Annotated in this window: 53 protein-coding genes, 1 riboswitch and 1 other annotated feature (1 of these 55 only partly in view); of the genes, 24 read left to right on the top strand and 29 right to left on the bottom strand. The window is 67.8% G+C overall.

Annotation, left to right across the window (positions count from 1 at the left end):
* Positions 1–1,395, bottom strand: partial view of a hypothetical protein gene (locus ACH13J_RS00265; protein ID WP_397541302.1) — the 5' portion only. Its footprint begins 615 nt before the window's first position; only the first 1,395 of its 2,010 coding nucleotides appear in the window; it begins with the start codon at positions 1,393–1,395; its stop codon lies beyond the left edge, outside the window.
* Positions 1,396–1,480: 85 nt separating this feature from the next.
* On the opposite strand from ACH13J_RS00265, the gene ACH13J_RS00260 reads away from it, so the two are divergent.
* The 3 genes from ACH13J_RS00260 to ACH13J_RS00250 are packed head-to-tail and all read left to right on the top strand — an operon-like array spanning position 1,481 to position 5,537.
* The gene (locus tag ACH13J_RS00260) at positions 1,481–3,499 is read left to right on the top strand and encodes a glycosyltransferase family 2 protein (RefSeq protein WP_397541301.1); all 2,019 of its coding nucleotides are present in this window, start codon (positions 1,481–1,483) and stop codon (positions 3,497–3,499) included.
* A 3-nt stretch (positions 3,500–3,502) separates the two neighbouring features.
* Entirely contained in the window at positions 3,503–4,528 is a 1,026-nt protein-coding gene (locus ACH13J_RS00255) for a glycosyltransferase family 2 protein (protein WP_397541300.1), read from the top strand.
* A complete protein-coding gene (locus ACH13J_RS00250) occupies positions 4,518–5,537 on the top strand; it encodes a hypothetical protein (RefSeq protein ID WP_397541299.1) in 1,020 nt (339 codons plus the stop codon). The genes ACH13J_RS00255 and ACH13J_RS00250 overlap by 11 nt, the downstream gene beginning before the upstream one ends.
* A gap of 2 nt (positions 5,538–5,539) precedes the next feature.
* On the opposite strand, the gene ACH13J_RS00245 is transcribed toward ACH13J_RS00250, so the two are convergent.
* The gene (locus ACH13J_RS00245) at positions 5,540–6,502 is read right to left on the bottom strand and encodes a glycosyltransferase family 2 protein (RefSeq protein ID WP_397541298.1); all 963 of its coding nucleotides are present in this window, start codon (positions 6,500–6,502) and stop codon (positions 5,540–5,542) included.
* A 136-nt stretch (positions 6,503–6,638) separates the two neighbouring features.
* On the opposite strand from ACH13J_RS00245, the gene ACH13J_RS00240 reads away from it, so the two are divergent.
* Together ACH13J_RS00240 and ACH13J_RS00235 are read left to right on the top strand one after the other, a co-directional pair.
* Entirely contained in the window at positions 6,639–7,754 is a 1,116-nt protein-coding gene (locus ACH13J_RS00240) for a trypsin-like peptidase domain-containing protein (protein WP_397541297.1), read from the top strand.
* 123 nt (positions 7,755–7,877) lie between these two features.
* Positions 7,878–8,408, top strand: coding sequence for a carboxymuconolactone decarboxylase family protein (locus ACH13J_RS00235; protein WP_397541296.1), 531 nt, complete (start codon positions 7,878–7,880; stop codon positions 8,406–8,408).
* Here the strand turns inward: ACH13J_RS00235 and ACH13J_RS00230 are convergent.
* Both ACH13J_RS00230 and metG read right to left on the bottom strand, forming a co-directional pair.
* On the bottom strand, positions 8,399–9,409 hold the full coding sequence (locus ACH13J_RS00230) for an ATP-binding protein (protein ID WP_397541295.1): 1,011 nt from the start codon (positions 9,407–9,409) through the stop codon (positions 8,399–8,401). The genes ACH13J_RS00235 and ACH13J_RS00230 overlap by 10 nt on opposite strands.
* 81 nt (positions 9,410–9,490) lie before the next feature.
* Positions 9,491–11,209, bottom strand: a complete 1,719-nt coding sequence (gene metG, locus ACH13J_RS00225) for a methionine--tRNA ligase (protein WP_397541294.1) — start codon at positions 11,207–11,209, stop codon at positions 9,491–9,493.
* 191 nt (positions 11,210–11,400) lie between these two features.
* Here metG and ACH13J_RS00220 point away from each other — a divergent pair, with 191 nt between their 5' ends.
* Positions 11,401–12,690: an MFS transporter gene (locus ACH13J_RS00220; RefSeq protein WP_397541293.1), complete on the top strand. Its 1,290-nt coding sequence runs from the start codon at positions 11,401–11,403 to the stop codon at positions 12,688–12,690.
* A gap of 16 nt (positions 12,691–12,706) precedes the next feature.
* Here the strand turns inward: ACH13J_RS00220 and ACH13J_RS00215 are convergent, their stop codons facing one another.
* The 3 genes from ACH13J_RS00215 to ACH13J_RS00205 all read right to left on the bottom strand — a co-directional run bounded on the left by ACH13J_RS00215 (position 12,707) and on the right by ACH13J_RS00205 (position 14,772).
* The gene (locus ACH13J_RS00215) at positions 12,707–13,462 is read right to left on the bottom strand and encodes a 3-oxoacyl-ACP reductase FabG (protein WP_397541292.1); all 756 of its coding nucleotides are present in this window, start codon (positions 13,460–13,462) and stop codon (positions 12,707–12,709) included.
* Positions 13,463–13,562: 100 nt separating this feature from the next.
* Positions 13,563–14,129 carry a YceI family protein gene (locus tag ACH13J_RS00210; RefSeq protein ID WP_397541291.1) on the bottom strand — a complete coding sequence of 189 codons (567 nt, stop codon included), beginning with the start codon at positions 14,127–14,129 and terminating at the stop codon, positions 13,563–13,565.
* A gap of 37 nt (positions 14,130–14,166) precedes the next feature.
* Positions 14,167–14,772 carry an ImuA family protein gene (locus ACH13J_RS00205; protein ID WP_397541290.1) on the bottom strand — a complete coding sequence of 202 codons (606 nt, stop codon included), beginning with the start codon at positions 14,770–14,772 and terminating at the stop codon, positions 14,167–14,169.
* Positions 14,773–14,881: 109 nt separating this feature from the next.
* Between ACH13J_RS00205 and ACH13J_RS00200 the strand changes: the two genes are divergently transcribed.
* A complete protein-coding gene (locus tag ACH13J_RS00200; RefSeq protein ID WP_397541289.1) occupies positions 14,882–15,925 on the top strand; it encodes an aldo/keto reductase in 1,044 nt (347 codons plus the stop codon).
* Between the two features lie 82 nt (positions 15,926–16,007).
* On the opposite strand, the gene ACH13J_RS00195 is transcribed toward ACH13J_RS00200, so the two are convergent.
* Entirely contained in the window at positions 16,008–16,865 is an 858-nt protein-coding gene (locus ACH13J_RS00195; protein ID WP_397541288.1) for a helix-turn-helix domain-containing protein, read from the bottom strand.
* A 107-nt stretch (positions 16,866–16,972) separates the two neighbouring features.
* Between ACH13J_RS00195 and ACH13J_RS00190 the strand changes: the two genes are divergently transcribed.
* The 3 genes from ACH13J_RS00190 (at position 16,973) to ACH13J_RS00180 (ending at position 19,088) form a co-directional block, all read left to right on the top strand.
* Complete coding sequence (locus ACH13J_RS00190; protein WP_397541287.1) at positions 16,973–17,179, top strand: DUF2061 domain-containing protein; 207 nt, start codon at positions 16,973–16,975, stop codon at positions 17,177–17,179.
* The gene (locus ACH13J_RS00185; protein ID WP_397541286.1) at positions 17,172–18,089 is read left to right on the top strand and encodes a fatty acid desaturase; all 918 of its coding nucleotides are present in this window, start codon (positions 17,172–17,174) and stop codon (positions 18,087–18,089) included. The genes ACH13J_RS00190 and ACH13J_RS00185 overlap by 8 nt, the downstream gene beginning before the upstream one ends.
* 96 nt (positions 18,090–18,185) lie before the next feature.
* Positions 18,186–19,088, top strand: coding sequence for an EamA family transporter (locus ACH13J_RS00180; RefSeq protein WP_397541285.1), 903 nt, complete (start codon positions 18,186–18,188; stop codon positions 19,086–19,088).
* On the opposite strand, the gene ACH13J_RS00175 is transcribed toward ACH13J_RS00180, so the two are convergent.
* The 3 genes from ACH13J_RS00175 to ACH13J_RS00165 form a co-directional block, all read right to left on the bottom strand.
* The gene (locus tag ACH13J_RS00175) at positions 19,085–19,786 is read right to left on the bottom strand and encodes an NUDIX domain-containing protein (protein ID WP_397541284.1); all 702 of its coding nucleotides are present in this window, start codon (positions 19,784–19,786) and stop codon (positions 19,085–19,087) included. The genes ACH13J_RS00180 and ACH13J_RS00175 overlap by 4 nt on opposite strands.
* A gap of 50 nt (positions 19,787–19,836) precedes the next feature.
* Positions 19,837–20,226, bottom strand: a complete 390-nt coding sequence (locus tag ACH13J_RS00170; protein ID WP_397541283.1) for a DUF983 domain-containing protein — start codon at positions 20,224–20,226, stop codon at positions 19,837–19,839.
* A gap of 258 nt (positions 20,227–20,484) precedes the next feature.
* Positions 20,485–21,876: a diguanylate cyclase gene (locus ACH13J_RS00165; protein WP_397541282.1), complete on the bottom strand. Its 1,392-nt coding sequence runs from the start codon at positions 21,874–21,876 to the stop codon at positions 20,485–20,487.
* 86 nt (positions 21,877–21,962) lie between these two features.
* Here ACH13J_RS00165 and ACH13J_RS00160 point away from each other — a divergent pair, with 86 nt between their 5' ends.
* The 7 genes from ACH13J_RS00160 to ACH13J_RS00130 all read left to right on the top strand — a co-directional run bounded on the left by ACH13J_RS00160 (position 21,963) and on the right by ACH13J_RS00130 (position 28,322).
* Positions 21,963–22,247 carry a DUF3572 domain-containing protein gene (locus ACH13J_RS00160; protein ID WP_397541281.1) on the top strand — a complete coding sequence of 95 codons (285 nt, stop codon included), beginning with the start codon at positions 21,963–21,965 and terminating at the stop codon, positions 22,245–22,247.
* 7 nt (positions 22,248–22,254) lie between these two features.
* Positions 22,255–22,962: an HAD-IA family hydrolase gene (locus ACH13J_RS00155; RefSeq protein WP_397541280.1), complete on the top strand. Its 708-nt coding sequence runs from the start codon at positions 22,255–22,257 to the stop codon at positions 22,960–22,962.
* Complete coding sequence (locus tag ACH13J_RS00150) at positions 22,959–23,852, top strand: EamA family transporter (protein WP_397541279.1); 894 nt, start codon at positions 22,959–22,961, stop codon at positions 23,850–23,852. Before ACH13J_RS00155 ends, ACH13J_RS00150 begins: the two co-directional genes overlap by 4 nt.
* Positions 23,853–23,940: 88 nt before the next feature.
* Entirely contained in the window at positions 23,941–25,503 is a 1,563-nt protein-coding gene (locus ACH13J_RS00145; protein ID WP_397541278.1) for a trimethylamine methyltransferase family protein, read from the top strand.
* 103 nt (positions 25,504–25,606) lie between these two features.
* Positions 25,607–26,200, top strand: coding sequence for a heme NO-binding domain-containing protein (locus tag ACH13J_RS00140; RefSeq protein ID WP_397541277.1), 594 nt, complete (start codon positions 25,607–25,609; stop codon positions 26,198–26,200).
* The gene (locus tag ACH13J_RS00135; RefSeq protein WP_397541276.1) at positions 26,197–27,243 is read left to right on the top strand and encodes a diguanylate cyclase domain-containing protein; all 1,047 of its coding nucleotides are present in this window, start codon (positions 26,197–26,199) and stop codon (positions 27,241–27,243) included. Before ACH13J_RS00140 ends, ACH13J_RS00135 begins: the two co-directional genes overlap by 4 nt.
* 65 nt (positions 27,244–27,308) lie before the next feature.
* Complete coding sequence (locus ACH13J_RS00130) at positions 27,309–28,322, top strand: NAD-dependent epimerase/dehydratase family protein (RefSeq protein ID WP_397541275.1); 1,014 nt, start codon at positions 27,309–27,311, stop codon at positions 28,320–28,322.
* 77 nt (positions 28,323–28,399) lie between these two features.
* On the opposite strand, the gene ACH13J_RS00125 is transcribed toward ACH13J_RS00130, so the two are convergent.
* Complete coding sequence (locus ACH13J_RS00125) at positions 28,400–29,005, bottom strand: flavin reductase (protein ID WP_397541274.1); 606 nt, start codon at positions 29,003–29,005, stop codon at positions 28,400–28,402.
* Between the two features lie 86 nt (positions 29,006–29,091).
* On the opposite strand from ACH13J_RS00125, the gene ACH13J_RS00120 reads away from it, so the two are divergent.
* Together ACH13J_RS00120 and ACH13J_RS00115 are read left to right on the top strand one after the other, a co-directional pair.
* Positions 29,092–29,574 carry a GNAT family N-acetyltransferase gene (locus tag ACH13J_RS00120; RefSeq protein ID WP_397541273.1) on the top strand — a complete coding sequence of 161 codons (483 nt, stop codon included), beginning with the start codon at positions 29,092–29,094 and terminating at the stop codon, positions 29,572–29,574.
* Positions 29,575–29,605: 31 nt separating this feature from the next.
* A complete protein-coding gene (locus ACH13J_RS00115) occupies positions 29,606–30,397 on the top strand; it encodes an EcsC family protein (RefSeq protein ID WP_397541272.1) in 792 nt (263 codons plus the stop codon).
* Here ACH13J_RS00115 and ACH13J_RS00110 read toward each other — a convergent pair whose 3' ends face one another.
* From ACH13J_RS00110 to ACH13J_RS00085, 6 genes are all read right to left on the bottom strand, one after another.
* Positions 30,398–30,859, bottom strand: coding sequence for a hypothetical protein (locus tag ACH13J_RS00110; protein ID WP_397541271.1), 462 nt, complete (start codon positions 30,857–30,859; stop codon positions 30,398–30,400).
* Positions 30,860–30,981: 122 nt separating this feature from the next.
* A complete protein-coding gene (ptsP, locus tag ACH13J_RS00105; RefSeq protein ID WP_397541270.1) occupies positions 30,982–33,231 on the bottom strand; it encodes a phosphoenolpyruvate--protein phosphotransferase in 2,250 nt (749 codons plus the stop codon).
* Between the two features lie 57 nt (positions 33,232–33,288).
* A complete protein-coding gene (locus ACH13J_RS00100) occupies positions 33,289–34,527 on the bottom strand; it encodes an aspartate kinase (RefSeq protein WP_397541269.1) in 1,239 nt (412 codons plus the stop codon).
* A 98-nt stretch (positions 34,528–34,625) separates the two neighbouring features.
* Complete coding sequence (locus ACH13J_RS00095; protein WP_397541268.1) at positions 34,626–36,653, bottom strand: capsular polysaccharide biosynthesis protein; 2,028 nt, start codon at positions 36,651–36,653, stop codon at positions 34,626–34,628.
* Complete coding sequence (locus ACH13J_RS00090) at positions 36,650–37,801, bottom strand: polysaccharide biosynthesis/export family protein (RefSeq protein ID WP_397541267.1); 1,152 nt, start codon at positions 37,799–37,801, stop codon at positions 36,650–36,652. The genes ACH13J_RS00095 and ACH13J_RS00090 overlap by 4 nt, the downstream gene beginning before the upstream one ends.
* A gap of 96 nt (positions 37,802–37,897) precedes the next feature.
* Complete coding sequence (locus ACH13J_RS00085) at positions 37,898–39,184, bottom strand: capsule biosynthesis protein (RefSeq protein ID WP_397541266.1); 1,287 nt, start codon at positions 39,182–39,184, stop codon at positions 37,898–37,900.
* Positions 39,185–39,324: 140 nt separating this feature from the next.
* Between ACH13J_RS00085 and ACH13J_RS00080 the strand changes: the two genes are divergently transcribed.
* Entirely contained in the window at positions 39,325–39,912 is a 588-nt protein-coding gene (locus ACH13J_RS00080) for a riboflavin synthase (protein ID WP_397541265.1), read from the top strand.
* Between the two features lie 8 nt (positions 39,913–39,920).
* On the opposite strand, the gene ACH13J_RS00075 is transcribed toward ACH13J_RS00080, so the two are convergent.
* The 8 genes from ACH13J_RS00075 to ACH13J_RS00040 all read right to left on the bottom strand — a co-directional run bounded on the left by ACH13J_RS00075 (position 39,921) and on the right by ACH13J_RS00040 (position 49,168).
* Positions 39,921–41,009, bottom strand: coding sequence for a phosphatase PAP2 family protein (locus ACH13J_RS00075; RefSeq protein ID WP_397541264.1), 1,089 nt, complete (start codon positions 41,007–41,009; stop codon positions 39,921–39,923).
* 117 nt (positions 41,010–41,126) lie between these two features.
* Positions 41,127–42,185 carry a proline racemase family protein gene (locus ACH13J_RS00070; RefSeq protein WP_397541263.1) on the bottom strand — a complete coding sequence of 353 codons (1,059 nt, stop codon included), beginning with the start codon at positions 42,183–42,185 and terminating at the stop codon, positions 41,127–41,129.
* A 75-nt stretch (positions 42,186–42,260) separates the two neighbouring features.
* Positions 42,261–43,127 (bottom strand): DUF2189 domain-containing protein, encoded by an 867-nt coding sequence (locus ACH13J_RS00065; protein WP_397541262.1) that lies wholly within the window; start codon positions 43,125–43,127, stop codon positions 42,261–42,263.
* A gap of 176 nt (positions 43,128–43,303) precedes the next feature.
* A complete protein-coding gene (locus ACH13J_RS00060; RefSeq protein WP_397541261.1) occupies positions 43,304–43,957 on the bottom strand; it encodes a DUF3726 domain-containing protein in 654 nt (217 codons plus the stop codon).
* Positions 43,954–45,636 (bottom strand): hypothetical protein, encoded by a 1,683-nt coding sequence (locus ACH13J_RS00055; RefSeq protein ID WP_397541260.1) that lies wholly within the window; start codon positions 45,634–45,636, stop codon positions 43,954–43,956. Before ACH13J_RS00055 ends, ACH13J_RS00060 begins: the two co-directional genes overlap by 4 nt.
* 142 nt (positions 45,637–45,778) lie before the next feature.
* Positions 45,779–46,762: a membrane dipeptidase gene (locus ACH13J_RS00050; protein ID WP_397541259.1), complete on the bottom strand. Its 984-nt coding sequence runs from the start codon at positions 46,760–46,762 to the stop codon at positions 45,779–45,781.
* The gene (locus ACH13J_RS00045) at positions 46,759–48,210 is read right to left on the bottom strand and encodes an aldehyde dehydrogenase family protein (RefSeq protein WP_397541258.1); all 1,452 of its coding nucleotides are present in this window, start codon (positions 48,208–48,210) and stop codon (positions 46,759–46,761) included. Before ACH13J_RS00045 ends, ACH13J_RS00050 begins: the two co-directional genes overlap by 4 nt.
* Positions 48,211–48,283: 73 nt before the next feature.
* Positions 48,284–49,168 carry a LysR substrate-binding domain-containing protein gene (locus tag ACH13J_RS00040; RefSeq protein ID WP_397541257.1) on the bottom strand — a complete coding sequence of 295 codons (885 nt, stop codon included), beginning with the start codon at positions 49,166–49,168 and terminating at the stop codon, positions 48,284–48,286.
* A gap of 111 nt (positions 49,169–49,279) precedes the next feature.
* Positions 49,280–49,465: riboswitch (cobalamin riboswitch) on the top strand.
* A gap of 93 nt (positions 49,466–49,558) precedes the next feature.
* Between ACH13J_RS00040 and ACH13J_RS00035 the strand changes: the two genes are divergently transcribed.
* The gene (locus tag ACH13J_RS00035) at positions 49,559–49,825 is read left to right on the top strand and encodes a hypothetical protein (protein ID WP_397541256.1); all 267 of its coding nucleotides are present in this window, start codon (positions 49,559–49,561) and stop codon (positions 49,823–49,825) included.
* A gap of 10 nt (positions 49,826–49,835) precedes the next feature.
* On the opposite strand, the gene ACH13J_RS00030 is transcribed toward ACH13J_RS00035, so the two are convergent.
* Both ACH13J_RS00030 and ACH13J_RS00025 read right to left on the bottom strand, forming a co-directional pair.
* Positions 49,836–51,125 carry an ArgE/DapE family deacylase gene (locus ACH13J_RS00030; protein ID WP_397541255.1) on the bottom strand — a complete coding sequence of 430 codons (1,290 nt, stop codon included), beginning with the start codon at positions 51,123–51,125 and terminating at the stop codon, positions 49,836–49,838.
* A gap of 261 nt (positions 51,126–51,386) precedes the next feature.
* Positions 51,387–51,608 carry a DUF1127 domain-containing protein gene (locus tag ACH13J_RS00025; RefSeq protein ID WP_397541254.1) on the bottom strand — a complete coding sequence of 74 codons (222 nt, stop codon included), beginning with the start codon at positions 51,606–51,608 and terminating at the stop codon, positions 51,387–51,389.
* A gap of 246 nt (positions 51,609–51,854) precedes the next feature.
* On the opposite strand from ACH13J_RS00025, the gene ACH13J_RS00020 reads away from it, so the two are divergent.
* The 3 genes from ACH13J_RS00020 (at position 51,855) to ACH13J_RS00010 (ending at position 54,877) form a co-directional block, all read left to right on the top strand.
* Positions 51,855–52,940, top strand: a complete 1,086-nt coding sequence (locus ACH13J_RS00020; RefSeq protein ID WP_397541253.1) for an Mrp/NBP35 family ATP-binding protein — start codon at positions 51,855–51,857, stop codon at positions 52,938–52,940.
* A gap of 103 nt (positions 52,941–53,043) precedes the next feature.
* Positions 53,044–53,322, top strand: coding sequence for a hypothetical protein (locus ACH13J_RS00015; protein WP_397541252.1), 279 nt, complete (start codon positions 53,044–53,046; stop codon positions 53,320–53,322).
* A 332-nt stretch (positions 53,323–53,654) separates the two neighbouring features.
* A protein-coding gene (locus ACH13J_RS00010; RefSeq protein WP_397541251.1) for an IS3 family transposase occupies positions 53,655–54,877 on the top strand; the annotation gives its coding sequence in 2 pieces (ribosomal slippage) (positions 53,655–53,943 and positions 53,943–54,877; 1,224 coding nt in all).
* Positions 53,936–54,052: a sequence feature (AL1L pseudoknot), on the top strand. Its footprint overlaps the gene before it by 117 nt.
* A gap of 167 nt (positions 54,878–55,044) precedes the next feature.
* Here ACH13J_RS00010 and ACH13J_RS00005 read toward each other — a convergent pair.
* Positions 55,045–55,278, bottom strand: a 234-nt coding sequence (locus ACH13J_RS00005) for a transposase domain-containing protein (RefSeq protein ID WP_397541250.1), incomplete at its 5' end; no start/stop codon positions are given.

The raw sequence follows: 55,278 nt of genomic DNA, 5'->3' as shown, positions 1-55,278 counted from the left end.
GTTCTGCACCAGAAACATGTTGGCGCGCATGTAGGGCACGCGCAGCGCCTGCACCACGGGCATGGAGAAGGGCAGGGGCCGCTCCGGCTTCAGCCGGCGGCGGTTGATCATGAAGCTGCCCACCACGGTCACGTCGGGCAGGAACGGCTTCTGCCAGAAGGCCCTGAGGAACGTCCGGTGACAGCGCACAGCCTTGCCAAGCGCGCCGAGGATGAGGGCGTGTACCGCCGTCGCCGCGGCGTGCGATTCCTGCCACAGGTTGGGATCGCGCAGCGCCTGCCCCATGTTCTCGTGCGCCTCGTCCCAGCGTTTGAGGTAGACGCAGCTGATGGCGTGCAACAGCGGCACGAAGGCGTTGGTGGCGCCGCTTTCCTTGACGATGCGACCGATCTGCCATGCCTCCTCCTCCCGGTCCTGCTGAGGGAGGCGGCCGGCCAGCTTGGCATAAAGATGCGCGGCCTCGCTCACGGTCACGAAGTTGTCCGTGCCCCCTTTCAGCCGGTCCAGCAGCGCGTCGTAGGCCTCGTTTCGTTGCGGTCCGTCGAGCACGTCGACGAAGCGCAGCCGTTCGCGCCCGCTGAGCCGGGCCGCGGCGCGGCTGAAGGCGCTGACGGGCGGCGCCACGATCTGACCGGCCCGCGACATGGCGTAGAGTTCAAGAAAGTCGCGCTGCGCCACGGTGCATCCGGACAGGTCCACGATGTCCTCGACGCCCTTCACCTCGGGATGCGCGGCCTGAAAGCGCGCGCGGCTTTCGGGCTGGTCGGAGAAAACCAGCGCGACGGCGGGCTTCTGCTCTCGCAGGTGGATGGAGTAAAGCTCGTCCGGCTCGATCTTGGAGGGCCATTGCTTGTGCATCCACGGATCGACATTGAGAATGTCCCCCCGGCGGATGTGATAGGCCACGCTCTGCCCGCCGGCATCTGCCAGCGCGGCGTCGATGCTGGCGATCCGCTCGGCCACGAATGGGTTGAAGCCGATTTGCCGGATCAGGCCGGGAAAGCGCGCGCGCAGCGCCTGCTTGTCCTCCCACGGGAAAGTGACGATGTCGAACCCCTCGTCGAGCATGACGTGTCCGCCGGCCGCGAGGTGCGCCTCGAGCGGCTGGGGGGTCTTGTCGTCGAGGAACTTCCAGATCGGTTCCACGCGGTCCTGCAAGGCGGCGTAGGTGTCGTTGTCGACGAAGTGCCGCGCCATGAACGCCTCCGAGAACAGGTCTTCGGGGTTGTCCAGCGTCGGCGCGTCGGCGCCGGGAGGGAACCAGTTGTAGCGAAACTCGGTGTCGTAGTCCTGCGCCAGCCGGATGGCGGTGAGGATCATCAGCAGGCGCGCGCCCAGCTGGTCGCGGCGCTGGCCGAAAAAAAAGCCTCGTCCGGGGGGCTGTGAACTGGTCATGAACGCCTCTGATGGGTATACTCGTCAGGAAATACAAGAATTTGCGGGAAGACAACCCGCGACCCGGCGAGCGGAGCAGTGTTCCATGGACAAACCCGCGCAAGTGCTGTTGACGACATGGCTCGACCACCCGGGCACGGCCTTCGTGGAGTGGGTTGCGCATCACCGCGCACTGGGGGCAGATCGCATCGTGGTGTTTTTGTCCGACGCGCTTGAGGCGCCGCAGCCACTGGCCGCCGCGCTGGAGCGTGCTGGGATGATCGAGACGCGCTTCATCGCTTTCGACAGTGCCGAGGCGGGCGAGACGATCCGCAACGCCGCGATCCGCGCCGCCGAGCTGGAGGCAGGCGAGAGCGGGGGCTGGGGGGTGTTCCTGGCCGCCGACGAGTATCTCGTGCTGCCGCGCCACGACACGCTGCCCGCCCTGATGCAGCAACTCGGCACGGTCCATGCGCTGTCGGCGCCCGTCCGCCGCTTCTTTGCCGAAACGCTGACGCGGGCCCACGTGCCCGGCCCGGTGCTGTCGCGGGCCGGGAACCGCGCGCCCGACCCCGCGCCGGATGGCACCGGATGCCGTGAATGGCGCAGCGTGGTCCGGCTGGGATTGTGGCCGTCGCGCGTGCCGGGCTTTCCCACCGGCGAGGCGCGAACCGGCCTGCGCCGCCTGCGCTGGCTGAACGGGTCGGGCGCGCGCATGCCCACCCCGCGCGGCGACCGGACATGGCAGCGCGACGCGCGGGCCTTCGGGGGCGATCTGGCGCAGGTCGCCCGCGTCCCGGTGCCCAGTGTCGAGACGCTGTTGTTGAGGGCGGCCTACGTCCACCCGCCCAAGGCGCAGGCCATGGCCGAGGACCTCATCCCGCTGCTCGAGGCGGCGCGCGGCCCGCGTGTGGCCGACGATAGTCTTGCCAAGGGGGCGGACGCGCGCGAGGCGGAAATCGGCCGCATCCTCGCCGATCCGTCCGTGCGGCAGGCATATGATGCCCAGTGCGCGGAAGAGGCCGAGCGCATCGGCGTCCAGTCGCGCAAGCACGGGCTCTGGCGGGCCGTGCTGGCATGGCTGGATGGTGACGCCGCCGCCGGTCCCGGGCCTGCTGCCGCGGCCCCGGCCCCTGATCCGGACCCGGCCCCCCCGGTCCGGGCGGCTCCGGCGCGGCCTGCACCGGCCGCCGATTCCGCCGCGCCGGTCAAGGAACATTCGCGCGTGCCGGACGCGTTCGCCCGCGTTGCCACCGACCCGCCGCCGCCATGGTTCGCCGAGATCTATCCCGGCGGGAACAGGCAGGGCTTCTTCACCCGTCTGGAAAACCATGCCATCGTTCACATCGAGCGTGATCCCGATACCCTGATCGTCACGTTCGACAACCTGTCGAACGTGCACGACATCTCCTACGGGCGGGAGCCATGGGCCTATCGTTTCGTTCGCGGGGCAGGGTATTCGCATCTTGCCGTGATCGCCCGGCGCAAGGACTGGTACCGCGACGCGCAGTTCATCGAAGAGTTGCGCGGACTGGCCGACAGGGGCCTGTTTTCCCGCTACAAGAAGGTCGTGATGGCGGGCACATCGATGGGCGGGTTCGCGGCGCTGGCGTTTTCGTCGCTTGCGCCCGGCTGCATCGTGCTGGCTTATTCACCGCAGACCACGCTCGACCAGGATCTCGTGCCGTGGGAAGAGCGTTTCGACATGGGGCGCGAGCGGAACTGGAGCCTGCCCTATTCCGACGCGTCCTTCGAGATACAGGAGGCGCGGAAGGTTTATGTCGTCTATGACCCGTTCTTCGAGCCGGACAGGCGGCATGTGGAGCGCCTGGAGGGTGACAACGTGGTTCCGCTGAAATCGTGGTTCGCAGGGCATTTTTCGGCCGTGTTCGTCCGCCGGGCCGAGCTGATCAAGCCGCTGTTCCAGATGGCCATCGACGAGACGCTGACCGAGCCGGCCTATTACCGGTTGCTGCGCGGGCGGCGGTCGCTGCAATGGTACCGGCAGGCGCTGGAAAAGCGCGCGAATGCCACGGGTCATCCCGGGCTGGCCAGCCGCGTGGGCCCGGCGTTCAAGCGCCTGCGCCGACAGCGCCAAGCCCGACAAGCGCCACAGGAGGCCTGAGCCATGGCCCGGCTTTCAAGGCAGACACCGCGCCGCGTGATCTTTACCACCATGAAGAACGAGGGCCCCTTCGTGTTGGAATGGGTGGCCTATTACCTGTCGCTGGGGTTCTCGGGTTTCGTGGTTTGCACCAACGACTGCGCCGACGGCACCGACCGCATCGTCGAGCGGCTGGAGGAGCTTGGAATTGCCAGTCACCGCCCGAACCGCATCCGCCCGGGCAACAACCCCCAGCACAAGGCGCTGGGCAGGGTGCGGTCGCACCCGTGGGTGCAGGATGCGCACTGGCTGCTGGGCATCGACGTGGACGAGTTCCTGAACATCCGCGTGGGCGACCGGACGCTCGATGCCTTCATCGACGCCATTGGCGAGGTCGATGCCGTCTCGCTGACGTGGAAGCTGTTCGGCTGTGGCGGCATCGAGAGCTTCGAGGACCGACCCGTGACCGAGCAGTTCTTCCTGTGCGATCACGAGGAGACGCCGTCATCGGGGCGCGCGCATGGCTTCAAGACGATGTTCCGCAACAACGGCACGTTCCGCCGGTTCAACCCGCACCGGCCCAAGAACCTTGCGCCCGGCCGGGACGAGGCCGATGTGCGCTGGTCCGACTGCGGCGGCAACCTGCGGCCGATGGCGCAGATCGGCTGGCGGTCCTGGGACGGGTTCAGCCACGCCCATGCCCGGCTGCACCACTACTCGGTCCGTTCGGTCGAGAATTTCCTGGTCAAGCGCGACCGGGGCCGCACCAATCACATCAAGCGCGACCAGACCGAACACTACTGGGCCGACATGAACGTCAACCTGACCGAGGATCGCTCGATCCTGCCGCTCGTTGACCGGATGCGCCCGGTTCTGGACGAGCTGATGGCCGACCCGATTCTTGCCGCGCTGCATGCCGAGGCGGTGACATGGCACCGTGCCAAGATCGCGGAGTTGCGCGCGCGGGAGGACTGGACCGATTTCCGCGCATGGCTGGCGGCGCACAAGATGGGGGCCAAGACCCCGGCGGTGCTGGACTATGAAAGCTGATCCCGGGCCGGCGGTTCCGCGCGCGGGGCTCCTGATCCATGTCGGGATGCAAAAGACCGGCAGCACGGCGCTGCAGAACTTCCTTCTGGCAAACCGGCGGGCGCTTGCCGGCAAGGGGCTGCATTACATCGCGCACGGGCGCAAGAACATCTCGCACAACCGTCTGTACCGGCCGCTGCGCGGCGAGGCGGCGGGCCAGGTCTGGCGGGAAATCGCCGCCGAGACGGCGGCGCATGGCGGCGCCCTGTCGCTGTTGTCGAGCGAGCTGCTGTTCGACCGCGGGATCGCGGAGGCGATGGCGCGCCACATGCCCGGCGCGTTGCGCGCGCAGGCCCGGGTGGTTGTCTATGCCCGCCGGCAGGACACCTATCTGGAGGCGATGTACAAGCAAAAGACCAAGAACGGCCGCGAGAACCTTTCGCCGCAGGCCTTCGTGGACAAGAAGGGTGACGAGCTGGGGGATTACGCGGCGGTTCTGGACAGTTTCGCGGACGCCCTTGGCGCGGATCGCATCCTGCTGCGCCGGTTCGAACGCGGCGCGATGGTGGATGGCGACATCGTGGCCGATTTCCTGAGCCTGCTGGGGCTCGACAAGGCCGACGATACGTTTGTCCAACCGGCGCATGAAGCCAACCAGACCCTGTCACGCGCGGTGACCGAACAGCTCGGCGCGCTGGCCCGCCATTCCGGCGTGAACGTGCGCGAACTGGCCCGCGAAATGATGCGCGATCCCGCGGGTGCGCCGCGGCGGTCCGGTGACGTGTTTACCAACGATCAACGCCGCCGGATCATGGCGCGGTTCGAACCGGGCAATGCCAGGATCGCGCGGCGTTTCCTGAACGGGGGCGATGTGCCGCTTTTCGAAATGTCCGATCTGGCCCCGGGGGCGCCAGAGCGCCATCCCGACGCGGCGGAAGAGATCAGGCTCTACGCCGAGGCGCAGGAGCGTGTCGCCGCGGCCATCGGACGGGTCGAGGCGCGCGGTCGCGCCAAGCTCTTTCGCGGGTGATGTCAGGCGGTTCGCGCGCAGTGCAGGAACAGCTCGCGGTTCGCCGGGTCGGCCAGCAGCGTGTCGAGTCGCGCGGCGTAGTGGCGCAGCGCCTGCCGCCGAAGCCGTGACAGGCGCCCGCTGCTCCGGGCGTCGAGGGCTTCCATTTCCGCGCGGATCTCCGGCGCCCGGCTGCGCAACATCGTGTCCGCATCGCGGTTGGCGTGTTTCTGGCGGCGGTCCCAGAAATGTTCGCGCAGGTCGCGGTCGGGCTGGTGGGCGCTGCCGCGCGTGGCCTTGACCAGGAAACTCGACGCGTCCCGCAGAACGTAGTGATTGACCTGCGCCAGCTTCAGCAGCCCCGGGTCGGTCGAGCGGTGGTTCTTGATGCGGAATGCCCCTTCCGGCATCCCCGACCCGTTGACCGTCCGCGGCGCCGGCCCGGCGTCATCGACGGGGTGGACACGGTGCACGCCCGGCCGCTTGAACAGCGCCGTTCGGAACAGGCTCTTGTATCCTTTCAACCCCTCGGCCATGTCCGCGGCCGGGTCGCAGAGCGTGAAGCGTTCGGTCACCAGCCGGTCGGAAAGGGAAGAGTAGCCGCCCGCGCCGAACATCCGCCAGTTCACCAGCACGCGGTCGCTGTCGGGTAGGGCGGCGACAAGATCCTGCACCGTCCCGCCGCCGCACTTGACCAGCAGGAACTCGTCAAGGTCCAGCGCCATCGCCCAGTCCGCGGCGGCATAGGCCGGGAGTTCGGCCGCCCGGGTGTAGGCACGGACCTGGTGACGCCCGCGCTTGGCCGGGTTGTCGAAATAGGAAATCGCCCCGATCCGCTCCAGCTCGTTCAGCGTTTCGGCGGTGCCGTCGGTGCTGTCGTTCTGGTACACGATGATGGGGTCGAACCCCGCAAGCCTGTGAAACGCCACCCATTCCAGCACGAACGGCCCCTCGTCCTTTGCCGTTGCGACCAGCGCGACCCTCAAGATGGCTCTCCCGCGTTTCCCTGCTTTGGACGGCAGCGTAGAAGACGGCCACGCCAAAGGAAAGCCGCGACGGTTGCATCGCGGCGCGTGAATACCCACCCTCGGGCAGAACCTGAACGAGAGGATACGGGTTTCGATGAGCTATCGCTTCTTGATCCGCCTGATGGCCGTCACGCTGGCCGCCATGGTGGTCGTAAGCACCTACCAGATCATGCCGGCCGTGCGCATGGCCTATCTCGAACCCGAGGCGGAGCCGAGGGTGGTCACGGCGCGGGGCGATCTGGCCGGCGACGAGAAGGCCACGATCGAACTGTTCGAGACCGCGCGCGACAGCGTGGTGTTCATCTCGACGGCCGAGCGGGTGCGTGACCCGTGGTCCCGCAACGTGTACGAGCAGCCGCGCGGCACCGGGTCGGGGTTCCTTTGGGATGGCCGCGGGCACGTGGTGACCAACAACCACGTGATCGAGGGCGCCTCGGCCGCGACAGTCCGTCTGGCTGACGGGCGCAGTTTCCCCGCGCGGCTGGTGGGGCGCGATCCCTCGCACGATCTCGCCGTGCTGCGCATCGAATCCCGAGAATTGCCCGCGCCGGTGACGGTTGGCAGCAGTTCGGAGCTGCAGGTGGGCCAGTCCGTGCTGGCCATCGGCAACCCGTTCGGCCTCGACTGGACGCTGACAAAGGGCATCGTCTCGGCGCTCGATCGCGAGTTGCCGTCGCGCAGCGGCCGGCCCATTACCGGGCTGATCCAGACCGACGCGGCGATCAACCCGGGCAATTCCGGCGGGCCGCTGCTGGACAGCGCGGGGCGGCTGATCGGGGTGAACACGGCGATCTACAGCCCCTCCGGCACGAGCGCCGGGATCGGGTTCGCCGTGCCCGTGGGCACCGTCAACCGCGTTGTGCCCGAACTCATCGAGACGGGCGAGTATGCCCCGCCCGCGATCGGCATCCGCTATGATCCTCGGGTCAACCAGCTGGCCCGCGGCGAGGGCATCGAGGGGGTTATGATCCTCGGGGTGGAACCGGGATCGCCCGCCGCCCGCGCCGGTCTGGAAGCCGCGCGGTTTTCCGGCGGCGGGCGGATCAGCCCGGGCGATATCATCACGGGCCTCGACGGGACGCGGATTGCCGGGATCGACGACCTGCTCGCGGCGCTGGACAAGCATCGCCCCGGCGACACGGTGGTGCTTGAACTCACCAATGACGGCGAGACCCGCGAGGTCAAGATCGAGCTGGCGGCGGGCGGATGACGCGGCCGTGAGCGGGGCGCGTTGTTGCGGTGCCGTGATCGTGACAAGGGCCCAGAGGCGAGGCGATGGACGATCACAGCGCGCCCGTCTATGGTCACCGGGCGGCTGACGAAGAGGCAAGACGTGGTGACAGACAGCGAAAACACGCCCGAAAAGCCGGATGAGAGGAATCCTGAGGGGGTTCCCAACCTTTTCAGGACGCTGAAGGCCAACCCCGCCGTGTTGTCGGGGTTCGAGGCGCTGGACGGCCATCTGACCGAGAACGGCCGGCTGACGGAGGCCGAGCGTATGCTGGTGGGGCTCATGACGGCGCTGGAAAGCGACTGCGCCTATTGCCGAGCCGCCTTGTCAAAGGAGGCGCGCGACGCCGGCGCCCACGATCCGAGCGTGCGGGCGGTGCTGTCCTGCGAGCTGCCCGAGAACCCGCGCGAGCGCCTGCTGGTGCAGGCCGCGCGGCGCATCATCGAGTTGCGGGGGCGGCTGCCCCGGTCGGAAATCGCGCATTTCGCCCGGCAGGGGCTGGACGAGCCCTCGTTGCTGGAGGTGATCGCGGTGGTGGGCGAGTTCGTCATCGCGACCTATGCCAACAACCTGATGCGCACGCGCATCGACCCCGAGTACCGCGGCGCAGACGAGACGGGTTGTCAGTGCTGATCCGGTAGATCGAGGCGGAAGGTGGTGCCGCCCGGGCCGGTGTCCTCGACGGTCAGCGTGCCGCCGTGGCCGTCCGCCAGCTCCGAGGCGATCATCAGGCCCAGCCCAGAGCTGCCGCCGGGCGTTTCCTTTTCCCGCTCCAGGCCGGCAACGACGGTGTCGGGCAGGCCGGGGCCGTCGTCTGTGACGGTGACGCGCGCGCCCGCGCCCTCCCGCTGGCCGCGGATCGTGAGCAGGCGCGCCCCCGCGTCCGACGCGTTGCGCACGAGGTTGAGCAGGATCCGGTAGACCTGGTCGTAGTCGGCGTCGAGCGCGACGCTGTCGGCCGGGTCGAAGGCGATCTGCGCGCCCAGCCCGCTGGGCAGAACGGCCGTGGCCATCAGGTCGTCGACCACGTCGTCAAGCAGGAAGCGCGTCGGGTCGGGGCGCTGTTCCTCGGCCCGCCCTGCGCGCAGCGTTTGCTGGCAAAGGTCGAGCGCGCGTTCGAGCGAGCGCGACATGACATCTGCCCCGGTGCGCACGTTGGGGTCCGAATGGCCCTGCAGCCTGTCTGACAGCAGCTGCGCCGTGGACAGCGCGTTGCGCAGGTCGTGCACGAGCTTGCGCACCGACTGCCCCACCTCGGCCAGCTGCTCGCCGCGCAGGTCGCGGATGAGTACCAGCAGCTCCTGGCGGCCCGCGCGCGTGACGGCGGTGCTGCGGATCTCGGCCGGAACGAAGGCGCCGCCGTTGGTGCGGCAGGACAGGTCGTCGCGCTGCCACGCGCCGTGGCTGATCGTTTCCTCGAAGAAGTCGTTAAGGCGGGGCAGTTCGTGGGGATGGATGTCGCCGGCGGTCATGCCCGTCAGCTCGTCGCGACTATAGCCCAGCATCTCGGCCGCGGCCGCGTTCGCGGCCCGGATCGATCCGTCCGTTGCATCGAGGAGCAGGGCGGGGGCGGGCATGCCGTCGAACAGATGCGCGAACGAGTCGCCCGTGTCCTGCGATCGCTGGGTCGTCATGCAACCGGTCCCCTTTTGGTTGTGACCCACGTCGAGTCGCACGTTCGACGCAACCCGGTCAAGCTCATCCGGGCAGTCCGGTCAGGCGCGCGCCCCGGCGAAGCGCGCCTGCCAGTCCTCGCGCTGCGCATCGGTGATCTTGGCAAAGAGCACCTCCGGCACGGAGAAGGCATGGCCCGCGGGCAGGGCCGACACCGCGGCGGACAGATCGCCCGGCCACGCGGCGTCGCCCGTGTTCATGGCGTGCAGCATCTTGCCGGCGGCGTCGGGGATGAAGGGCGCCGAGAGCACCGCGTAGACCCGGATCAGGTTGAGCGCGAGGCGGATCTGCATCGCCGCCGTGTCCGGGTCTTGCTTGAAGGTGGCCCAGGGGGCGGCGTCTTGCAGGTACTCGTTGCCCGCCACCCAGATCCCGCGCAGCGCCATCGCGGCCTTGCGGATCTCGATCGCTTCCATGTGCGCCTCGTAGGCGCGGGTCTTGGCCTCCAGCTCCTCGATCAGCGCGGCTTCGCGATTGCCGATCTCGCCGCCCTCCGGCACCGCCTCGCCGAACTTGGAGCGGCAGAACTTCGTCACGCGGGAGACGAAGTTGCCGAGGACGTCGGCGAGGTCCTTGTTCACGTTCGCCTGGAAGTTCTCCCATGTGAACTCGGCATCACCGCCCTCGGGCGCATGGCTGAGCAGCCACCAGCGCCAGTAATCCGCCGGCAGGATATCGAGCGCCTGGTCCATGAACACGCCCCGGCCCTGCGAGGTGGAGAACTGCCCGCCATCGTAGTTGAGGTAGTTGAAGGACTTGATGTAATCCACCAGCTTCCACGGCTCGCCCGACCCCAGCAGCGTGGCCGGGAAGCTGAGCGTGTGGAACGGCACGTTGTCCTTGCCCATGAACTGGGTGTAGCGGACATCGTCGGCCCCCTTGTCGGTGCGCCACCAGCGTTGCCATGCGGCGTCGTCGAGCCCGCGCGCCTCGGCCCATTCGCCGGCACAGGCGATGTATTCGATGGGCGCGTCGAACCAGACATAGAACACCTTGCCCTCCATGCCGGGCCAGTCCTCGTCGCCGCGCTTGACGGGAATGCCCCAGTCGAGGTCGCGGGTGATGCCGCGGTCGCGCAGGCCGCCCTCGTCGTGCAGCCATTTTTTGGCGATGGACGTGGTCAGCACTGGCCAGTCGGACTTCGAGTCGATCCACGCATCGAGTTCGTCGCGCATCTTCGACTGGCGCAGGAAAAGGTGCTTGGTTTCGCGCACTTCCAGGTCGGTAGAGCCGGAAATCGCGCTGCGCGGGTCGATCAGGTCGGTGGGGTCGAGCTGTTTCGTGCAGTTCTCGCACTGGTCGCCGCGGGCTTTCTCGTAGCCGCAGTTGGGGCAGGTGCCCTCGATGTAGCGGTCGGGCAGGAACCGGCCGTCGGCGAGCGAATAGACCTGTTTCTCGGTCACCTCCTCGATCAGACCGTTCTCGTAGAGCTTGCCGGCGAAATGCTGGGTAAGGCGGGTGTTCTGGGGGCTGGAGGAGCGCCCGAAATGGTCGAAGCTGAGGCGGAAGCCGTCGGAGAGGTCCTTTTGAACCTGCCACATCTCGGCACAGTAGTCCGCCACCGGCTTGCCGGCCTTGGCGGCGGCCAGTTCGGCCGGGGTGCCGTGCTCGTCCGTGGCGCAAAGGAACAGCACCTCGTGCCCGCGCCCGCGCAGGTAGCGGGCGTAAAGGTCTGCGGGCAGCTGGCTGCCCACGAGGTTGCCTAGATGCTTGATCCCGTTGATGTAGGGGATCGCCGAGGTGATAAGGTGCCGTGCCATGTTCGCGTCGCGCCTTTGCCGGGTTCGTTTCGCCCCGTTTAAAGGGCCTTGGGGCCGAGGGCCAGTGCCCGATTGGCAGGCGCGCGGGCAGAATCCCGCGTCGGGGTCGCAAACGGGTTTGACGCTGTCGCGTGCGCACTGCTAGCGCGCCCGATACGACGCGGTGTCCGCGCAGCACAAGGGTCAGCGGCATGTTTCAGGTTCTCGCCTCGGTCTGGGCCCTTCTGCTGGGCATGACCCTCATCATGATCGGCAACGGCATGCAGGCGACGCTGATGGGTGTTCGCGGCGCGCTGGAAGGGTTCGGCACGCTGCAGCTGTCGCTCATCACCTCGGGCTATTTCCTGGGCTTTCTCGTGGGCAGCCGGATTGCGCCCGAGATGATTCGCAGGGTGGGGCATGTCCGCGTCTTTGCCGCGCTTGCCTCGTTCATTTCCGCCGGGCTCATCGCCTTTCCCATCCTGACAGATCCCTGGAGCTGGACGGCGATCCGCGTCGTCCTGGGGTTCTGCCTGTCGGGGGTGTACGTCACGGCCGAGAGCTGGCTCAACAACGCCGCGACCAACGAGACGCGCGGCAAGGTGCTGTCGGTCTACATGGTGGCACAGATGGCGGGCATGATCGCGGCGCAGGGGATGATGAACCTCGGCGACGCGAGCGGCTTCTTCCTGTTCGTGATTCCCTCGATCCTCGTCTCGCTGTCCTTCGCGCCGATCCTGCTGTCGATCTCGCCGACGCCCGCCTTCGAGACCGCCAAGCCGATGAGTCTTTTGCAGCTCTACCGCAATTCCCCGCTGGCCAGCGTCGGCACGCTGCTGCTGGGCGGGGCGTTTGCCGCGCAGTTCGGCATGGCGTCGGTCTACGGCGCGGCGGCGGGGCTGAGCGTGCCGCAGATCACCGCCTTCGTCGCCGCGATCTTCACCGGTTCGATGGTGTGCCAGTTCCCGGTGGGATGGCTGTCGGACCGGATGGACCGGCGCGTGCTGATCCTCGTGCTGGCCGCCATCGGGACGGTGGCGACGGGCTCCAGCTTCATCCTCGGCACACCGTTCGAGGTGATCCTCGTGCTCGCGTTCATCGTGGGCGGGGTGGCCAACCCGCTCTACGCGCTGTTCATTGCCTACACCAACGACTACCTCGAGGTGGACGACATGGCGGCCGCATCCGGCGGCCTTGTTTTCGCCTACGGCCTGGGGGCGATCGTGGGGCCGATGGCCACGGGGCAGATGATGGAACTGGCCGGCCCCGACGGGTTCTGGCTGTTTCTCGTGGTGATCTTCGCGGCCATCACCGTTTATGCCGCCTGGCGGATGACCCGCCGTCCGGGCGTGCCGGTGGACGAGACCGGCGCCTATCTCGGTGTGCAGCCCACGGCATCGCCGGTTGCGCTGGCGGCGGCGCAGGAATGGTATGCCGAGCAGGCCGAGGAACAGGCGGCCGAGGACGCCGAGGAGGATGCCAGCGCGGGGGCCAAGGGCTGACGCGCCGTGCGCGCCCTCATTGCGCGGTATAGCCGCCGTCGACAAGGTGATAGCTGCCGGTGATGAAGCCCGCGTCGTCGCTGAGCAGGAAGCAGGTGAGGTTGGCGACCTCGTCGGCCGTGCCCAGCCGACCCACCGGGTGCATCCGCGCGATGGCCTGCAGCGTCTCGGCGTCGAGGTTCTTTTCCAGCAGCGGCGTGTTGATGAAACCCGGGCCGACGGCATTCACCCGCACACCATGCTGGGCGTATTCCATTGCCGCCACCTTGGTCAGCCCCACCACGCCATGCTTGGCCGCGACGTAGGCGCCCGCGGTGGCGAAGCCCACGCTGCCGAGGATCGATGACATGTTCACGATCGCCCCGCCGCCCGCGCGCTCGATCGCGGGCAGGGCGTAGCGCATGCCGTAGAAAACGCCGTTGAGGTTGATGCCGATCAGGTTGTGCCAGTCGTCCAGCGGATACTCGCCCACCGGGCCGGGCGTGCCGCCGATGCCGGCGTTGTTGACCAGCAGGTGCAGCGCGCCAGCGGCCGCCTCGGCGTCGGCCACCATCGCTTCGACCTGCGCGGGATCGGCTGTGTCGACGATGTGCGTCCGTGCCGATCCGCCCGATTGCGTGATCTCGTGCGCGACCGCCTCTGCGCCCGCGGTGTCGAGGTCGGCGACCGTCACGGTCGCACCGCCCGCGGCGAGCTGGCGGCAGATCGCCGCCCCGATGCCCGAGCCGCCGCCGGTGACGATGGCCGAGCGGCCGTTGAAATCATGTGACATGGGAATCTCCTTTGACTGTGACCGTGCCTTCGCGCGCAGGGTTGCCCATCGGGTTCGGCGACACATTGATGCAGGTCAGTTGCGTGTCCCTGCGGCGCCGTCAGCGCGCGATTCGCGCAACGACACGCAGGCCGATCCGGTCGCTGACAAGACCTGCGTAGCCCGTGACGCCGAAGGCGGAGCGGCTGATCTCGCCGGTGAGCAGTATGATGAGCCGGTCGCGATCCGTCGGGGCCGTGCCCTGCTGACGGTACAGGCCGCCATCGAGCGTTACCGTCCGCGTGATGCCGCGGACGGTCAACGCGCCGCGGATGGTGAGGTTCTGCAGGTTGCCGCTGAGTCCCGTCGACCGGAAACGGATGAACGGGTGGTTCTGCGTGTCGAGCATCCTTGGGCCGCGTATGGCGTCGGTCGCCATGAAGAAACCGGCGCGCGTCCCGGCGGCGTCGAGCGTGACCCGCACCCGGCTTGCCGGCAGGTTTTCAAGGTCGAGCGTCAACTCGACGGCGTGTATGGGCATGCGGCCGGTCATGATGCTGCCGTCGAGGTTGTAGGTGAATCGCACCTCGGATCGTGCGGTGTCGAGCCGGTAATCCGCGGGGGCGGCGCCCACGGCGTGGGCGAGCAGGGCCAGAAGGCCGAGTACGGGGATGATGCGGTGCAGCATGACCGCATGTTAACGGTCCGTGGCGGCGCGGCCAGCCCTATTCGTGTTGTGCCCCGCTCAGCCGCCAGGCGCGCGGCCGCCCCGTCAGACGCCATGAGCATGGCGGCAGGGTGCGGGCGCGGCGGCGCGACAGTGTCCAGCCGGGCGCGCCCGGGGCGTGGGCCTGGGCCATGTGCCAGCGCGTCTCGATCCCCGGCGCGCCCCCGTCTGCGGGGGTCAGGACAAGGCCGAGGGGCGTGCATATGCCCTGCGTCGCCCCCGTCTCGGCGGCCAGGTGCAGGCGCCTCACCGCCGTCATTCCCGGCGGGGCCGGCAGCTCGGCCACCGCAAGGGGCACCGCGCCGCTGCGCAGCACTTCCTCCAGCGTCCACAGCAGGTCCGCGTCCCGCCGCGGCGCGATGAAGGTGAACCGCTCCGGCCCGGCGACGCCCGCCATACCGTCGGGGTTGAGCCAGTCGCGCTGCCACGCCGGGGCGATCCAGAAGACGTCGCCCCGCATGGCCCCCGCCACCAGCATCGCCAGCATGTGCCGCGCCGGCCCGCAGATTTCGTGCAGCCGCCCCAGCGGCAGGGTGAGATGACCCAGAACCGTCAGGTCGGGCCGGGCATGGTGCGTGCGGCGGTCGAGCAGGTGGGCGTTCATGCCCGCAAGGTATAATGTTCTTTGGTTGTTCTCAACACGTGAAATACGGGGTGACCTTCCTGCCAGAAACGCTAGGGTCGGGGCGGCGAAGCGAACGGAGGGACCAGAGATGCAGATGAACCCGCTGGGCCGCACGGGGCTGGAGGTCAGCGCGCTGTGCCTTGGCTCGATGACATGGGGCACCCAGAACACCGAGGCCGAGGGCCACGCCCAGATCGAGGTGGCGCTGGCGCATGGTGTCAATTTCATCGACACGGCGGAGATGTATCCGGTCAACCCCACCTTGCCCGAAACGACCGGCCGGACCGAGGAGATCATCGGCACGTGGTTCGCCAGAACGGGGCGCCGCGGCGACGTGATCCTTGCCACCAAGCATTCCGGCGAGGGCTTCAGGGGCGCGCGCGACGGGGCGCCGATCACCTCTGACACCATCCCCGGGGCGGTGGAGGGCTCGCTCAGGCGCTTGCAGACCGATTACATCGACCTTTACCAGTTCCACTGGCCCAACCGCGGCAGCTACATGTTCCGGCAGAACTGGCGTTATGACCCGTCGGGGCAGGACCGGGCCGAGACCATCGCGCACATGGAAGATGCGCTGGAGGCGCTGCAAAAACAGGTGGACAAGGGCAACATCCGCCATTTCGGCCTGTCGAACGAAAGTGCCTGGGGCACCTCGCAATGGCTGCGCATCGCCGAGCAGAACGGCTGGCCGCGCGTGGTGTCGATGCAGAACGAGTATTCGCTGCTCTGCCGGCTCTACGACACCGACATGGCCGAGATGAGCGTGAACGAGGATGTCGGGCTCTTGGCGTTCTCGCCGCTGGCGGCGGGTCTTCTGACCGGCAAGTACCAGGACGGGCAGGTGCCCGAGGGGTCGCGCATGACCCTGAACGAGACGCTGGGCGGGCGCCGGACGGACCGCGCCTTTGCCGCGGCGGGGGCCTATCTGGACATCGCCCGGCGGCATGGGATGGACCCCGCGCAAATGGCGCTGGCGTGGTGCCTGACGCGGCCCTTCATGTGCTCGGCCATATTCGGGGCGACGACGCCGGGGCAGCTCGAAACCGCGCTTGGCAGCGCCGAGATCCGGCTGACGCAGGAAATCCTCGACGAGATCGACGCGACGCATCGGGCGCATCCGATGCCCTTCTAGCGTGGTCTTCAGATGCGCGCAGGGCGCCGGCCCCGCACGCGGGGCGCGGTTTGCGTCCTGCCGCGGTGGGCACGTGACTCGTTCATGCCTCTTTCCACAGCGCGCGCACATGCCCGGGCAGGCCCCGTGCCGTGACATTTGCCTCGCGCACGAGGTGATCGAAATGCGCGGTCAATGCCTGCACCCGCTCGGTGTCGCGAAAGACGAGGTAGCTCTGCCCGATATAGATCGCGGCGAGCATCGGGCCGAAGATGGTGACCGGGGTGGAATAAAGCCGCCGCGCGTCGAACAGGTAGATCCGCATGCGCGGATAAAGCTGCTCGGCCACGTCGACAAGGTATGTGGCCTGTTCCTCGCGCGTTTCGCGCGGCAGGCCAGCGTAGTATCCTTCGCCACTGATGAAGGAGTAGACCTCGAACAGGGGCAGCGCGATCTCGTAATCCGACTGGGTGCGGCGCATCCATGACAGCCGGTCCTCCGACGCGCCGATCGCCTGGTCTATGCTGCGGCCCAGATGCGGCGCGTATTCCCATTTCAGCATGGCGCGGGTCTTGAGCATGTCGGGCAGCCCGGCGGGCACGTGACGGATTTTGTAGCCCGCGGCCTCCCGGTGCCATCTGAAAATCTGCTCGTCCACCATGGCCCGCGGCGCCTCGGTCAGCGAGAGCGTGTTGGCCAGTATGTCGGCGGCCGTCTCGGGCCGGTCGGTCAGGCCGAGCAGCCAGTCCGCCGAGATCCCCAGCGTGGCCGCGCATTCCCCGACGATCTGCGCGTTCGGTAGCCTTGCGCCGGTGCCCTTTATCAACTGCGACACGGTCGACCGGTCGACGCCGATCGCCCGCGCCAGCGCGCTCTGGCTGACGCCGCGGTCGCGCATGGCCTCGCCGAGGCGCGCACGGAACAGGGCCGCGCGGTGGCGTTTGTCGGTTTTTTCCGTCATGCGTTTATAAATATCAACATTGCAGATAAATGTTAACCATATTCGGACTACGCCGCCACCGGCTCGTGGCGTAACCAGAACGGGATCAGGAACAAGAGGAGAAAGGAATGGAGACGCGAGCGCGTACGCTTGTGAAAGCCGTTTTGTGGAACGTGATCGGCCTTGCGGTTATGAGCCTTGTGGGCCTGTTGATGACGGGCTCGGCCGCCGTGGGCGGCATCATGGCGGCGGTCAACACGGCGATCGGGCTGGTCTCTTACGTCCTTTACGAACGCGTCTGGTCACGGATTCGCTGGGGGCGCGCCGATGTCTGAGACGCCGCGCCGCGAGACCGGGATCGAGTGGCCGACAATCGGTCTGATGCTTGGCTGCTACGCTTTGTGGGCACTGGCCACGACCTGGGCCGCGGTGTTCTGGCTGCCCTTGGGTATCGTGCTCGCGGCGATTGCCATCGCCTTCCACTCGTCTCTCACGCACGAGGCGCTGCACGGCCATCCCTTTGGCGATGCGCGGCTCAACGAGGCGACGGTGTTCGCGTGCCTCGGGCTGTTCGTGCCCTACCGCCGCTTTCGCGACCTGCACCTGGCGCATCATGTCGATTCGATCCTGACCGATCCGTATGACGACCCGGAATCGAACTACATGGATCCCGCCGTGTGGGCCAGGTTGCCCCGCTGGGTGCAGCGGCTGTTGATCGTCAACAACACGCTGGCCGGGCGCATGATCGTCGGCCCGGCGATCGGCATGGCGGTGTTCCTTCGCGACGACTGGCGTTCGATCCGCAACGGCGACGCGCGGGTTCTGAACGCGTGGGTCATGCATGTTCCCGGCGTGCTGCTCGTGCTGGCCTGGGTGGTCTGGTCGCCGATGCCGCTCTGGGCCTATTTCGTCGCCGCGTATGCGGGGTTTTCCGTGCTCAAGATCCGCACCTTTCTGGAGCATCGCGCGCACGAACGTGCTAGCGGGCGCACCGTCGTGATCGAGGATACCGGCCCGCTGGCGCTGATGTTTCTCAACAACAACCTGCACGTGGTCCACCACATGCACCCCGGCGCCGCGTGGTACCGCCTGCCGCGGCTTTTCCGCGAGAACCGCGAGAAGTACCTGGCGCGAAACGGCGGGTATTACTACCGCTCCTACGCCCAGATCTTCGCGGATCATTTCCTCAGGCCCAAGGATCCGGTGCCGCACCCGCTTTGGCCGCACGCCGACCGGGAGGGCTGAGCGCGGCAAGATCTTCGCGAAGATCTTGCGGCGGGATTTTTCGCGAAAAATCCCGCGCTCTGGATTTCCGGTGCAAAAGGCCGCATAGCCCCGGCCATGGAGCCATGGATCCTTCTCTCGGTCACGGCGGCGGCGTTCCAGACGCTGCGCTTCATGCTGCAGAAATCGCTCAGCATGGGGCCGTTATCGGCCGGCGGGGCGACGTTTGCGCGGTTTTTCTACTCCGCACCGGCGGCGCTTGGTCTTGCGGCGGGGTATCTGGCGTGGTGCGGGCAGGCGGTTCCGGCGCTGTCCGGGGCATTCTGGGCGTTTGCGCTGAGCGGCGGTCTGGCGCAGATCCTCGCGACATGGTGCGTGGTACTGTTGTTCGCGCAGCGCAATTTCGCGGTCGGGATCACCTTCAAGAAGACCGAGGTCATCCAGACCGCGCTGGTCGGTTTCCTCGTGCTGGGGGACCGGGTCAGCCTTGCCGGGATGGCGGCCATCCTCGCGGGGCTCTGGGGGGTCGTGGTGCTGTCGGACACGCCGGCGCTGCCCGGCGGCCGGCTGCGGCGTCTTTTCAACCGGGCGGCGGGGCTCGGGCTGGCCTCGGGCGCGTTGTTCGCCGTGTCTGCCGTGGCGTACCGTGGCGCCACGCTGGAGGTCGGCAGCGACGACGCCTTCCTGCGCGCCGCGGTGTCGGTGTCGGCGGTGACGCTGGCGCAGTCGCTGGCGATGGCCGGTTGGCTGGCATGGCGCGAGCCGGGGCAACTGGCACGGGTCTGGCAGGCGCGCCGCAGGGCCGTCTGGATCGGGATCACGAGCCTTGGCGGCAGCGTCAGCTGGTTCACGGCCTTCACGCTCCAGAACGCGGCCTATGTCTTTGCCGTCGGGCAGGTGGAGGTGGTGTTGTCGCTGCTGGCCTCGGTGCTGGTGTTCCGCGAACGCGTCACCCGGCGGGAGCTGGGCGGCATCGCGCTGCTGACCGCCAGCATCCTGCTGTTGGTGCTGGCGGGCTAGAGGTCGGGCGGGGGCGCCCGCCCGTGCAGGCGGCGAAACAGGCTTTCCTCGTCGTCGTTGCGGAAGAACGGGACCGACGCCGGGGGCGACCTGTCTCTCGCGCGTGCGGCGACCTCGGCCAGCACGACCTCGGTGATGAAGGGCAGGTCGAGCGCGCGGGCTTCTGCCAGCGGAACCCATTGCAGGTGCGACAGCTCGTCGGCGGCGCCCGAGAAATCATCCGGGTCGCCGCGGATGTCCGCGGCGTCGACCAGAAAGAACCGCGCGTCGAAACGCCGTGGCCGTCCGGGTGGGGTGATCGCGCGAAAAAAGAATTGCATATGCTCCGCGGTCGGGCGGTGTCCCGTCCGGGCATAGCGCTCCCAGTCCGGCCCCGGCACGCCGGGCCACGCGCCCGGCGTACCGAGCAGCAGGCCGGTTTCCTCCCACAATTCTCGGATCGCGGTGACGGGCAGCACGGCCGACAGGTCTTGCTCGGCATCCTCGCGCAGACGTTCCGCACAGATCGCCGGCAGCGGGTGCGCCAGCGGCACGTCCGCGTCCTCCGAGTCGAGCGCCCCGCCGGGAAAGACGAATTTCGACGGAAAGAACGCGGCCTTGCGGCCGCGCTGGCCCATCAGGACCCGCGGATCGCTGTCCCTGTCGCGCAGGACGATCACCGTGGCGGCATCTCTGACGGCGGTCTTGTCGTCGGTCATTCGTTCCCTTCGCATGGCGGCGAGGTCTGCCGCGGGGCACCCACGGGGCGTCAGGCCTGTTCGCCGAACCCGTGCATCATCCGGGCCCATTGGAACCCCACGACCGCCCCCTTCAGACGCGGCAGAAGGTACAGTGACAGCCCGACGCATCCAATGGCGAATATCGTGAACAGCACCAGCGGCTCGGGTCGGAACATGGTAAAGGAGACATGCAGCAGCGGCGCCATGAGGTGACCGACAATCAGGATGGTCAGGTAGGCGGGCCCGTCATCGGCGCGGTGGTGGAGCAATTCCTGCCCGCACACCATGCAGACGTCGCGCACCTGCAGGTAGCTTTTCATCATCGGGCCCGTGCCGCAGCAGGGGCACTTGCGCCGGAATCCCTTGCGCAGGGCGGGCCAGAGTGCTCGGGGTCCGGTATCGGACGGGGTGTCGGTCATGGTCATCCTCTTCACGCCGCGCCCCAAGATGCCGCCGGATGCGCCGGCTTTTAAGGGGCCAAACCGTCCGTGCGTCGCGATGTCGCGAAACCGCCGGCGCGGCGGATGTGACGTGCGCGCGGCCGCCGCCGGTCAGGACCGGCAGGTGGGCGCAGTCCCGCGGCGCAGCATACGCGCCCGTGGCGATGATACAAGCGCGGCGCGTCGCCCGGCCGCGGAACGGTGGGTCGGGGCGGCGCACGAGGGGGCGACGTGCGGTCAGGCCGCGGGGCGGCGGCAGAACGTGACCGTGTTGCGGCCGCCCGACTTGGCGCCATAGAGTGCCCCGTCGGCCTGCCCGATCAGGGCCTCGATGTCGGCGGGTTCCGGCCTGTTGCACGGCGCGGCCAGCGCCACCCCGATGCTGACCGTCACCGACACCTGACCGGAGGCGCCCGGCAGCGCCACCGGGTGTTCCCGCACCAGCGCGCAGATCCTGTCGGCAAGGCTGCGCGCCTGCGAAAGCGAGGTGTCGGGAACGGCTATGAGAAACTCCTCGCCCCCGATCCGGGCGATCATTTCCTCGGAGGGCAGCGCGCCCTGCATCCGCCGCCCGATCTGGGCGAGGACCGCGTCGCCGGCTGCGTGGCCGAACCGGTCGTTGACCGTCTTGAAGTGGTCGAGATCGGCCAGCATGACGGCGAATGTGCGTTCATCGCGCGCCGCGCTGGCCGACAGCCGCTTGAGATAGGTGAGGGCGTAGCGGCGGTTGTAGAGCCCGGTCAACGGGTCCACGACGGCGGCGTGCAACCCGCTAGCAAGGGTTTCGCGCATGGCATCGTCACGCCGTTTCTGGTCGAGTTGAAGTGACAGGCGCATGGCGATTTCCCGGTCGCTGACCCCGCCTGCGACCGCGTCATGCGCGCCCATGTCGAGCACCGGCCCGATCAGGTGCTCCGCCTGGGGGTCGAGCAGCGCGACCACGCGCGCGTGCCGCGTCTGCGGCGAGGCCTGCAATTCCGCGACGAGGCTCAGCCCCGCGTCGGTCTGGTCGGCGCCGATGCGGACGACGAAGAGATCCTGTCGGTGCTGTGGCCCGTCGATCGTGCCGGGCGGTTCATAGCCCGCGGCTGACAGCTGATGCCGGCAGAACGGCTGCAGGCGGGCGAGCGTATCCTGCGAACGGTCCGGCCGGTCGGCCAGTATGGCGATCCGGGCCGGCCCGTCGAAGGTGGCAGGCGCCTCGGCAAAGCCAAGCGCCGCGGCGGTGTCGGCATGCATCCTGAGCTCGGCGTTCATGTGCCGCTGCCGCAGGATCCGGCGCAGCCGCGCGAGCAGCGCGCTTTCGACAAAGGGTTTGCGGATCACGTCGGCGGCGCCGGCCTGCAGCGCCGAAACGCGGCGGTCGGCGTCCGCGGCCGTCATCAGCACGACCACCGCGGGCATCGGGTCCCCGCCGGGGCGACCGAGCGCCCGCAGGAGCGCCTCGGTCGACATGTCGGGCAGGTTGTCGCTGACCAGCAAGAGATCCGGCCGGTCACGACGTGCCCGCGCCACGGCCTCTGCGCCGCTTTCGGCCTGCGTCACCGTGTAGAAGGCCGCCGAGAGCTTGACCTTCAGCACGATCCTGTTGGTGGCAAGCGGGTCGACGATCATTATCGTTCCGGTCATGTGCCGTCGCCTTTCGGACTTGCTCTTTCGCTCAGGGAGACTATCCATGGCACTGGTTAAGAAAACCTTTCCGGGAATTAACTCTTTTGAGCTTGTCGCAGGATGCCGCCGAAGCGATCGCGCTTGAATGCCTGGCCTGGCTGGCGGGCAACGATGACCTGTTCCCCGTCTTTTTGGGGGCGACCGGGGCCTCGGCGGCCGACGTGCGCGAGCGCGCGCAAGACCCTGAATTCCTTGGGGCCGTTCTTGATTTCGTGCTGATGGACGACGCGTGGGTGACGGCGTTTTGCGAGCATGCGAATCTCGCGCCCGCCACGCCCATGGCCGCCCGTGCCGCGCTGCCCGGCGGCCAGCAGGTTCACTGGACGTGACCGGATCATGGTGAACGAACCGGTCAGAAAGGTTGACGCGCTGCTTTTCGACAAGGACGGCACGCTGTTCGATTTCCACGCCACCTGGAGCGTGTGGGCGGAGGATCTGATCGCGGCCCTTGCCGAAGGATGTCCCGCGCGGGCCGCGTCGCTGGCGGCGGCGATCGGGTTCGATCCCGGCGCGCGGCGCTTCCTGCCCACCAGCCCGGTCATCGCGGGCACCAACCGGGAGGCGGCGGAATGCGTCGCCCGGGTGATCCGCGACCGGTCCATCGCCGATCTGGAGGAAGAGCTCGCCCGGGCCTCGGCCGAGGCGCCGCTGACGCCGCCCGTGCCGCTTGGCCCCTTGCTGGACGGGTTGCGCGGGCAGGGGCTGGTGCTCGGGGTCGTGACCAATGATAGCGCCTTTGCCGCCGCGGCACACCTGCGCGCCGCCGGCATCGCCGAGCGGTTCTCGTTCGTCGCCGGGTTCGATTCGGGCCACGGGGCCAAACCCGCGCCGGGGGCGTTGTTGGCCTTCGCGCGGGCCGAGGGGCTCGATCCGCGCCGTGTGGCGATGGTGGGTGACAGCACGCATGACCTGATCGCCGGACGGGCGGCGGGGATGATCCCGCTTGGCGTGTTGACGGGTCCGGCCGGCCATGACGAGTTGTCGCCGCATGCGGATGCCGTGCTGCCCGATATCGGGCATGTTCCCGCGTGGCTGTCCGCATGAGCCGTCGCCCGGCATTCGGCCTCGGGCTGGCGGCGGCCGGGGCGCTGTTTCTCACGCCGGACGCGCTGTTCATGCGGTGGTCGGAGATGGACGGCTTCCAGATGACCGCGTGGCGCGGGCTTTTGATGGGCAGCGTGATGATGCTGGGCTGGGCCCTGCTCAGCCGCGACCGTGGCGGCGACCTTGCCCAGCTGGCCAGCCGCCCCGGCCTGGCGATCGTCGGCTGCCAGTTCCTGAACTCGACCCTTTTCTGTCTCGGCATCGCCTCGGCACCGGCGGCGGTGGTTCTGTTCGGTGTTGCCGCCGTGCCCGTGTTCTCGGCGGTCCTGAGCCGTGTCATCATGGGCGAGCCGACGCGCCTCGCGACCTGGGCGGCGATGGCGGCCGTGATGGTCGGCATCGGCATTTCCGTCTCCGGCGGAAAGGGCGAGGAAGTCGGTCTCAACCTCCGTGCGCTGGCCGGGGCGGCGTTCGGCCTTGGCGTGGCAGCGGTTCTGGCGCTCAATTTCGTGATCCTGCGGGCCCGGCCGGGGCTGCCGATCCCGCTGGTCATCGGTCTGGGCGCATGGGCGGCGGGGCTGAACGGGCTGGCCATCACCGGCGTTGGCGCGATGACGGACGGACACCCGTGGGCGATGGCCGTGACGGGATGTATCATCCTGCCCGTGTCGTTCTTTACCCTGTCACTGGCGTCGCGCCACACGCAGGCGGCCAATGTCAGCCTGTTGATGCTGCTCGAAACGGTGCTCGCCCCGCTTTGGGTCTGGATGGGGGTGGGCGAGCGCCCCACCGTCAACATGGCCATCGGCGGCGCGATCGTGGTGACCAGCCTTGCCATTTACCTGATCGTAACCGGGCGGGGCCTGCGGCCGAAACAGGCCCACGGCTGAAAGCGCAGCGACAGGATGCGTCGCAAACGGGCAATTGCGCACCCGGGCGCGGTGTTTCCATGGTGCTGACGCAAGCAGGAGAGCCATCATGTCAGTTCAGGCCAAACGCAGGCGGCGCGGCGGCGGACGTGCCGGCAACGCCGAACGGCGCGGAACCGCGGTGATCGACCAGATGCCGTGGTCGCCCCCTGTGATGATCGACCCGCCGGTGGCGCCGCTCGACGAGGAGGGCATACAGGCGGTGCATGATGGGGCGATGCGCATCCTCGAGGAAATCGGGATCGAGTTCCTGAATCCCCGGGCGGTGGACTTCCTGCGCGCCTCGGGGGGGTGCGAGATCGACGGCGAAAACGTGCGCATGGGCCGCGATTTCGTGATGGAGATGATCGGCAAGGCGCCGGCGCAGTGGGACATCGTCCCGCGCAACCCCGACCGGTCCATCACGATGGGCGGGCGGCACCTGAATTTCGGCAATGTTTCCTCGCCGCCCAATTACTGGGATCTGGGGCTTGGCCGCAAGGTGCCCGGCACGCGCGAGATGTGCCGCAACCTGCTCAAGCTCAGCCAGTATTTCAATTGCATCCACTTCGTCGGCGGCTACCCGGTCGAGCCGCAGGACGTTCACGCCAGCGTCCGCCACCTCGACGTGCTGTACGACAAGCTGACGCTGACCGACAAGGTCGCGCATGCCTACTGCCTCGGCGCCGAGCGGGTGGACGACGTGATGGAGATGGTGCGCATCGCCGGCGGCCTGACCGCGGAGGAGTTCGAATCCCGCCCGCACATGTACACCAACATTAACTCCACCTCGCCGCTCAAGCACGATCACCCGATGCTCGATGGCTGGATACGGCTGGCGCAGCGCAACCAGGGTCTGGTGGTCACGCCGTTCACTCTGGCCGGGGCGATGGCCCCGGTGACCATGGCGGGTGCCGTGGCGCAAAGCCTTGCCGAGAGCCTGTGCGCGGTGGTGCTGGCGCAGGTGATCCGCCCCGGCGCATGCTGTGCCATCGGCACCTTCACCAGCAATGTCGACATGAAGTCGGGCGCGCCCGCCTTTGGCACGCCAGAGTACATGCGTGCCACCCAGATGACCGGGCAGCTGGCGCGCTTCTACGGGCTGCCCATGAGGGCTTCGGGTGTCTGCGCGGCCAACGTGCCGGACGGGCAGGCGATGTGGGAGACCTCCAACAGCCTGTGGTCGGCGGTGCAGGCCGGCGCGAACATGGTCTATCACGCCGCCGGCTGGCTGGAGGGCGGGCTGATCGCCAGCCCCGAGAAGTTCGTGATGGATTGCGAGATCCTGCAGCAGATCGAACGGTATCTCGACCCTGTGCTAACCCGGACAGACCCTGATGACATCGCGACGGAGGCGGTGCGCGAGGTCGGCGGGCAGGGTCATTTCTTCGGCATCGAGCACACGCAGGAGCGCTATACCACGGCCTTTTACCAACCTTTCCTGAGCGACTGGCGCAACTACGAGGCGTGGGAGGCCGCGGGCGGCGTCTGGACGGCAGAGCGCGCGCACCAGGTGTTCCAGGACATCATCGCCAGCTTCGAGGCGCCGCCGATGGAGGCCGGCGCGCAAGAGGCGCTGGCGGAGTTCGTTGCCCGGCGCAAGGCCGAGGGCGGGGCGCCGACGGATTTCTGAGTGCCGGCCCGCCGCGCGGTCGGCGGGGTGACGACAATTGGCTGCATTGAGACGTCGTTAACCCGCCGCTGCCAGTATCGCCCCCGCGCAAACGGAGGCGGCGATGCACGGGCTGATCAACCAGGCCATCGAGAACTTCGCGCGGGAGACGTACGGCGATGCCTTCTGGTCCGGTATCGCCGGCCGCGCCCGGCTCGGCTACGAGCGTTTCGAGCCCATGATGATCTACGATCCGCAGGTAAGCCGGCGGGTCCTGGACGCGCTGTCGCAGGCGCTGGACAGGCCCGGCGGCGAGGTGCTGGAGGATATCGGCACCTATCTCGTCTCGTCCTCCGGCACGGGCGCGGTGCGGCGGCTCTTGCGGTTCAGCGGCACGGATTTCGTCGACTTCCTGCACGCGCTCGACGATCTGCCCGCACGGGCGCGGCTGGCCGTGCCGGAACTCGACATGCCCGGGTTGCTGCTGCGGCAGAACACGGCACGTTCCTTCACGCTGACCATCCGCACGCCCTGCGATGCGACATTCGGCTTTGGCCGCGTGGTGATGGGGCTCTTGCGGGCGATGGCCGATGACTACGGGGCGCTTGTCTACCTCGATTACAAGGGCGGCTGCGGCGACAACGAGGTGATCGAGGTGCTGGTGCTCGAAACCACCTTTGCCGAGGCGCGGGCCTTCGATCTCGGGGCGCCGGCGTGACCGGCGTGCCGCCACTGCATGTCGCGGGGCGCTACCTGGACACGCTCTGCCCCATGCACGCCGTGCTTGATTCGACCGGTCACGTGGTTCATGCCGGGCCGACGCTGCACCGGGTGGTGACGGGGCAACCACTTGTCGGCAGCCGGTTGCTGGAAATCCTGGAACTGCAACGACCCCGCGCAACGGGCACGATGGAGTCGCTGCTTTCCCTTGTCGGGCTGAAGCTGCACTTTGCCCTGCGCCGGCCACCCCGGACCGAACTCAAGGGGGTTCTCGTGCCGCTCGATCCCGACAGCGGGAACGGGCCGCCCGGCCGGGCGGTGATCAACCTTTCCTTCGGGATTTCGATCATCGAGGCAGTGCGCGATTTCGGCCTGACCGGCAAGGATTTCGCGGCCACCGACCTGGCGGTGGAGATGCTGTACCTCGTGGAGGCCAAATCGGCCGTGATGGAGGAGTTGCGCCGGCTGAACCTGCGGCTGAACGGCGCGCGGCTCGCCGCGGAGGAGCAGGCATTCACCGACACGCTCACGGGGCTGCGGAACCGGCGCGCCATCGGGCCGGTGCTGGCGCGCCTTGCGGATACCGGCGAGGGCGCGGCGTTGGTGCAACTTGACCTTGACGGGTTCAAGGCCGTCAACGACAGCCATGGCCACGCCGCCGGCGATCGCGTGCTGCAGGCCGTTGCGCAGCGACTGACAGCGGCGACGCGCGCGGTGGATGCGGTGATCCGCACCGGCGGCGACGAGTTCCTGCTCATCCTGCCGGGGTTGACCGATCCGGCGGAGGTTGCGTGCCTCGCCGAACGTCTCATCGCGGTGCTCGTGCGCCCGGTCCCGTACAACGGGGTCATGCTGGAGGTCTCGGCGAGCATAGGGGCCAGCGTGGCGCCCCACGCCGGCGCGCTCGACCCCGGCCGCATGCTGGAAGAAGCCGATACCGCCCTCTACGCCGTCAAGCAGGCCGGGCGGAAAGGTTACAGGATCTACGCGCCCGAGCTGGGGCGGATGGGCCGCGCCGGCGGCACCGACGGATCGGCGTAACGCTTGTGCACAGCCCCCTCGGCCGCTATCGCTGGAGCGTTGCGGGGAGTTGGGGAAAGACCGGGATGACGCGCGTGTTCATAACCGGAACGGCCGGGTTCATCGGCTATCACCTTGCCGATCTCCTGCTCGGCGAGGGGCACGAGGTGCACGGCCTCGACGGTATGACGGATTACTACGATGTCTCTCTCAAGCAGCGCCGTCACGAGATGCTCGCGGCGCAGCCCGGCTTCACGGCGACAGAGGCCATGCTGGAGGACCGTGCCGCGCTGGACCGGGCGGTGGATGCCTGTGCGCCGGAGATCATCGTGCATCTCGCCGCGCAGGCCGGCGTCCGCTACAGCCTCGAGAACCCGGCCGCCTATGTCGATGCCAACGTGGTGGGCAGCTTCAACGTGATGGAGGCCGCCCGGCGGCACGGCGTGCGGCACCTGATGATGGCCTCGACCTCGTCGGTGTACGGGGCCAACACCGACATGCCCTATGCCGAGACGATGAAGGCGGACACGCCGATGTCGTTCTACGCCGCCACCAAGAAGGCGACGGAGTCGATGGGGCACGCCTATGCCCATCTGTGGGATCTGCCCACGACGATGTTCCGGTTTTTCACGGTCTACGGGCCATGGGGGCGGCCCGACATGGCGCTTTTCCGTTTCGTCGACGCGATCCTCGAGGGCCGGCCGATCGACATTTACAACCACGGCGAGATGCACCGCGATTTTACCTATGTCGACGACCTCGTGCGCGGCATCCGCCTGCTGATGGATGCCGTTCCCGAGCGGCCGCATGGCGCGGACGGCATCGCGCCGGGCGACAGCCTGTCGCCGGTGGCGCCCTACCGGGTGGTCAATATCGGCAATTCCAGCCCGGTGCGCCTGCTGGATTTCGTCGAGGCGATCGAGGCCGAGCTGGGCCGGCCGGCAAAACGCAACATGATGCAGATTCAAAAGGGCGACGTGCCGGTGACATGGGCCGACGCGGGCCTGTTGCAGCGGCTGACGGGCTATCGCCCGCAGACGGGGCTGCAAGAGGGGATCGCGCAGTTCGTGGCGTGGTTCCGCGACTATTACGGGCGCTGAGGGGAGGGGCGCTGCCCCTCTTGGCCTGCGGCCAATTCACCCCGGGATATTTGAGGCCAGAAGACGCCCCGGCCGCGTCACTCGCCCGGGCGCGAGAGCGAGAATTTCTCGCGCACCACCGTGTAGTCGCGGTAGCCCATCCGGGCCAGCGGGTTGAAGCGCAGCACGTCGAAGATGCCGTCGACGATGCAGTCGTCGCGCAGATGCACGCCCGTGACCTCGCCGAAGACGGTGAAATTCGCCTCGCCGGGCAATTGCACGATCTGCGTCAGGCGGCATTCCAGCGATGCCGGTGCAGCGGTGACACGTGAACACGGAATGGTTTCGCACGGGGTGCGGCTGATCCCGGCGAGGGCGAACTCGTCAGTTTCGCGCTCCCATGCGCCCGAGGTGCGGTTCATCACGTCGCGCATCGCGTACTCGACCACGTTGACGCAGAAGACGCCTGTTTCGCGGATGTTGGCGACGCTGTCCTTGGTGCCGTCGCGGTCCGGCTTGGCCGAGGTGGAGGCGAACATCACCTGCGGCGGGACGTAGGCCACCGCGTTGAAAAAGGAATAGGGTGCAAGGTTTTCCGAGCCGTCGGCGGCGCGCGTCGCGATCCAGCCGATGGGGCGGGGTGTGACGATGGCGTTGAAGGGGTTGTGGGGCAGGCCGTGGCCGTCTTGTGGCTTGTAGAACATGGTCGGGCTTTCGCGTGATTGCGGTTTGTGCCCGTCCTAGCGCCGTGCTAGGCGCGTGGCCAGCCGATTTCTGACAGGTATTCCACGTGGTTGAGTTGCAGCCCGAAGGGGACGAGGACTGGTGGGAGGTCGAGGCGCTCTTCGACCTGTGCTTCGCGCCCGGGCGCGAAGCCCTGTCTTCCTATCGGCTGCGCGAGGGCGTGCCGCCGGTGGCGGGGTTGTGCCTCGTGGCGCGGGACGAAGGGGTCGTGGCCGGCGCGATCCGGGTTTGGCCGGTGCGTGTCGGCGGGCAGGACGCGCTCCTTCTGGGGCCGATCGCGGTGCATCCGACCCACCAGGGCGAGGGGCTGGGGGGGTACCTGATCCTCGAATGCCTCGACCGGGCACGCGCCAGCGGATGGCGGCGGGTGCTTCTGGTGGGCGATGCGCCCTATTACGGCCGCTTCGGGTTCCGCCGGCTCGACCGGGTGGAGATGCCGCCACCCACCAACCCGGCGCGCGTTCTCGGCGTGGCGCTGGAGCAAGGGGCATGGGATGGGGTGACCGGGCCGGTGACGCGCGCCACTTGAAAGCGGCCGCGTTTGCGCCGATCTTGGACGGATGAACCCCGCCAACAGGCCAACACTGGAAATCCTCGACGCCCCGATCCCGCCCGGCGACGTGCAGGCGCGCCTCGGGGCGCTGGCGGCGCGGCACGCGCGGGCGGGTCACGCGGGAATACAGGTTCTCAACATGATCGGCGGGCAGGCGGAAAGCCTGCTTGACCGCCTGCCGCCGGAAATGCGCGCGCGGCTGACCGCGCACACCGAAAGCGCCCTGCGCGCGGCGATGGACGCCGCGCACCGGTCCCGCGAGGTGGTGGCGGACAGCCCCGGATGGATGGGGCGCGCCCTGACCACGGTGATGGGTGCGGCCGGGGGCGCCGGCGGTCTGCCCACCGCTCTGGCGGAGTTGCCGGCGACCACGACCATCCTGCTGCGCACCATACAGGATGTCGCGGTGGAGCACGGTTTCGACCCGTCGGAGCCGGGAGTGCAATACGACTGCATCCAGGTGTTCGGCGCCGCGGGGCCGCTTGATCATGACGACGGCGCGGACCTTGCGTTCCTGAGCACGCGCATGGCGGTGACCGGGGCGGCGGTACAGGCGCTCGTGGCGCGTGTTGCGCCGCGGCTGGCCACGGTGCTGGGCCAGAAGCTTGCCACGCAGACGGTGCCGGTGCTGGGCGCCGCGGCAGGGGCGGTCACGAACTACGCCTATACCAGCTATTACCAGCAGATGGCGCATGTCCATTTCGGGTTGCGCCGCCTTGCGATCGATGCCGGCCGGCCGCATGACGAGCTTGTGGCCGAGTTCCGCGCGCTTGTCGGGGAGCGGTCGCGCAGAGCCTGATCAGGCCGCCGGCCCGGTGCTTTCGACAATCTCGTGCAGGATGTGCGCAAGGTCCAGGCGCGGTGTGAAGGACAGGGTATCGGACCTGTAATCGACCAGGGCGGCAAGGATGGCCGCCTGCGTCGCGTCCGGGGCCAGCCCCTCCGGCCAGAAATAGCGACGCCGCCGCTGACACAGCAGCATCATCTGCGTCCGCCAGCCCGATGCCATCCACCCGCATTGACGGCTCAACTCCGCCGAGGTGGACCCCGGCGCGTCGAGCAGGGCGCAAAGCGCCTGCCGCTCGCTGCCGTTGAGAGGGATTTCCCGGAACGCCATCATCGTGCGCTCGGTCCGCGAGCGGGGCACCGGCCGCGACGCGGGGGCGTGGTGCGGCGGAAATGCAGGGTGGGACGCGTGAAGGAAAAACGAAAAAACCGCCCGCAGCGGCGCCGGCCATGCCTGTGCCAGATCGGAAATCATGTCTGAACTGCCCGTTATCTTTTTTTGACAGGATACCACGCCGGTCTTTTTCCGACAACGACAAATGCGGATTCATCGAAATCTGTCAGGTTGTTATCCGCGGTTTTCCGGGATTGCCAGGCTCAGAGTTTGCCGCGCAGGTATTCCATGACCGCCGGCCGGACGGACTGGGCGCCGGAGCCGCGTGTGTCGTGGATGACGCTGCGCAGTTCGGGCAGGTCGGTGCGCCGCAGGATCGACTTCACGGGCCCGATGGAGGCAGGGCGCATCGACAGGGTCCGCAGGCCGATGGCGGCGAGACACGCGGCCTCGACCGGACGGCCTGCATCCTCGCCGCAGAAGCTCAGGGGCGCGCCGAGCCGCTCGCAGCGGTCCACGATGCCCTCGAGGAATGTCAGGAAGCTGACGTTTAGCGTGTCGTAGCGCTTGCGCACCAACTCGTTCTCGCGGTCGGCGGCAAAGAAGAACTGCTTGAGGTCATTGCCCCCGATGGAAATGAAATCCACCTCTCGGTAGAAACTGTCGGGGGCGAAGGCGAGCGACGGGGTTTCAAGCATCACGCCCACCTCGAGCGTGTCGGGCAGGGGGTGGCCCAGAATGCGTTCGCGCTCCAGCGCCTTGTTCATTTCCGCGCGCGCTGCGGTGAATTCCTCGCGCTGCGCCACGAAGGGGAACATGACAGACAGCGGCCGCCCGGCGGCGGCGCGCACCAGCGCCTGAAGCTGCATGCGCATCATGCCGGGCCGGTCGAGGGCGATGCGCACCGCCCGCCAGCCGAGGGCGGGGTTGGGCTCGTCCACGGCCGTCATGTAAGGCAGCACCTTGTCCGAGCCGATATCGAGCGTGCGGAACACGACACGGTGGCCCTTGGCGGCCTCCATCACCCGGGCGTAGAGCTGGCTTAGCTCGGCGCGCTTGGGCATGTGATTGCGGATGAGAAACTGCAACTCGGTGCGGAACAGGCCCACGCCCTCCGCGCCCGAACTCTCGAGGCTGGGCAGGTCGGCCATGAGCCCTGCGTTCATGTGCAGCGCGATGCGCGTGCCGCAGATGGTCTCGGCCGGCTTGTCGCGGATCGAGGCATAGCGTTCCTGCGCCTTGGCCTGCATGGCCATCTTGTCGCGGAAGGCGGTCACGATGCTCTCGTCTGGCCGCAGATGCGCCACGCCCTGGTTGCCGTCCACGAGGATCAGGTCGCCGTTGAGCGCCTCGGTCGTGATCCGCTCGGCATGGATCACCAGCGGAATGGCCAGCGCGCGCGCGACGATGGCGGCGTGGCTGCCGACCGATCCTTCCTCCAGCACGATGCCCTTTAGGCTGCGCCCGTAGTCCAGTAGCTCGGCCGGGCCGATGTTTCGGGCCACCAGCACCGGGTCGGCGGGCATCTCCGCGCCGGTTTCGTTGCCTTGTCCCGTTAGGATGCGCAGCAGCCGGTTGCTGAGATCGTCGAGATCGTGCAGCCGGTCGCGCAGGTAGGGGTCGGTGACCTGCGTCATGCGGGCGCGGGCGGCGGACTGTTCCTTTTCCACCGCCGCCTCGGCGGACAGCCCGCGGGCGATGTCCTCTTCCATGCGCCGCATCCAGCCCTTGGAATTGGCAAACATCCTGTAGGCCTCGAGAACCTGCAACTGGTCGCTGTCGCCGGTGGCCGCGTTGGACAGCATCCGGTCGACGCCCACCCGCAGCTCTTCCACGGCATCCCTTAGCCGTCCGTTTTCCCGGTGCGGGTCGTCGGCGATGGGATTGGTGACCACCACGCGCGGTTCGTGCAGCCAGACATGGCCCTGCGCCGCCCCTTCCTGCGCCGATGTGCCGGTGAAGATGACGGCCTGCTGGTGGCGGGCGGACATCGCCGCGCCCTCGCCAACGAAGGCGCCCAGTTCGGCCATCTCGGCGATGACCATGGCCACCACCTCGACGGCATAGACCTCGTCCTCGGAATAGGTGCGCGCGGCCTTGGACTGCACGACCAGAACGCCGAGCATCTCGCCGAGCCGCTGGATCGGCACGCCCAGCATCGAGGCATAGGCCTCCTCCCCGGTTTCGGGCATGTAGCGAAAGCCGCGCGTGCCGGGCGCGTCGTCGGTGTTGATGATCTGACCGCGCATCGCCACCCGGCCGACCAGCCCCTCGCCAAGGCGCATCCGTGTGTGGTGCACCGCGTCGGGGTTGAGCCCCTCGGTCGCGCAGAGTTCAAGCGTTTCGGGGTCGCGGAACAGGTAGATCGAGCACACCTCGGTATGCATTTCCTCGGCAATCAGCCGGGTGATCTGGTCCAGCCGCTGTTGGCCGGCGGAATCCTCGGCCATGACAGCGCGCAGGCGGCCGAGCATCTGCCGGCTGTCCGTCCCGTGGTCCTGCGTGTCGGTCATGCGTTGCTCCGGCCCGTCCTCGCGGTGGCCCCGCCCCATGGGATCAGCCTGAGGCTGTCAGGCCGCTTTGTCCAACCCGAAGGCATCATGCAGGGACTGGACCGCGAGTTCCATATATTTCCGGTCGATAAGCACGGAAATTTTTATCTCGGAGGTTGCAATGACCTTGATGTTGATCCCCTCGCTGCTGAGGGTCTGGAACATCTTGGCGGCCACGCCGGACTGGCTGCGCATGCCGATTCCCACGGCCGATACCTTTGCCACGCCGGTATCTGCGATCAGGTCGCGGTAATTGATGTCGCCGCGCGACTTGGCGGACTCCAGCGCCTTTTCGGCGCGGGGCACCTGGTCGACAGGGCAGGAAAAGGTCATGTCTGTGCGCCCCTCGTCGGAGATGTTCTGGATGATCATGTCCACGTTCACGCCGGCCTCGGAGAGCGGGCCGAAGATCGCCGCCGCAATGCCCGGGCGGTCCGCGACCGAAACCAGCGTCATTTTCGCCTCGTCCCGGGAATAGGCGATGCCGTTGACCACGTTCGATTCCATAATTTCCTCCTCGGCGCAGACCAGCGTGCCCGCCGCGTCCGACTGTTCCTCGAAGCTGCTGAGAACGCGCAGCTTGACGTTGTAGCGCATGGCCAGCTCGACCGACCGCGTCTGGAGCACCTTGGCGCCGAGGCTGGCCAGTTCCAGCATCTCCTCGAACGCGATCCTGTCGAGCTTGCGTGCCTTGTCGGCCACCCGCGGGTCGGTAGTGTAGACGCCGTCAACGTCGGTGTATATGTCGCAGCGCTCTGCCCCGAAGGCGGCGGCAAAGGCGACGGCGGTGGTGTCCGAGCCGCCGCGCCCCAGCGTGGTGATCCGGCCCTCCGGGCTGATGCCCTGGAACCCGGCGACCACCGCCACGCGCATTCCCTCGGAGAACTTGGTGGCGATGTTGTCGGTCGGGATTTCCTCGATCCGGGCGGCGGAATGGGCCGAGGTGGTCAGAAGCGGCACCTGCCAGCCCTGCCAGCTGCGCGCCGGCACCTCCATTTCCTGCAGGGCGAGCGCCATGAGCCCGGCCGTCACGGTTTCGCCCGAGCTCACCACGGCGTCGTATTCGCGCGCGTCGTGGAAAGGCGAGATCTCGTCGACCCAGCCGACAAGCTCGTTGGTGCGCCCGGCCATGGCCGAGACGATGACGATCACGTCATACCCCTTGGCCACCTCGACACCCACGCGTTTGGCCGCGCGGCGGATGCGGTCGATATTGGCGACCGAAGTGCCGCCGAATTTCATGACGAGAATGGGCATGACGCGCATCCTTGGGCTTGGTCCGGGGGCGGTTTACGCGGGGTTGCGCACAGGCGCAAGTGGCTGTCACGCTGATCGCGTGCCCGCCGGCGCGGCGCTCAGCGCCACAAGGTGGCATAAGAGGCAAACGCCCCCTGCAACTTGGCCAGCGCGCGGTTGGCCGGGCCGGGACGGGGCAGGGGACCTTGCGCCAGACGGTCCGCCACGACCTCCACCGGGCAAGGCCGGTCGGTGACGGGGTCGTGGTAGCGGGGGTAGTCCATGAGGGCCGCGTGCACGAGCCCCTCCAGCGCAGGGCGGCTGCCGGCGCGGCGGGCGGGCGTCCGTCCCAGATCCCGCGTAAGGCCCCAGCCGGCATAGAACGGGGCGCCGAGCGTGGTAACCGGCACGCCGCGCAGGAGCGCCTCGAATCCCATCAGGGAGGTCATGGTCCACAGTTCATCCACTTGCTCCAGCAGCGCCGCGGGATCGGCGCCGGCCAGCACCGCGTCGGCAAGCCGCGCGAGATCGGCCGCGGGAACGTCGCCCGGCCGCAGGCCGGCCTCGACGTCCGGGTGGGGCTTGTAGAGGATGACGGCGCCGGGGTTCTCGGCGCGGGCGCGCTCCAGCAAGGCGAGGTTCGTGCGCGTCTCGTCCGTGCCCAGTCGGATGGAGGCATCGTCCTCGACCTGTCCCGGCACGAGAATCCGGTGCCCCTGCGGTAGCGTGTCCGGCGCGCGCCCGAGGTTGTACTTGCTCAGCCCCGCCGCCCTCATCCGCTTGACCAGCGCCTCGGCGCGCAGCGTCTGGTCAGGCCGCAGGCCGGCGCGGCGGGCGACGAGTCGCTCCAGCCGACTTTCGCGGGTCGGGTCATAGTATATCCCCAGATCATCGCAGACCAGCGACAGCGGCGGTACCAGCTCGGCCCCCAGCCCGCGGGAACGCAGGAAGCCGTCCTCGACCCGCACCGCGCCCTCGGGCGCCGCGTCGGCCCTTGCCGCCCAGACCATGCCCGGGCCGCCCCGCCTGGCCTGCCCGTCGCGGGCGAACCGGACGGCGCGGTATCGTCCGAAAAACCGCTGCAGAGGCCGCCGTTTCCAAAGCCGCATTCCGTAGGCGGTCCAGCCGCGCCGGTCCTCGCGCCACGCGCGTGTCTCGGCCTCCAGCGCCGAGATCGCGTCTTCCAGCCGGCAAAGACGGTCGCGGAAGGGATCGTACCAGACCGGGTAGAGGATCATCGCCGCGGCGAAAAGCTGCGCACGGCTGAGCCGCCGCCCCCGCCGCGGGAACGGGCGCGGGTGGCGGTCCTCGGTCAGGTTCCAGCCGGCGTAAAAGGGGCGGCCGAACACGCGCGGGCGATGGCCGGCAAAGATCGCCTCGAAACCCAGTTGCGAACTGACCGTGTAGACCCCTATCGCGCCGTCCAGCAAGGTCCACGGGCTGACAGGATCGGTGAGGAATTCCACCCGGCCACCCCGGTGGGTTTCAGAGTAGTACCCGCTCCGGAAACCCTGCGCCGTTTCGGGATGCGTCTTGATCAGCACTCGGGCGCCGGGGTTTTCCTCCTGCGCGCGGCACAGCATGTCTTCGAACGTGCCGGCATCCGCCCCGCCATGGGCGACGCTGGCATCGCCGCGGGTCTGGTCGATCACCAGCACGTAACCCGGGTCGGGGCAGGGGGCGGCAGGGTCGACCGCGCTGTATTTGGTCAGGTGCGCCTCTTGCAGGCGCGCGATCGCCCCCCGCGCGCGATCCATCAAAACGGTATCGTCCAGCGGATGCGTGGCCAGCAGGGTTTCCAGGTCGGACGGTGTGTCGCCGTCGAAATGGATACCCTGCCGGTCGAGGACGAGGCCGAGCGGCGCACCGCCCGCGCGGCCGGGAAAGAGCGAACGCAGGAAAGCGTCCTCTACCCGCAGCAATGGCGCGCCGGTGCGGGCGGCGACGGCCTCGCCCCGGCGCGCATAGCGGGACCGGCCCCAGACGGCCACAAGATCGTTTTCTCGCGGCCAGCCGAGCCGCAGCGGGTAACCCGCAAGTGCCATGATCCGGCGCAGGCGGGCTTGGCGCAGGAACCCGGCATTGAAAAACACGGCCCGCCGGTTCGCGCTTTGGCCGGCGGGCTCGTCTTCATGTGGCGGGATCATTCGTCTCCGCTCAGGGTGTCGATCGAGGACGACACCGACCCCACGGAGCCGAGCGTGCCGGTCAGGGCCGAGATCACGCGGCTCCACTGCGCGAAGGGCGCTTCGGTGACGTAGATGGTGTCCTCGTCGCGCACGGCGAAATCGCGGGCCATGAACATGCCGTTGGGCTTGGTCAGGTCGAGGACATAGACCATGCGCTGCGCCCCCACGAGGTCGTCGCGCCCCAGCACCTGGTTGGCGATGTCGGCCGGTTCGTTGCGCAGGATGAAGACCCCCTTGGGGTCGGCCGTGCTTGCATCAAGCCCGCCGACCTGTGCGATCGCCTCCAGCGCGCTCAGGGTCGGGCTGTCGAACGGCAGGCGCTCCTGCCCGCGGGTCGCGCCGAGCGCGGTGAAGGCGCGCGTGTCCTCCTCCACGAGGATGCGGTCGCCGCCGCGCAGGGCGATGTCGAATTCGGGGTGCTCGTAGAGATCGCTGAACCAGACCTTGGCGCGCTTGTCCCCCCGCATCACCGTGATCTGGGCAAGCTCGGGCTCGATGCGCACGCCGCCTGCCTCGGCCAGCATGCCCGACAGCGTTCGGGTGGGGCGCTCGATGGGATAGACGCCTTGCCCGCCGACCTCGCCGATGACCGAGACGGTCGCGCCATCCCCGGCAAGGCGGCGCACCTGCACCTGCGGGTCAGGGGTCTGTTCGTCCAGCTTGCGCGTGATGATGCGCCGGATCGCCTCGGGCGTGTTGCCCGCGGCGCGTATGCGACCGGCATAGGGCACGAAGATGAACCCCGCCCCGTCCACCTGCACCTGTTCGAGGATCGTCTGGTTCGTCGCCTCGCTTGCAAGCAGGCCGTCATCGACGTTTTCCCAGATGGTCAGGCCGAGCGTGTCACCGGGGCGGATCGTGTCGGAGCGCAGGATGCCGGCGTTCCTGAAATCCTCGGTGAAGCCGAGCGCGGGCTGCACCGCGGTGGCGCGCGTCACACGGTCGTTGACGGCGACGATGAAGGCATCCCCTTGCCGCTGGACCGAGCCGCTGAATATCTGGCGCTTGTTGGGGCCGACCCTTGGCAGGGTGCTGCACGACGCCACCATGGTCATGATAAGGAACAGGGCGACGCTTTGCGCCCAGCGGGAGGAACGGGATTTCACTGCTCGGTCTCCTCGACCAGTTGTGGTTCTGCCTCGGCTTTTTTTCCGAAGCTAAAGGAATCCGAAGAAAAAATCCAGCGCTACAGCTTGTGCCGCTCAGGGCACGAGGCGCAACTGTTGCCGTGGCGCCGCGGTGCCAGCATCCAGCGCATCGTAGGGGTCGTCCGGGTCCAGCATCAGGTCAACGGCCTGCCGCAGCAACTGCCGGCGCCCTGAAACGGAATAGAAGCCCCCGGCGATCTGGCTGGTTTCCAGCAGGTAGCGCCGGTAATCGGCATAGGCCTTGCGGTCGGGCCGTTCCGCCTGGGCGAAGAAATCGGCCAGCGGCTTGGTCGATACGAATTCGGGTTTGGCGTAGACCGCATCACCGAACGTCTTGAGCGGGATGCCCCGCCAGAGCACCTGTTGGGCGGCGGTCGAATTGACGGTGACGGCGCTGCGCGCCTCGTCGAGAAGCTGTGCCAACTTGCCGCCGCGCACGAAATGCACCCGGCCGCTGACGCCGTGCGTCGCGGCCAGCCGCCGCAATTCACGCCTCAGCGGCACGCGCCCGTCTTCCAGAGGGTGGGCCTTGACCACGAGGTGGTGATGCCGGGGCGCCCCGGCGGCAAAGCCCTCGACCACGGTTTCGAGGAACTCCGTCATGGAAGAGAACGGTGAATGCGCCTGAAACGAGGCGTCGTGTTCCAGTTGCAGCAGGGCAAGGTGGTAGGGAAACCCGCCATGGCGGATGCGCAGCGTGGCCAGCCGCCGCTCGACCGCCTGCGCCGGCATCAGCAAAAGCCTTTGGATATAAAGCGCGAATTCCTGCCGGACGGTCAGCGCCCGGTGCGGACGGAAGGTGCGGTAACCATGATTGAACAGCAGCACGCAGCCGTGATAGGCGGCGCCGTAAAAGACATGCTGGCGCATATCGCCCCAGCTTGCCGGGGGCAGGGCGGTGTCCATGTCTGAATTTTCCAGCGCGTTGCGCATCCGGCTTACGCTCATCTCCATCAGGCGCGAGTTGCCGTTGGTGCCGCCGCGTTCGTAGGTCACCCAGTAGGGCCGCATGTAGCCTTCCTCGAACACGTGCACCTGTATGCCGCGGGACTTGGCGATGCGGACAGCCTCGGCGTGGATCGGGCGGGTGTCGCCGTAGAGAACGAGGTCGGTCACCCCCTTGGCCGCGACGATGTCGCCGAACCGCTCCGGCCAGTCATCGGCGGAGCTGGTATAGGGTATGTATCCCTTGCCGTCGGGCCAGAAGGCCCGGTCGCCCGCGTTGAACCCCACCCGCCAGACTTGCGCCCCGGCGCGGCGCAGCAATCGCCCCAGCCTGTAGAAGAAGGGCCCGTGGGGGCCTTGCAGAAACAGAAATACCCGCGCCTCGCCCGTGACCATGCGTGATGCTGCCCGATATTGACCTTTGCGCCGTATCTAGACGGGTTTTCTGGCGAAATTAAGGCCCGTACTGCCACGGCGGCTTGCCGCGGAGCGCCCGCGGCGATAGGTGCACGGGCAGGCAAGCACGGAGAAGGGCCATGTTCACCGGGATCATAACGGATATGGGCGAGGTGCGTCGCACCGAGAAACGCGGGGACCTGCGCGCCCGGATCGGCACCGCCTACGACATGAGCCGCGTTGATATCGGCGCGTCGATCGCGTGCGATGGCGTCTGCCTGACCGTTGTCGACAAGGGGCCGGACTGGTTCGAGGTCGATATTTCGGCCGAGACGCTGGCGCGGACCAACCTGACCCTCTGGTCCGAGGGCCGCCGCGTCAACCTGGAAAGATCGCTGCGGGTGGGCGACGAGCTGGGCGGTCATATCGTTGCCGGCCACGTCGACGGGCTGGCCGAGGTGGTGGCCATCGAGGAAGAGGGCGACAGCACGCGGGTCACCCTGCGCGCGCCCCAGGCACTGGCGCGCTTCATCGCGCCCAAGGGCTCGGTGGCGCTCAATGGCACGTCCCTTACGGTCAACGATGTCGACGGGCGGGATTTCGGCATCAACTTCATCCCGCACACCAAGGAGGTGACGACATGGGGCAATGTCGCCGTCGGTGATCCCGTCAATCTCGAAATCGACACGCTGGCGCGTTACGTCGCGCGTATCCGCGAGATGGGCTGAGCGCCGGTTCAGACGAAGCGTTGCGCCAGCGCGCGCCCGGCACACCAGCAAAGCACGGCGAGGACGGCGCCGGCATAGCCGTCGATCGCGTAGTGCCAAGCCAGGTGGACCGAACCAACCTGGATCGTGACAGCAAAGGCCGTCAGAAGCCATCCCGCCCAGCGCCGCCACGCGAAGCCATGGATCGCCAGCAGGACCGACGTCGTGACGTGCATGCTCGGCATGGCCGATATCCCGCGCGGGCCCTCGCCCGTCCGGTACCCCTCGAGCAGCATGTCGTGAACGCCGAGCGCCCAGACCGGGCTGACCTCGGCGTTGCGGTGCAATTGATCAAGCAACGGCACGTAGTCGCTGCCATGGCCGAACGCCTGATAGTAGACCGGGCCGACAGACGAGAATACCGTGGCCAGAAAGGAGCCGCCGATGATCCATGCCAGCGCGAAGGCGATCAGGAAGGTGTTGCGCCGCAACGGGTTGTCGTGGTCGAGGCAGGCCGAGTAGACCGCAAGGAAAAGCAGGAAGAACCAGCCGTGATAGGCCGCGTTGAGGGCCGTTGTGACATAGGGCGACTGCAAAAGCGGCAGCAGGATTTCATAGGCGTGCCGCCCGCCATGCAGCCACCGGTCCATCCCGGCGAACAGCGGATCCCACGCGAACGGGTTCAGGACGGGGATGAGATCCTTGAGGAAAACGAAGCTTGCGATGATCGCGGTGACCGAAAGGAACGTCACCAGCCCCGTCATGATCCGGTCGCCGTCGAGACAGTAGAATCGCACGTCCTCGACGAAGCGCCGTGTCGGGCGCGCGGGTCGGATGCGGATCGCCAGGTCCAGGTACCGGTAGACCATGATAACGGCCAGGAAGGCAGGCCCCAGCGTCGTGCCGAAGGTGACCAGTTGCGCGATCGCGGTGCTCTCGAAGGGTACGCCGACCGCGTGACTGATGGCGTATGCGGCCAGCGTGTAGCCAAGCGCCATCGTGACCAGAACGCGGTTTTGCCACAATGCCGAGGCGAAGCGGTGCCGCAGGAGTGCGATAGATCCCGAGGTGCCGAAAGCGGGTTGTGCCGGGCGGTCGCTGACGGTCTGATCGGTCACGTCGGGTCTCCTTCCGTCGGGCCGCGGCCAAGTCCTTCGGTGCAGTTCGATTGTGTCGCGCGCGAAATTGGCCGCGACTCGACCTGAGTTTGCAGTTTTCTTGGCGTTTTCCCGGGGTCAGCCGGCCCAGATGTCGCCCACCGTGTAGCCCGTCGGGAAGGGGTCGGAGGGATCCAGCAGATAGTGGGACATCCCGTAGATCCAGCCCTGCCCGCCGATCGAGGGGATGATGGCGTCATGCGGGCCGATGCGTGTCACCTCCTCGATACGCCCGGTGAACGTGGTGCCCAGCGGGCCGCCATGAACGTACGTATCCCCCTCGCGCAGCTCTCCTTTCGCGTGCAGGACCGCCATTCTTGCGCAGATGCCGGTGCCGCAGGGCGAGCGGTCGAGCGCGCCGGGCACCGCGTGGGGGCGTTCCGGGTCGTACCCGCCGGACGAGACGCACACGGCCCCGCGCCCCTGCGTGCCGGGCGCCGCGGCCGCGCCGTGCAGATGGGTGATGGTCGGGCCGGTGATGGCGTCGTTGGCCGGATGCACCACGGGAAGCTGGTCGCGCGCGGCGGCAAGGATTCGTTCGGACGCGCGCACGATCTCGGCGCCGTTGCCGGCATCGAGCCCGATGCCGAGTTTATCGGCGTTGGCCAGCACGTAGAACATCCCGCCCCATGCGACGTCCACGGTGATATGCCCCAGCCCGGGCACCTGCAGCGCGGCATCGAGATGGACGGCAAAGGCGGGCACGTTGCGGAAGGTTACGCGCGTCACCTTGCCGTAGGCACAGTCGGCGCGCACGCGGATCAGGCCGGCGGGCGTCTCCAGTGTCAGTTCCGTTACGGGCGCGCGCATGGGCAAAATGCCGGTTTCCAGCAGTACGGTCACCACGCAGATCGTGTTGGAGCCGGACATCGGCGGGTACTCTGTCTGCTCCATGATGATGAAACCGGCATCCGCCTCTGGGTGGCAGGGCGGCACGATCAGGTTGCAGCACAGGGCAGGGTGGCCCCGCGGCTCACGCAGCATCAACAGGCGCAACGCGTCGTCGTTCTCGCTCAGCCAACGCATCTTTTCAAAGACGCTGGCGCCGGGCAGGGGCGGCACCCCTGCCGTGACGACGCGGCCCGGCTCGCCCTCGGCGTGGGCCTCGACGGCGGTGATCATCCGTTTCGCGCGCACGCAACCCTTCCCTTTCGCGCGGCACAGTAGGACACCCACGCGCGCCGGAAAAGACCGTCGTGCCGCGCGCCGGTGTCAGCCCGGGGTGCGCGGCACGGCAGCGCGGTAGAGATGCCACGTCGCGTGGCCGAGGATCGGCAGCACGACGATCAGGCCCAGAAAGACCGGCAGCGTGCCCAGCACCATCAGCGTGGCCACCACGCCCCCCCAGCAGGCAACCGTCACCGGGTTTTCCCGGGCGACCTGCAGGGAGGTGGCAACGGCAATCGGCAGGCCCACATGCTGGTCGATGAGCATCGGCAGCGAAATCAGGCTGACGACGAGCACGCCGGCCGCGAAGACGAATCCGACGCCAACCCCGATCACGACCATGGCCCAGCCGGCAGGCGTGGTGAAGACATCGCTCAGAAAGGCCGTCGCCGATGCCGGCGGTTCCGGCCCGAGCGTCCAGCCGTAGATGAACAGTGCCGCCAGCATCCAGACGGCGAAAATGACGAACAGGTAAAAGGCCATCGCCAGCACGGGGCCGACATTGCGTGCCCGCAACACGCCGAACGCGGCGCCCCAGCCGACATCCGACGCGGTCTCGCCCTGACGGCTCATCTCGTAGAGGCCCACGGCCGCCACCGGCCCCAGCAGCAGGAAGCCTGCCGCCATGGGAAAGATCATCGGCAACAACGCCCTGTCGAACGCCATGACGGACAGGGCAATGCCGATGGCGGGGTAGATCAGCACGAGGAACATCACGTCGCTGCGGAACCGCGAAAAGTCGGCGGCGCCCTTGCGCAGGGCCGCGCGAATGTTCGCAAGCCCGATCCGGTTCGTCGCGGGCGGGCGGGTGAGCCCGCTGCCGAGGGCCCCGGTCGCGCTGCCGACGGCCTTGCCCGTCCCGGACGCGCCCTGGAACAGCCATGTCAGCGGATTTCCGATTGTCTTGACCATGATCGACCTCCCGATCGCTTGCCGGGACAGTCCTGTCAGGCCCGTCCCGGACGGGTGAGGGCAGGGCGCAGCCGGGGCCGCGCCCCGCCGGTTCTTTGTCTTCCGGTGTCGAATTGTTGCATTTTCGGCTGCTTCTGGCGAGGGGACTCACCCGGACGTGAAGGCGCGGCCTCGCGTCAGTCGTTGTCGGAAAGCCCCGCGCCCGCCCCGGAGAGCCTGCTTTCGGGCGTGGCCGGCGCATAGGTGCGATGGGCCAACTGCGCCAGCGCGCGCGCCGTCTCCGCCGGAACGGTGGCGCGGTAGGCGCGCGTGACGCGCTCGCCTCGGGTGTGCGTGGCGGGGCCGACATGCACGGCGTCCACGGATGACTTGCGCAAGGCCGCCATGTCGGTGATATCGACGCGGGTGAGCCCGTCACCTCGGGTCACGGTCACCCCCTGCCATCCGATCCCGAGCCGGGCCCCCGCCAGATCGGCCGCCATGGCCATGAACGGGATCAGCAGGATCGGTTGCGCGGTGCGCCCGAGCCGGGCCGTGCCGCCGCCGGCCCATTCGTGCGCCCAGTCGCAAATCGCCGTGCCGGCCGCCACCGGGCAGAGCGTTCCGCCGGTTGCCTGCCACGGGTCTTGCCCGGTACGCGGGCGCAGGCTGTCCCACGGCGCCCCGTCGTTTCGCGCCAGCAATTCTGCCAGCGCCTCGGCCCCGGGCCAGCCGGCGGCGCACAGCCAGCGCGTTGCGCGGCCGGCCTCCTCGGCCGGGCCCCAGTCCATGCCGGCCCCGCGTGCCGCCTTGCGCGCGAGGTTTTCGATCTCGTTGAGCGACCATGTCACTGCGCGGCCTCCGGCAGGGGCGGCCATGTCCAGTCATCGGCCGGGAGTTCGGCCAGCTCGTGCGGGAACGGGGCGTTCTGGTACATGTTGATCCGCACCCAGCGGTCAGAGCGCGGGTCGAAATGGCACGCGCCGAAGAAGCTGAGTTTCATGCGCAACATGTCGATCGGCAGCATCGCGGCGTCGATGGTGTTGTCGCGGATCTCGGCATAGGGGAGGCGCGCGGCGATCTGGGCCCGCCGCGCGATATGCCGGTGCTCGGGGTGGCGCAGCAGGAACGCCGCCAGCGGGCCGTCGCCGGCCGCGGCAAGGTCCGCATGCAGCCGCGCAGCATCGCGTCCGGGGCAGAGGGGTTGTTCATAGGGGGCCAGCTCTTCCTCGAAGCGCTCGCCGAGGCGCGGCTCCAGCTTTTCCTCCGATACGTACCAGACCCGCGCGCGCGGCCCGCGCGCGGTCCAGTCGGTTTCGAGCGCCCAGCCGTAGATGTCCTCCACGATGCGCCGCAACTGCGAAACCCGCATGGCGCCGTCGATGGTCCATGTGGCGAATTCGTCTGCCGCCATGCAGTCCGCCAACCCGTCCACGAGATGCCCGTAAGGCTCCAGCAGAAGCGAGACAAGCTGCTCCTGTCCCTCCAGCGAGAGCGCTTTCTCCGCCCAGAGCCAGAGCCGGTTCCAGGGCTGGTCGGAGGCAAGGTCCGCGGATTCGGCATGTGCCAGAAGCGCGTCAAGGTCGGCGCGCAGCGCGGCGAGTTTCTCGACCTGCACCGGATGGGCCGACCGCCAGCCGGCCGCGTGCAGGCGTGCCCGTTCCGCCACGGCTCGGAAACGGTCCACCTCGGCCTCGGACGCGCGCGGCAGGGACCGCACCCGCGCCAGCGCCTCCTCGCGCGCGGCGATCCAGCTGTTGAGCAGCGCGGGATGGGTCACCAGGAAGGGTGCCATGCCGAGCCCGGTGGAGTTGCCGATGCCGAACCGCCGGCGCAGGGCGGGGTCGAGCGGAACCGCGGTGCCGGGGGCCCGGCACCTTGCCATGTGCTCGACGAGATCCATCACGAAGGCGCGGGTGAGGTAGACCGACAGCATCTCGACCTGGAAGGGGCCGCGGCATTCCTCGCGGCCGGAGAGGTATTCCCGGTCGGCCGCGCCGAACTTGCCCGAGCCGTAGACGGCCGTGGTGCGCATCAGGTAGCCCACCTCGGCCACTCGTTCCGCGTCGGGCTGGCGGCCCGCGGCGAGGCTGTCGACCACGTGATCCCACAGGCGCACCGAGCGGTTGGCGCGCGACAGGGACAATTCGCGCTGGCTGACGCGCCCGGCCTCCTGCCGCGGCACATTGGCCCGCAGCCGGGCGATGTCGTCCGCCGAAGGAACCCCGTCGAAAAGGGTGAATGTCGCGTCCCATGCCGTGGCGATCACGCGGTCGGAGCGCATTTCGTCGGGCAAATCATGCGCGAAAGCGACCAGCGAATAGCTGCGCGCGGGGCCGTGGGCGGTATAGACGGCATGCCCCACCCCGCGGTCGTCGATGTCGAAGGCGCGTGTCTCGAACCGCCATGCCCCGCCTTGCAGGCGCCGCAGGAGCTGGCGCATGAAGCTGAGCCGTGTCTGGTGGAACGCGCCGAGCCGGGCCAGTTTCATCACCGTGCCGGGCGGGCGGGGGGCGACGGCGCCCGTCATCCCGCCATCCCCGTTGCCGCGGCGTGGGCCGGTCCGGGGCGGGGGCGCTGCCCCCGTCGCGCCGGGGGCGCGACTCCCCCGGGGTACTTGGCCCAAGAAGAGGCCCCGGGCCCGCGCGGAATGGGCAGGACGCCTCGGCCCCTCATGTCCGCCCGGGCCCGAAATTCTCGTCGAAGAAGCGCAACCAGTTTTCGCCCATCAGGCCTGCCACCTCCGTTTCGTCAAATCCCCGGGCACGGAGCCCTTGCTCCATGTTACCGAAATCGCGGTTGTCGCGGAACCATGCAGGCTGCGGCGGAAAGCCCGGCGCGTCGGCGGAGCCTTCGCCGTAGTCGACCCGTTTCGTCCACCGGCCGCTGCGCATCCATTCCACAACGCTGTCGGGCTGGTCCTGGCACAGGTCGGAGCCGATGCCGAAATGCTCGGCGCCGAATCGCTCGGCCGCCATGGCCACCATGTCGCAGAAGCTTTCCAGCGTGCACTCCGAGCCGTCCTTGAGGTGGTGCGGGTAGAGCGAGAACCCCATCATGCCGCCGTTCCCGGTCACCGCGCGCACCACGTCGTCGCGCTTGTTGCGCAGGGCGGGGTGCCAGTCATGCAGGTTGGCGTGGGTGATGGCGATGGGGCGCCGGGACAGTTCGGCGGCCTCGATGGTGGAGCGGTCGGCGGAATGGCTCATGTCGATCACCAGCCCCACGCGGTTCATCTCGCGGATGACCTCGCGGCCCATGCGGGTGATGCCGGGGTCTTCGGACTCGTAGCAGCCCGTCGCCAGCAGCGACTGGTTGTTGTAGGACAGTTGCATGAACCGTGCGCCGAGCTTGTGCAGGATTTCCACGAGCCCGATGTCGTCCTCGATCGGGGCGGGGTTCTGGAAGCCGAAGAAGACGGCGGTCCGGCCGGTTTCGCGCGCCCGGCGCACGTCGTCGCCGGTTTCGCCGTGGAAGACGAGGTCGGGGAACCGTTCGAACCAGCGGTTCCAGCGCTCGAGGTTGAGCACGGTTTCCCGGAAATTCTCGTGGTAGGAAATCGTGACATGCACCGCGTCGACGCCGCCCTCGCGCAACTGGCGGAACACCTTTTCCGACCAGTTGGCGTATTGCAGGCAGTCGATCCGGTGGGTCATCGCGGCGCCCCTGCCGAGATGTAGGCCGTCTTGACCGTGGTGTAGAACTCGCGCGCATAGGTGCCCTGTTCACGCGGGCCGTAGGAACTCATGCCGCGGCCGCCGAAGGGGACGTGGTAGTCGGTGCCGGCGGTGGGCAGGTTGACGGTGACAACCCCGGTCTGGGCGTTGCGGCGGAAATGGGTGGCGCGGGCAAGATCGCGCGTGACGATGCCTGAGGTCAGGCCGAACTCGGTGTCGTTAACGGTGGCCAGCGCCTCCTCGTAGCCGGAGACGCGGATGACGGCGGCCAGGGGGGCGAACATCTCTTCGCGGTTTATCGCCATATCGTTGCGGCTGTTCAGGAAGACGCCGGGCGACATGTAATACCCTTCGGTTTCCATGTTGAGCCGCGCCCCGCCGCAGGCGAGCTCGGCCCCCTCGGACTTGCCCAGCGCGACGTAGTCGAGGTTTTCCTGCAATTGCTGTTGGCTGACCACCGGCCCCATCTGGGTGCCCTCGGCGAGCGCGTTGCCCACCTTCATCGCCTGCGCCCCGGCGACGAGCTTGTCCACGAAGGCATCGTGCACCCTGTCATGCACGATGAGGCGCGAGGAGGCGGTGCATTTCTGTCCCGTGCCGCCGAAGGCGCCGCCGAGCGCCAGTGTCACGGCGAGATCGAGATCGGCGTCGTCCATCACGGCAAGCGCGTTCTTTGAGCCCATCTCCATCTGCAGCTTGGTGAAATTCTGCACCGCCGCGGCGGCGATGCCGCGCCCCACGGGAACGGAGCCGGTGAAGGAGATGGCATCGATCTCACGGCTTTCAACCAGCCGCTGGCCCACGTCGCGGCCCGCGCCCATGACAAGGTTGAACAGCCCGTCGGGGATGTCCTGCCGGCTGATGATCTCGGTCAGCGCCACGGCAAGGGCGGGGGTGAGGTTGGCCGGTTTCCAGATGACGGCGTTGCCGAAGGCAAGCGCCGGGGCGATCTTCCAGCTGGCCGTCGCGATGGGAAAGTTCCACGGGGAAATGACGGCGACGGTGCCCACCGGCTCGCGCCGGATATCGACCTCGATGTCGGGGCGGACGCTGTCGGCGTTCTCGCCCAGCTGTCGCAGGGTTTCATGGGCGTAGTAGGTAAAGAACTGGCCGGCGCGGTAGACTTCGCCCTTGCCCTCGGCAAAGGGCTTGCCCTCCTCGCGCGACAGCAGCGTGCCCAGCTCCTCGGCCCGGGCCATCAATTCCGTGCCGATGGCCATGAGCACGGATTGCTTGTGCTCCATGCCCCGGGCAGCCCATTGCGCCTGCGCGTCCTTGGCGGCGGCGATCGCCGCGTCCAGCTGGTCCGGCGCGGCCTGTGCGTAGAGGCCGACGAGGTCGGACAGGTCCGAGGGGTTGCGGTTCTCGATCTCGTCCTGTCCGGCAACCCATTGACCGGCGATAAAGTTGTGGTGGCTGTCTGTCATTTCATCCTGCCGTTGTGTGGGGCGTTGCCGCGATATGGGCATGGATGCGATTTCAGATCAAATGCAAAATACTTTAGGAAATTTCACCCGGGCTTAATCGCGCAGCGCGGATACAGGCCGCCATTTCGCGGGTCACGGGTGTCTGCAGCGCGGCAGGTGGCGTGAAAAGGAACACCTCGCGGCGGGCCGCGCTGTCGCGCAGCGGCAGGAACCTCAAATCCGCGAAATCGGGCAGCACGGCCAGCTCGGGCAGGACCGTGATGCCCAGCCCCGCGCGCACGAGGCCCAGGATCGAGCCGGTATTGGCCACGCTCAGCCGGGCGGCCTCCAGTATCGGCTGGAACGCCGCGTCGCGGATCTGGGCACAAAGGCCGTTGGCGATGAAATCGATGCCGCGCAGGTCGGCCCATGTCAGGTCGTCCCAGTCGCCGGCGAGGGGGTGATCCGCCCGGCAGACGGCGCCGAACCGGTCGGAAAAGAGCGGCGCCCTGTCGAAGCCTGGAACCTCGCCGAGGCTGGCCAGCGCGATATCGGCGCGTTCGGCCAGCAGTTCCTGCTCGATCGTCGCGGAGTCGTTGTCGCGCATGTCGATCCGCACGCCGGGATGGCCGTGCATGTAGCGCCGCAGGATGGGCGGCATGACGACCTGCGCGATGGATGGCGTGGCGATCACCCGGACATGCCCGCGCTCGGCCCGGGCCAGCCCCTCGATCGCCGCCACGGTTCGTTCGAAATGGTCCAACTCGCGCGTGGCCTCGCGGTAGATCTGTTCGCCCAGCACGGTAAGCCGTGACTTGCGGCCCGTCTCGAACAGCGGCGCGCCGACATTGTCCTCGAATTGTCGCAGCATCATCGAGATGGCCGATGGGGTCCGCCCGAGCGCATCGGCCGCGTCGGCGAGAGTTCCGTGTTCGGCCACGGCGCGGAAACAGCGGAGCATCTCGATCTTGATGGCCAATTCCGGATATCCCCTCGGCAGCCGCGTTGCATGAGGCTGTGCCGAATTCCGCCACGGTGCAAGACCCCATGCGCCCGGCGCGATGCAGTCTTGTGCGACGTGCTTATCGGTGACACACTGAGCGCTCGAGGTGCCGCCCCGACGGGCGGAGAATTGGGAAGCCGGTGAAATTCCGGCGCTGCCCCCGCAACGGTAAGTCAGGGGGATATGGGCGAAACGCCACTGGACGGCATGTCCGGGAAGGTGCCCGTATCCGGACCCGCAAGCCCGGAAACCAGCCTCGGAAAACCGTCGAGCTGCGGAGGGCGGCGCGGGCGTGTGGCCTCCGGCACATGTCTCTGCCTTGCTCCGCCCCAATACGGCCCGGGGTGCGGCCGTGGGAGAGAGAAGATGACCGCCACGCGCATACTGCACGGGCTGGAGCGCAGTGCAGCCAAGGGAGACGAGGCCGACGGCATCGCGCGGCTTTGGTTCCTGGAATGGGTTTTCGGACTGGACGGAGAGGCGACACCGGCCGAGGCGCGCGCCGCGCTGGCCAGCCGGGCCGCGCAGAACGCCGAAAGCGCGGCCGCCTGTGCATTCGTCCGTTTCCTGCGGCAGGCGGCGCAGCCGGTGGCGCCGGAGATGCGGCGCCGACGTCGCCGGGCCATTCACTGAACCGCCGCGCTCAGGCGTCCCGCAGGCCGCACCATTCCGCGATGAACAGCGCGATCACCCCCGTGCAGGCGGTGAGCGAGTCCATGTGGACACGTTCGTCGAACCCGTGAATGTTTTCCGCGACGGGGCCGAAACAGAGGCTCGGTATGCCGTGGTAGAGGCCGTAGAACCGGGTATCGGTGAGGGCGGTCATCAGGCGGTCCTCGGGGCCGGGCGTGTCGAACACCGTCTGGTAGGCCGATGACAGGGCTGCCTCGGGCCCGGCGGCGTTTTCCAGCACGTAGCCGTCGGCCTGAAAGCCGTTCCATGTGATCTCGGGCGGGTTCGAGCGAAGGAACGGATGGGTTTCCGCGGCCTGCTGCACCGTCTCGGCGATGCGCGTCTTGGCCTCGGCGACCGGCGTTCCGGGCAGCAGGCCCATCCGGCATTCGACCTCGCACCAGGCGGGCACGCTGGAGGCCCAGTCGCCGCCCCGTATGGTGCCCGCGTTGAAATTGAGAGGATGGTGCGCGTCGGCGTAAACCGGGTGGCGTACGGCCTCGGTATTCCAGTCGTCCGCCATGCGCTGGAGCGCATCGAGCAGGTGATAGGCGGCCATGATCGCGTTGCTGCCGCTCCCCGCCTCGGCAACGTGGACCGGCCGCCCCCGCACCCGAAGCCGGAACCAGACGACGCCCACCTGTGCACGGACGAGCGTGTGGCCGGTCGGCTCGGGGATCAGGACACAATCGGCCCGGTAGCCGCGGGCCAGCGTGGCCAGGGCGCCAAGGCCGGTGCTCTCTTCCTCGACCACGGATTGATAGTGCAGCCGCCCGTCGGGTTCGAACCCGGCCTGACGGATCGCATCGACCGCGAAGAGCGCGGCGGCCTTGCCGGCCTTCATGTCCCCGGCGCCTCGGCCGTGCATCCATCCGTCACGGATTTCAGGCTGATAGGGCGGGGTGGTCCACATTTCCCCGGGGCCTTCGGGCACGACATCGACGTGCCCTTGCAGGATGAGCGACCGCCCCGATGGGTGCTCGGGCGACAGCGTGCCGGTGACGGAGCGGATCTCGGCGACCTCGCCCGCAGCATCGCAGAACCCCGGTTGATCCGACAGCGCGGCCACCGGAACGGTCCAGTCGTCCACGTCCCAGCCCCGTGCCGATAGGGCGGCGGACATGTGGTCCAGCGCGCCGTCCTCGGCGTGCCGGCGGCTGGCGATGCGCGTCAGTTCCCCGAGGAATTCCGCCCGCTCGGTGCGGCCGGCCTCGACGGCATCGAGGATCGCGCGAACGGCGGTTGCTGGTATGCCGGACATTCCGGTGCTCCTTGCCCTTTCGCGGCAGAGGAGCAGCGCGTGCGTCAAACGTCAACCGGCAGACAAAAAACGGCGGCGCCCGGGAGGAGGAGAGGCGCCGCCGTTCCTTGACGTCTGACCCCAGGGAGGAGGAGAGGGGCCGAACGTTCCGTCGGGCCGATGGCCCGGGTTGTTATGGCGGCGGCCCCAGGGAGGAGGAGAGAGGCCGCCGCCGTTGACAGGCGTTCCAGGGAGGAGGAGGGAACACCTGAACTCTTCGTGTTACCGCCCGTATACCGCCTCGCGCGCTGTCCGCTTCAGCTCCGCGCGGCGCAGGCCGAGGTCAGCCAGCTGGGTCGCGTCGAGGCGGGACAATTCGCGTAGCGTGGCGCGATACCACATGTAATCGTGCACGGCCTGCGTCGCATGATACACGCGCGAGCTGATCTCCAGCGCCATGGCCGAGGGGGCAATGCTCCTGCGGTTTGCGGTGGCCATGTTCATTCCGGTTTTCCTTTCGCGTGTGCTGCACGCGCAGCGTGCTTTCGCTTCGTTTCGTTGATCATAAGAATAAGCCTATGCTGCGAGCGCACAATCCCCTGCGACAACATTGCTGCTATGCAGCAAATGCATAAGCTTCACTGACCTAAAATCGGGCATCCCGCCGTTATTTTCGGCGCGTCATGACGGCCCCTTGCGCATGGGGAAATTTCTGCCACCTCTTGCGGCAGGACTGATGGGAGAACGGGCATGACGGAAATTCGTGAAGCCATCCTTGAGCGGCTCAGGCAGCTGGAGCTGCCCGACGGGGGAAACCTGGTGTCGCGTGATCTCGTGCGCGCGCTGGCCGTCGAGGGCGGCAAGGCGCGATTCGTGATAGAGGCACCGAACGCCGAGGTCGCAAAGCAGATGGAGCCGCTGCGCGCCGCGGCGGAGCGGGCCGCGGCGTCCGTCGAGGGCGTCGAGAGCGCCTCGGTCGCGCTGACCGCGCCGACACAGCAGCCCAAGCAGACGGCAAAGGACCAGTCGGCCCCCTCTCTCAAGATCGGCGGACATCCCAAGGGCGGCGACACCTCGATCCGCCCCGACAATGTCCGCTCGATTCTCGCCGTGGCATCCGGCAAGGGCGGGGTCGGCAAGTCCACGGTATCATCCAACCTGGCCGTGGCGCTTGCCCGGCAGGGGCGCCGCGTCGGTCTGCTGGACGCAGATATCCACGGCCCCAGCCAGCCGCGCATGATGGGCGAATCCAAGCGCCCCGCCAGCCCGGACGGCAAGATCATCGAGCCGCTGACGGCCCATGGCGTGACCTTCATGTCGATCGGGCTGATGCTCGACCCCGACCAGGCGGTGGTCTGGCGCGGGCCCATGCTCATGGGCGCGCTGCAACAGATGATCAGCCAGGTGAACTGGGGCGAGCTGGACGTGCTGATCGTCGACCTGCCGCCCGGCACCGGCGACGTGCAGCTGACGCTTTGCCAGCGGGCGCAGCCGACCGGCGCGATCGTCGTGTCCACGCCGCAGGACGTGGCCCTGCTGGATGCACGCAAGGCGATGAACATGTTCGACACGCTCAAGACGCCGGTGCTGGGCCTGATCGAGAACATGTCGGTCTACAAGTGCCCCAACTGCGGGCACGAGGAACACATCTTCGGCACGGGCGGTGTCAGGGCCGAGGCCGACAAGCTGGGCATCCCCCTGCTGGCCGAGCTGCCCATCGACCTGGACACGCGGCTGGCCGGCGATGCGGGCACGCCCGTCGCGACGGGTGAGGGCCCGATGGCGGAGGCCTACAGTGCCCTGGCGGACCGGCTGGTGCGCGCGGGCATGGCCTGAGAGCGTGCGCGTGACAACGGGCCGCCCCGCCCCGTGCAAAGGGCGGGACCCGCGGCGGCAATCCTGCGTGTGACGGATGCGCCTTTCACGCTATGGTTCGGCCATGCTTGTCACGATCATCTGCATCTACATGGCGGTGTGGGGCTGCGCTTACGCCGCGGCGCGCCGGTTCAAGAGCCGCGCGGCCTTCTGGGTGCTTTACGTGGTGGCGGTGCTGCCGGTGCCGGCCTTTTTCACGGGCGCTTTCTATGTCGTCTACGCAGGCGTCGATGCCGAGAACGCGGCCCAACTGGCCGCGACGGTCCTGGTGTTGGGCATGGCGTTGGCGGTGTTGTCCTATCCGCTGAGCCATGCCCGGCTTCGGCGCAATGGGGGCGCATAGGCGATGACATCCGCAGGCGTGAGCGGCAAGGAAAGCCTTTCGCGTCAATGCGCGCCCGAAGAACGCGAGCGGCGCGGACGACGACAGGCACACGGATCTCCCCGGGATGTGATTGTCATCGATTTCAAGCATTTGAGCGGTAAGAGTGGCAGCCCGTAAGAAAATTGTCAGGTTTGAGCGAACGGGCTAATTTATTGAAATTGCTTAATGTATAATCTTTTTGTGCACCAAAATGTGCATCAATCAGGAAGGATTGCCGGCTGCCCCCAGGCCGGGATTTGAACCGCGCCGGGTTTGCCGGAGGCTTCAACTCCTGAGTAGGATGGAGCATCATGAGCAAGACCACGAACAAGTATTCCCCTGAAGTCCGCGAGCGTGCGGTTCGCATGGTTCTGGACAATGCCGGGCAGCATGAGAGCCGTTGGGCGGCGATCCTGTCGGTTTCGGCGAAGATCGGCTGTGCGCCGCAGACACTGAACGACTGGGTCAAGAAGGCCGAGGTGGATCGAGGTGAGCGGGCCGGTGTCACGACCGAGATGGCCGAGCGGCTGAAGGCGCTGGAACGGGAGAACCGGGAGCTGAGGCAGGCGAACGAGATCCTCCGCAAGGCCAGCGCGTATTTTGCCCAGGCGGAGCTCGACCGCCGACCGAAGTCATGATCACCTTCATCGACGATCACCGTGGAGAGCTCGGGGTCGAGCCGATCTGCAAGCACCTGCCGATTGCCCCGTCCACCTATTACGACCATCTGGTCAAGCGGGCCGACCCTGATCTGCGCTCGGATCGGGCCAGGCGGGACGCGGAACTGCGCCCCGAGATCGAGCGCGTGTTCGATGACAATTTCAAGGTCTACGGCGTGCGCAAGGTCTGGCATCAGATGCGCCGGGAAGGCTTTGATGTGGCCAGATGCACGGTGGCACGGCTGATGAGGGAGATGGGGCTCGAAGGTGTCATTCGGGGCAAGAAGGTCAGGACGACGATGCCGGATAACACCCAGCCCTGCCCGTTGGATAAGGTGAACCGTCAGTTCCGCGCGCCTGCGCCGGACATGCTGTGGGTCAGCGATTTCACCTATGTCGCGACCTGGCAGGGCTTCGTCTATGTGGCATTCGTGATCGATGCCTTCGCGCGCCGCATCGTGGGCTGGCGCGTGAGCCGCACGGCCCATGCCGGGTTCGTGCTCGATGCCCTGGAACAGGCCGTTCATCAGCGGCGGCCGGGCGCGGGGCTGGTGCATCACTCGGATCGCGGGTCGCAATACCTCTCGATCAAATACACCGAACGCCTGGCGGAGGCGGGCATTGAACCGTCGGTCGGCAGCGTCGGGGACAGCTACGACAATGCTTTGGCCGAGACGATCAACGGTCTTTTCAAGGCAGAGGTCATTCATCGCCGTGGGCCATGGCGCAGCTTCGATGCCGTGGAATACGCCACACTCGAATGGGTCGATTGGTTCAACAACCGCCGCCTGCTGGAACCCATCGGGAACATCCCGCCAGCAGAGGCCGAAGCAAATCACCACGCCACTCTGGAAACTCAGACCATGGCGGCGTAACTAACTGAAATCAGCCTCCGGCAAACCCGGCGCGGTTCAAAACCCGGCGCGGTTCACTTCCGCCGCGACCGCTGACTCGTCAATCTCAGTCGAGGAAGGCGTGTCGCTGTTCGAGAAGCTTGAAGTCGACTTGATGGTAACCGCCCGCTGAGAGCCGCCTTGTAATTTCAGGCGGCTGCGGTTTCGGGGGATTGCGCAGCTTTTGGCTTCCAGTTCCACGGCAACAGCTGGTCGAGCTGCTTGTTCGGGTGATCGTGGATCCTGTCGAAGACGTCGGCGAGGTAAGCCTGAGGATCGAGGCCGTTCATCTTCGCGGTTTCGATCACGGTCATCGCGCGCGCCAGTGTTTCGCCACCGGTGTCCGATCCTGCGAACAGCCAGTTTTTCCTGCCTACGCCGAT

It is taken from the genome of Roseovarius salis, from assembly GCF_044472985.1.
GTDB lineage: Bacteria > Pseudomonadota > Alphaproteobacteria > Rhodobacterales > Rhodobacteraceae > Roseovarius > Roseovarius salis.
Note: the sequence above shows the minus strand (reverse complement) of the source record. Positions and strands in the feature narration are given on the sequence as shown.

What these genes read in the sequence shown, in the direction of transcription:
- ACH13J_RS00260 (WP_397541301.1), top strand. Translation starts at nt 1,481, where the DNA reads ATGGACAAACCCGCGCAAGTGCTGTTGACGACATGGCTCGACCACCCG.
- ACH13J_RS00255 (WP_397541300.1), top strand. Translation starts at nt 3,503, where the DNA reads ATGGCCCGGCTTTCAAGGCAGACACCGCGCCGCGTGATCTTTACCACC.
- ACH13J_RS00250 (WP_397541299.1), top strand. Translation starts at nt 4,518, where the DNA reads ATGAAAGCTGATCCCGGGCCGGCGGTTCCGCGCGCGGGGCTCCTGATC.
- ACH13J_RS00240 (WP_397541297.1), top strand. Translation starts at nt 6,639, where the DNA reads ATGAGCTATCGCTTCTTGATCCGCCTGATGGCCGTCACGCTGGCCGCC.
- ACH13J_RS00230 (WP_397541295.1), bottom strand. Translation starts at nt 9,409, where the DNA reads ATGACGACCCAGCGATCGCAGGACACGGGCGACTCGTTCGCGCATCTG.
- metG (WP_397541294.1), bottom strand. Translation starts at nt 11,209, where the DNA reads ATGGCACGGCACCTTATCACCTCGGCGATCCCCTACATCAACGGGATC.
- ACH13J_RS00220 (WP_397541293.1), top strand. Translation starts at nt 11,401, where the DNA reads ATGTTTCAGGTTCTCGCCTCGGTCTGGGCCCTTCTGCTGGGCATGACC.
- ACH13J_RS00215 (WP_397541292.1), bottom strand. Translation starts at nt 13,462, where the DNA reads ATGTCACATGATTTCAACGGCCGCTCGGCCATCGTCACCGGCGGCGGC.
- ACH13J_RS00210 (WP_397541291.1), bottom strand. Translation starts at nt 14,129, where the DNA reads ATGCTGCACCGCATCATCCCCGTACTCGGCCTTCTGGCCCTGCTCGCC.
- ACH13J_RS00205 (WP_397541290.1), bottom strand. Translation starts at nt 14,772, where the DNA reads ATGAACGCCCACCTGCTCGACCGCCGCACGCACCATGCCCGGCCCGAC.
- ACH13J_RS00200 (WP_397541289.1), top strand. Translation starts at nt 14,882, where the DNA reads ATGCAGATGAACCCGCTGGGCCGCACGGGGCTGGAGGTCAGCGCGCTG.
- ACH13J_RS00195 (WP_397541288.1), bottom strand. Translation starts at nt 16,865, where the DNA reads ATGACGGAAAAAACCGACAAACGCCACCGCGCGGCCCTGTTCCGTGCG.
- ACH13J_RS00190 (WP_397541287.1), top strand. Translation starts at nt 16,973, where the DNA reads ATGGAGACGCGAGCGCGTACGCTTGTGAAAGCCGTTTTGTGGAACGTG.
- ACH13J_RS00185 (WP_397541286.1), top strand. Translation starts at nt 17,172, where the DNA reads ATGTCTGAGACGCCGCGCCGCGAGACCGGGATCGAGTGGCCGACAATC.
- ACH13J_RS00180 (WP_397541285.1), top strand. Translation starts at nt 18,186, where the DNA reads ATGGAGCCATGGATCCTTCTCTCGGTCACGGCGGCGGCGTTCCAGACG.
- ACH13J_RS00175 (WP_397541284.1), bottom strand. Translation starts at nt 19,786, where the DNA reads ATGACCGACGACAAGACCGCCGTCAGAGATGCCGCCACGGTGATCGTC.
- ACH13J_RS00170 (WP_397541283.1), bottom strand. Translation starts at nt 20,226, where the DNA reads ATGACCGACACCCCGTCCGATACCGGACCCCGAGCACTCTGGCCCGCC.
- ACH13J_RS00165 (WP_397541282.1), bottom strand. Translation starts at nt 21,876, where the DNA reads ATGACCGGAACGATAATGATCGTCGACCCGCTTGCCACCAACAGGATC.
- ACH13J_RS00155 (WP_397541280.1), top strand. Translation starts at nt 22,255, where the DNA reads ATGGTGAACGAACCGGTCAGAAAGGTTGACGCGCTGCTTTTCGACAAG.
- ACH13J_RS00150 (WP_397541279.1), top strand. Translation starts at nt 22,959, where the DNA reads ATGAGCCGTCGCCCGGCATTCGGCCTCGGGCTGGCGGCGGCCGGGGCG.
- ACH13J_RS00145 (WP_397541278.1), top strand. Translation starts at nt 23,941, where the DNA reads ATGTCAGTTCAGGCCAAACGCAGGCGGCGCGGCGGCGGACGTGCCGGC.
- ACH13J_RS00140 (WP_397541277.1), top strand. Translation starts at nt 25,607, where the DNA reads ATGCACGGGCTGATCAACCAGGCCATCGAGAACTTCGCGCGGGAGACG.
- ACH13J_RS00130 (WP_397541275.1), top strand. Translation starts at nt 27,309, where the DNA reads ATGACGCGCGTGTTCATAACCGGAACGGCCGGGTTCATCGGCTATCAC.
- ACH13J_RS00125 (WP_397541274.1), bottom strand. Translation starts at nt 29,005, where the DNA reads ATGTTCTACAAGCCACAAGACGGCCACGGCCTGCCCCACAACCCCTTC.
- ACH13J_RS00115 (WP_397541272.1), top strand. Translation starts at nt 29,606, where the DNA reads ATGAACCCCGCCAACAGGCCAACACTGGAAATCCTCGACGCCCCGATC.
- ACH13J_RS00110 (WP_397541271.1), bottom strand. Translation starts at nt 30,859, where the DNA reads ATGATTTCCGATCTGGCACAGGCATGGCCGGCGCCGCTGCGGGCGGTT.
- ptsP (WP_397541270.1), bottom strand. Translation starts at nt 33,231, where the DNA reads ATGACCGACACGCAGGACCACGGGACGGACAGCCGGCAGATGCTCGGC.
- ACH13J_RS00100 (WP_397541269.1), bottom strand. Translation starts at nt 34,527, where the DNA reads ATGCCCATTCTCGTCATGAAATTCGGCGGCACTTCGGTCGCCAATATC.
- ACH13J_RS00095 (WP_397541268.1), bottom strand. Translation starts at nt 36,653, where the DNA reads ATGATCCCGCCACATGAAGACGAGCCCGCCGGCCAAAGCGCGAACCGG.
- ACH13J_RS00085 (WP_397541266.1), bottom strand. Translation starts at nt 39,184, where the DNA reads ATGGTCACGGGCGAGGCGCGGGTATTTCTGTTTCTGCAAGGCCCCCAC.
- ACH13J_RS00080 (WP_397541265.1), top strand. Translation starts at nt 39,325, where the DNA reads ATGTTCACCGGGATCATAACGGATATGGGCGAGGTGCGTCGCACCGAG.
- ACH13J_RS00065 (WP_397541262.1), bottom strand. Translation starts at nt 43,127, where the DNA reads ATGGTCAAGACAATCGGAAATCCGCTGACATGGCTGTTCCAGGGCGCG.
- ACH13J_RS00055 (WP_397541260.1), bottom strand. Translation starts at nt 45,636, where the DNA reads ATGACGGGCGCCGTCGCCCCCCGCCCGCCCGGCACGGTGATGAAACTG.
- ACH13J_RS00050 (WP_397541259.1), bottom strand. Translation starts at nt 46,762, where the DNA reads ATGACCCACCGGATCGACTGCCTGCAATACGCCAACTGGTCGGAAAAG.
- ACH13J_RS00045 (WP_397541258.1), bottom strand. Translation starts at nt 48,210, where the DNA reads ATGACAGACAGCCACCACAACTTTATCGCCGGTCAATGGGTTGCCGGA.
- ACH13J_RS00035 (WP_397541256.1), top strand. Translation starts at nt 49,559, where the DNA reads ATGACCGCCACGCGCATACTGCACGGGCTGGAGCGCAGTGCAGCCAAG.
- ACH13J_RS00030 (WP_397541255.1), bottom strand. Translation starts at nt 51,125, where the DNA reads ATGTCCGGCATACCAGCAACCGCCGTTCGCGCGATCCTCGATGCCGTC.
- ACH13J_RS00025 (WP_397541254.1), bottom strand. Translation starts at nt 51,608, where the DNA reads ATGAACATGGCCACCGCAAACCGCAGGAGCATTGCCCCCTCGGCCATG.
- ACH13J_RS00020 (WP_397541253.1), top strand. Translation starts at nt 51,855, where the DNA reads ATGACGGAAATTCGTGAAGCCATCCTTGAGCGGCTCAGGCAGCTGGAG.
- ACH13J_RS00015 (WP_397541252.1), top strand. Translation starts at nt 53,044, where the DNA reads ATGCTTGTCACGATCATCTGCATCTACATGGCGGTGTGGGGCTGCGCT.